Origin of the sequence: Blastococcus sp. MG754426 (assembly GCF_021699055.1) — a bacterium.
Lineage (GTDB): Bacteria > Actinomycetota > Actinomycetes > Mycobacteriales > Geodermatophilaceae > Blastococcus.
On sequence record NZ_SSXC01000021.1, the window covers coordinates 1 to 53579 of the forward strand.

A 53579-nucleotide genomic window follows, 5' to 3' on the forward strand; every position below is an offset into this window, starting at 1 on the left:
GGCGGCGCGGCCGCCCCCGACCCGGACCCGGTGCCGCCCGCGCGCCCGGTCGGCGCGGCGGCCCCGGCGTTCGTCAGCTTCGTGGCGCCGCCCGACGACGCACCGCCGGCGCCCCGTCGGCGCAGCCGCCGCCCGGTGGAGTCGCCCGACCCCGACCCCGACCTCGCCGACGACACGGCCGAGCAGCAGGACGCCGACGACGCACCCGACGAGGCGCCGCGCTCCCGCCGGAGCCGGTCGCGCCGCCGTGCGGCGGACGACCAGCCCGAGCGGGGCGACGCCGGCGCCGACGACGAGCAGACCGAGGACGCCGACGACTCCGGCGAGGACCGCGAGGAGGGCGGCTCGTCGGCGAGCCGCCGTCGCCGTCGCGGCCGCCGAGGTCGTGGCCGCGGGCGCAGCGGCGAGGACTCCTCGGACTCCGACGACGACAGTGCCGACGAGCGCCCCCAGAGCGACGACGCCGAGGACGAGGACACCTCGGGCGACACGAGCGAGGGCGACGAGGACGAGAACGACACCGACGACGAGGGCTCGACCGGCTCGGGCACCCGCCGCCGGCGCCGCCGTCGCCGTCGGGGCAGCAGCTCGGGCGCCGACGACACCGCCGAGGACGCCGACGACGACGACCGCCCCGAGCGGGCCGGCCGCAACGGCCGCACGACCAGTGACGACGACGTCCGCGGCATCACCGGCTCCACCCGCCTGGAGGCCAAGCGCCAGCGCCGGCGGGACGGTCGCGACACCGGCCGCCGCCGCCAGCCGATCCTCACCGAGGCCGAGTTCCTGGCCCGGCGGGAGGCGGTCGACCGCAAGATGGTCATCCGCCAGCGGGGCGAGCGGACGCAGATCGCCGTCCTCGAGGACGACGTCCTCGTCGAGCACTACGTCACCCAGGCCTCGGCGACGTCGTTCGCGGGCAACGTCTACCTGGGCCGGGTGCAGAACGTGCTCCCGAGCATGGAGGCCGCCTTCGTCGACATCGGCAAGGGGCGCAACGCCGTCGTCTACGCCGGCGAGGTCAACTGGGACGCCGCCGGTCTCTCGGGCAAGCAGCGCTCGATCGAGCAGGCCTTCAAGTCCGGCGACAAGATCCTGGTGCAGGTCACCAAGGACCCGATCGGGCACAAGGGCGCCCGGCTGACCCAGCAGATCAACCTGCCCGGCCGGTTCCTGGTCTACGTGCCCGGCGGCTCGATGACCGGGATCAGCCGGAAGCTGCCCGACACCGAGCGGCAGCGGCTCAAGGACATCCTCAAGAAGATCGTCCCCGAGGACGCCGGCGTCATCATCCGGACCGCCGCGGAGGGCGCCTCGGAGGAGGAGCTCACCCGCGACGTCAACCGGCTCAAGGCGCAGTGGGAGGTCATCAAGCAGAAGTCCGAGTCGACGTCGAGCGCGCCGACGCTGCTGTACGGCGAGCCCGACCTCGCGATCCGGGTCATCCGCGACGTCTTCAACGAGGACTTCAAGGAGCTCGTCGTCCAGGGCGACGACGCCTGGGACACCGTCGAGGCCTACGTCGCGCACGTCTCGCCCGAGCTGTCCGAGCGGCTGACCCGCTACACCGGTGAGGGCGACGTCTTCCACGACCTGCGGATCGACGAGCAGCTCACCAAGGCGCTGGACCGGAAGGTCTGGCTGCCCTCCGGCGGGTCGCTGGTGATCGACCGGACCGAGGCGATGACCGTCGTCGACGTCAACACCGGCAAGTTCACCGGCTCGGGCGGCAACCTCGAGCAGACGGTGACGCGCAACAACATGGAGGCCGCGGAGGAGATCGTCCGCCAGCTCCGGCTGCGCGACATCGGCGGCATCATCGTCATCGACTTCATCGACATGGTGCTCGAGAGCAACCGCGACCTGGTGCTGCGGCGGCTGACCGAGTGCCTGGGCCGTGACCGCACCAAGCACCAGGTCGCCGAGGTGACCTCCCTGGGCCTGGTCCAGATGACCCGCAAGCGGGTCGGGCAGGGGCTGCTGGAGGTCTTCTCCGAGGCCTGCGAGCACTGCCGCGGCCGCGGGATCCTCGTGCACACCGACCCGGTCGACGAGAAGCGCCGGGGGAGCGGTTCCGGCGGCAACGGCTCCGCGGCCAAGGACCCGGGCAGCGGGCGCAACCGCGGCAGCGGGGGTGGCGGCAAGGAGTCGACCGGCAAGGGCGGCAAGGAGTCCTCTGGCAAGGAGTCCTCCGGCAAGGAGGCGCCGGCCGCCGGTGAGGCCGAGGAGAGCGCCCAGCCGGTCGCCGCCGAGACCACCGCCGGTGACGGCGAGGCCCCCGAGGGCGGGCGCAGCGGCGGCCGCCGCAGCCGGGGCCGCCGCAACCGCGGGCAGTCGGGCGATGAGCGCGCGGCCGAGGACGCCGCCGTGCTGGCCGGCACCCGCACCGACGACGGCACGCCCGCCGGCGAGCCCCTCGCCGACGGCTCCGCGGAGACGGTCGAGGACGTCGTGCCGCCCGTGCTGCAGGCGGACCCGCCGGTGCCGGTGCCCGCCGTCCAGCCGCTTCCCGAGACCGTCCCGGTCCCCGCCGCTCCGGCGGAGACCGAGGCCGACGAGGTCCTCCCCGCCGGTGAGGTCGCCGCCGTGGAGGTCCCGGAGCAGGACGCGGTGCCGATCACCCCGGCGACCACGGCCGCCGACGTCGTCCCCGGCGGGGTGGCGCACGCCGCCGACGCCGGAGCGCAGCCGCAGGACGCCCCGCCGGCCCAGGACGTCCCCCGGGGACAGGACGACGCCCCGCAGGTCCCGGAGGCGCAGGCCGCCGGGAACGGTGAGACGCCTGCCGCGGCTCCCCGGCCTCGGCGCCGCCGGGCGGCCAGCCGGCCGGCCGGCCCCCCGGTCAGCTAGGCGGGGACCAGCACCCCGCGGATCGGCGGCCCGGGTGAGGTCGCCGATCCGGGGGAACGGGGTCAGCAGGGTCACGACCAGGGCGTGTCGACCGGCCCGGGACGGCTCGGGTACGCTGGACGGGTTGCTGCGCCACCGCGCAGGCGCCTCCGGGCGCCGCCGGGACGGCGTGCGCAGCCCGTCCAAGCACCCGGCGCCCCCCGGTCGTGCGCGCCGGACACAGAGCTCGACGTGAGAAACGCGAACAGGAGTCAGTGGTGTACGCAGTGGTGAAGGCTGGCGGGAGCCAGCACAAGGTGGCCGTGGGCGACACGTTCACGATCAACCGTCTCGCCGGTGAGGCTGGCGACACCGTCACCCTGCCGGCCATCCTCCTGGTCGACGGTGAGACCGTCACCAGCGACGCGGCGGCCCTGGCGAAGGTGACCGTGACGGGTGAGATCCTCGCCCACGGCAAGGGTCCCAAGATCCACATCCACAAGTTCAAGAACAAGACCGGTTACCACAAGCGTCAGGGGCACCGTCAGCGCCTCACCGACGTCGTGGTCCGCGACATCACGAAGGGCTGACGCCGACATGGCACACAAGAAGGGCGCCTCGTCCTCCCGGAACGGCCGCGACTCGAACGCCCAGCGCCTCGGCGTGAAGCGCTTCGGCGGCCAGGTCGTCAAGGCCGGCGAGATCATCGTCCGCCAGCGCGGTACCCACTTCCACCCGGGCCTGGGTGTCGGCCGCGGTGGCGACGACACGCTGTTCGCGCTCGCGCCGGGCGCGGTCACCTTCGGCACCCGGCGGGGACGCAAGACCGTCTCCATCACCGCCGTCGAGGCCTGAAGAAGGACCCCGCTGCCCCCCACCTCCCGCAGGCTCGGGGCGGGGCCGTGCAGCGGGGCCACCACATTCGTCTCGCCAACGAGCGCACGGGCCGATCGGCCCGTGCGCTCGTGGCGTTCTGAAGCCAGCTAGGAGGTGGCGGGCATGGCCGCTTTCGTCGACCGGGTGACCATCCACGTCGCCGCCGGCAACGGCGGGCACGGCGTGTCGTCGGTGCACCGGGAGAAGTTCAAGCCGCTCGGGGGGCCCGACGGCGGCAACGGCGGTGACGGCGGCGACGTCGTCCTCGAGGTGGACCCGAGCGTGCACACGCTGCTGGACTTCCACCACCGCCCGCACCAGAAGGCGGCCAACGGCCGGCCCGGCGCCGGCAGCAACCGGCACGGCGCCCGTGGCGAGGACCGCGTGCTGCGCGTCCCCGAGGGCACGGTCGTGACCACCCTGGACGGCCGGCAGATCGCCGACATGGTCGGCGCCGGCACCCGGGTGGTGCTCGCGCACGGCGGCAAGGGTGGCCTCGGGAACGCGGCGCTGGCCAACAACCGCCGCAAGGCGCCCGGCTTCGCGCTGCTCGGCGAGCCCGGTGAGGCGCTCGACGCGGTGCTGGAGCTCAAGAGCATCGCCGACGTCGGGCTGGTCGGGTACCCGTCGGCGGGGAAGTCCTCGCTGGTCGCCGCCATGTCGGCGGCCCGGCCGAAGATCGCCGACTACCCGTTCACCACGCTGGTGCCCAACCTCGGCGTGGTGCGTTCCGGCGACACCGTCTACACGATGGCCGACGTGCCGGGCCTGATCCCCGGGGCCTCGGCCGGCAAGGGCCTGGGCCTGCAGTTCCTGCGGCACGTCGAGCGCTGCGCCGTCCTGGTGCACGTCATCGACATGGCGACCATGGAGCCCGGGCGCGACCCCGAGACCGACATCGACGCGCTGGAGCACGAGCTCGCCCGGTACTCCGAGGCGGCGGCCGGCGGCGACGAGCTCGACCTGGTCGGCAGGCTCCGCATCGCGGTGCTCAACAAGATCGACGTCCCCGACGGCCGGGAGCTGGTCGACCTGGTCCGCGGCACCCTGGAGGCCCGCGGGCTGCAGGTCTTCCCGATCAGCGCCGTCACCGGTGAGGGGCTCGCCGCGTTCGGCTACGCACTGGCGGCCGCCGTCGAGGAGCACCGCGCCTCGCTGCCGGCGCCCGAGCCGGCGCGGGTGACGCTGACCCCGCGGGCCGTCGACGACAGCGGCTTCACCGTGGCGCGCGACCCCGACGACCCGGACTCCTTCGTCGTCCGCGGCGTGAAGCCGGAGCGGTGGGTGCGGCAGACCGACTTCACCAACGACGAGGCCGTCGGCTACCTCGCCGACCGGCTGAACCGGCTCGGCGTCGAGGAGGAGCTGGCCAAGGCCGGCGCCCGCGAGGGCGACGCCGTCACCATCGGCGACGTCACCTTCGACTGGGCGCCGACGCTGCCCGCCGGCACCCTCACCGCCGAGGAGTCCGCGGGTCTGGGCGGGCGCGGCACCGACAACCGGCTCGAGAGCAACGAGCGGATCGGGGCCTCCGAGCGGCTGGCGGCCAAGCGCGCCCGCCGCATGCCCTTCGAGGCCACCGAGGCGGGCTGGACCGACGCGGAGCTCGAGGAGCTGGCCGACGACCTGCCCGGTGGGGCCGGCGAGGGGGACCGGTGACCCCGGCCGCCGCCCGCCCCGCGATCGCCGGGGCGGGCCGGGTCGTGGTGAAGGTCGGCTCCTCCTCGCTCACCACCCTGCCCGGTGGCCTGGACGTCCAGCGGCTGACCGCCCTGGTCGACGCGCTCGCCGCGGTGCGGGCGTCCGGCCGGGAGGTCGTCCTGGTCTCCTCCGGCGCGATCGCCGCCGGGCTGGCGCCACTCGGCCTCGACGGGCGCCCCCGGGACCTCGCGACCGCGCAGGCCGCGGCCAGCGTCGGCCAGCTGCGGCTGGTGCAGACCTACGCCGACGCGTTCGCCCGCCACGGGATCACCGTCGGCCAGGTGCTGCTCACCGCCGACGACCTCACCCGGCGCAGCCACTACCGCAACGCCCGCCGGACCGTCGACCGGCTGCTGGACCTCGGCGTGCTGCCGGTCGTCAACGAGAACGACACGGTCGCCACCGACGAGATCCGCTTCGGCGACAACGACCGGCTCGCCGCCCTGGTCGCCCACGTCTCGCAGGCCGAAGCCCTGGTGCTGCTCTCCGACGTCGACGGCGTGTACGACGGCGACCCGCGGACCGGCCCGGCCCAGCTCGTCGACACCGTGCGCGACCCGGCGGACCTGGCCGCGGTCGTCCTCGGCTCGGCCAGCCGCAACGGCGTGGGCACCGGGGGGATGGCGACCAAGGTCGAGGCGGCGTTCATCGCCGCGCACGCCGGGGTGCCCGTGGTGGTCACGTCCACCCCGCAGGCCGGTGGCGCGCTGGCGGGCGAGCGGGTGGGCACCCTGTTCGCGCCGATGGGCAAGCGGCCCAGCGCCCGCCAGTTCTGGCTGCGCTACGCCAGCCGTCCCCGGGGCCGGCTGCTCCTCGACGACGGCGCGGTCGCCGCGCTCCGCGAGCGGCACGCCTCGCTGCTGGCGGCCGGGATCACCGGGGTCGCGGGTGAGTTCGTCGCCGACGACCCGGTGGAGCTGGTCGGGCCCGACGGCGTGGTGGTCGCCCGCGGGCTGGTCGCCTACGACGCCCGCGAGATGCCCCGCCTGCTCGGCCGCAAGACCGGCGATCTCCCGGCCGAGTACCGCCGCGAGGTGGTGCACCGCGACGAGATGGTGCTGGTCGGACGCCTGCGCTGAGCGCCCTGCTCCGGCTGAGAGACTGACCCGGTGACGATCCGCCCCATCCGCGAACTCGGCGACCCGGTTCTGCGCACCCCCTCGGACCCCGTCCGGGCCTTCGACGGCTGGCTGGCCGCGCTGGTCCGCGACCTGGAGGAGACCGTCGACCACCCCGGCCGGGCCGGGGTCGCGGCGCCGCAGATCGGCGTCAACGTGCGGGCCTTCTCCTACAACATCGACGGCGTCATCGGGCACATGGTCAACCCGGTCATCGTCGAGCGCTCCGAGGAGATCCAGGACGGCGACGAGGGCTGCCTGTCGGTGCCGGGGATCTGGGCACCGACCGTGCGCGCGATGCGCTGCGTCGCGGAGGGCTTCGACGTCGACGGCAAGCCGCTGCGGCTGGAGGGTGAGGGGCTGATGGCCCGCTGCCTCCAGCACGAGGTCGACCACCTCGACGGCAAGGTCTTCCTGGACCGGCTCACCGGTGACGCCCGGAAGGCCGCCCTGCGGGCGCTGCGCGAGCGCTGACGCGTCCTCCGGCCGAGGGCCACCCGGCCGTGGCAGAGTGCTCCGTCGGAGAGAACCGTTCTCAGCCGATCGGAGTGGCCGTGCCACCGGTGGTGCGCGACGACGTCCCGGCCGGCGGCGTCGACCAGGCCGTGAAGCCGTCGCGGGTGCAGGCCTCCGACGTGCTGCTCGTCCTGCTGCTGGTCGCCATCGGCCTGTACTTCCTCGCGCCCGGCTGGTTCGGCTTCCCGGCCCTGCAGGCGTGGTCGACGGTGTTCGTCGCCATCTGCCTGCAGGCGCTGCCGTTCCTCGTCCTCGGCGTCCTGGTCTCCGCCGCGGTGACGGCCCTGGTGCCGCCGTCGTTCTTCGAGCGGCTGCTTCCCCGCAGCCCGGTGGCCGCGGTGCCGGCCGCGGGGGCGGCGGGTGCGGTCCTGCCCGGCTGCGAGTGCGCCTCGGTGCCGGTGGCCGGCAGCCTCGTGCGCCGGGGGGTGGCACCGGCCGCGGCGCTGGCCTTCCTGCTCTCCGCACCGGCGATCAACCCCGTGGTCGTGGTCGCCACCGTCGTCGCCTTCCCGGGCGAGCCGATGATGGCGGTCGGCCGGTTCGTCGCCTCGCTGGTCGTCGCCGTGGTCATGGGCTGGTTGTGGGCGGTCTTCGGGCGGCCGGAGTGGATCCGGCTCCGGCAGCGGGCCGGGGCGCACCCGGAGGCGGGGCGCGCCCGGCTGTTCGTGGGCACGGCGCAGCACGACTTCACCCACGCCGGCGGGTTCCTCGTGCTGGGGGCGCTCGCGGCGGCGACGCTCAACGTCGTCGTCCCGCGGCCGTGGCTCGACGCGCTGGCGGAGAACCCCGCCGTCGCAGTCCTCGTCCTCGCGGTGCTCGCCGTCGTGCTCGCCATCTGCTCGGAGGCGGACGCCTTCGTCGCGGCCAGCCTCACCTCGTTCAGCCTCACGGCGCGCCTGGTGTTCCTGGTCGTCGGTCCGGTGGTGGACGTCAAGCTGATCGCCCTGCAGGCCGGCACCTTCGGGCCGCGGTTCGCCCTCCGGTTCGCGCCGGTCACGTTCCTGGTCGCCGTCGCGACGGCGCTGCTGGTCGCGTGGGTCCTGCTGTGAGGCGGGCTCCGTGGCGCGGGTGATCCAGCAGCTGCTGCTGGTCCTCCTGGGCGGGGTCGTGCTCCGCACCGCGCTGACCGACGCCCACCTGGCCTACGTCCAGCCGGGGTTCCGGCCGCTGCTCGTCGGGGCCGGTGCGGTGCTGCTGGCGCTCGCCGCTGCCGGGCTGCTGGGCACCCGGCGGCATGCGGACGACGGGCACCACCACGACGGGCACCACCACGACGGGCACCACCACGACGGGCACCACCACGACGTGGCCCCGAGCACCTGGCTGCTGGTGCTCCCGGTCGCCGTCCTGCTGCTGGTGGCCCCGCCCGCTCTCGGGGCGTTCACGGCCGAGCGGCAGGCGCAGCCCATCGCGGTCCCCGCCGGTGCGCGGTCCTCCGCCGCGCTGCTCGGGCCGGACGACGAGGGGGCGGACCACCGCACCCTCACGCTGCTCGAGTACGGGATCCACGCCCTCGCCCCGGGGAGCCCGGCGCTGACCGGCCGGTCGGTCCGGTTGCAGGGGTTCGCGCTGCCGCGGGACGGCGGCGGCTGGTACGTGGCGCGGATCCGGATCGGCTGCTGCGCGGCCGACGCGGTGCCGATCGCCGTCGTCCTGTCCGGGGCGCCCGAGGACCTCGAGGAGGGGGAGTGGGTCGAGGTGGTGGGTGGGTGGGCGCCCCCGCGCGAGAACGCCGGCGGGGGCTACCCCGAGCCGGTCATCGCGGCGCGCTCGGTGCAGCGGATCGAGCCGCCGGCGAACCCGTACGAGGGGTGAGGCGGGCCGCCCGCACGACGCCGGTCACCGTCCCCTGGCCGGATGGGGGAGCAGTGCCATCTCCCGGGCGTTCTCGATGGCCCGCGCCACCTGACGGTGCTGCTGCGGCTCCAACCCGGTGACCCGCCGGCTGCGGATCTTGCCGCGGTCGGAGATGAACGACCGCAGCACCGGGACGTCGTACCAGCTCACCGGTCCGTCGAGGCGGCGCCCCTTCCGCGCGCGCTGCCCGCTCACCAGCTGGACTTCCGGATGCCGGGCAGCTCGCCCCGGTGGCCCATCTCGCGGAAGCGGACCCGGGACAGGCCGAACTTCCGCAGGTGGCCTCGCGGCCGGCCGTCGGCGACGTCCCGGTTGCGCAGCCGGGTGGGGCTGGCGTCACGGGGCAGCCGCTGCAGCGCCTGCCGGGCGGCGACCCGCTCCTCCGGTGCGGCCGCGGTCCGGGCCGCCAGCTTGAGCTCCGCCCGGCGCTCGGCGTAGCGGGCCACCACCTCCCGCCGCTGCTGGTCGCGGACGATCTTCGAGGTCTTGGCCACCTCAGCGCTCCTCGCGGAAGTCGACGTGCTTGCGGACGATCGGGTCGTACTTGCGCAGGACCAGGCGGTCGGGGTCGTTGCGCCGGTTCTTCCTGGTGACGTACGTGTAGCCCGTGCCGGCGGTGGACTTCAGCCGGACGACGGGTCGGATGTCGGTGCCGCGGGCCATCAGCCGCGCCTCCCCGAACCGAGCCGCCGGCGGACGTCGGGATCGCTGGCCCGCAGCCGGGCGACGACGGCCTCGATCCCCTGGGCGTCGATGGTCCTGATGCCCTTCGCCGAGACGGTGAGCCGGATCCAGCGGTTCTCGCCCGGGAGGAAGTACCGCTTGCGCTGCAGGTTGGGGTCGAAGCGGCGGCTGGTGCGCCGGTGGGAGTGGCTCACGTCCTTCCCGAAGCCGGGCCGGCGGCCGGTCACCTCGCAGTAGGTGGCCATGGCACCTCCAGGGTCCTGGGCCCCGGGGCGGTCCCGGGGTACGGCACCACCCTAGATGAAAACGATTCCCGTTAGCGGTTAGGGTGGTCGCATGACGTCCTCCCGCACCCCCCTGGTGATCGTCACCGGCCTCGAGGCCGCCCACACCGGTCGGGCGAGCCGCGCGCTCCTCGGCCGGGCGGGCAGCGTCGTCGTGCACCACGACGTCCGCCAGCTGGGCCACGGCGTCGTCCTCCGGACCGTCACCCGGCACACCGCCACCGGCCTCGTCGAGGAGCGGACCGCCGTGGAGCTCGCGCACGGGTGCCTCTCCTGCACCCTGCGGCTGGACCTGCTGCCGCTGCTGCACGCGCTCGGCGCCGAGCCGGACGTCGTCCGGATCGTGCTCCAGCTGGATCCCGCCCTGGAGCCGGAGAACCTGTGCTGGTCCATCGACCACCTGGTCCTCGACCACGTGCCGGCCGGCCCCGACGGCACGGCGGCCGACCGGGTCGAGGTGGCCGGCGTGCTGGCAGTCGTCGACGGCCGCACCTGGCTGGAGGACGTGACCGGTGCGGAGGAGCTCGCCGACCGGGGGCTCGCCGCCACCCCGGACGACGACCGGACGCTCGCCCAGGTGGGTCTGGGTCAGGTCGCCTTCGCCGACGCGGTCCTGCTGGCCGGCGGGCCGGTCGACGCCTGGACGGCCGCCCGGCTGGACGCCGTGCTGGACCGGCTGGTCTCCGGCGTGCCGCGGGCCGACGCCGCCGTCGGCCCGGAGCGGCTGCTGGCGGCGCTCGGCCCGGGGGCCCGCCGGGGCCGGCTCTCCTCGGTGCACGACCCGCTGCTGCCCGGCCGCCCCCCGCTCGGCGAGGACGTCGGCGTGAGCGTCATCCGGTTCTCGGCGCCGCGGCCCTTCCACCCGGAGCGGTTGCACGAGGCGTTGGACGTGCTGCTCGAGGGCGTCGTCTGCAGCCGGGGCCGCGTCTGGCTCGCGAGCCAGCACGACCGGGCCCTCTGGATGGAGTCCGCCGGCCAGGGGCTGCGCATGGGGGACGCCGGACCCTGGCTGGCGACGCTGCCCGACGACAGCCCCGACTGGGCCGACGTCGAGCCGGAGCGCCAGGTCGCCGCGGCGCTGCGGTGGGACCCGGCCCACGGGGACCGGCACACCGAGGTGGTCGTGCTCTCCCACCGGCAGCCGGGCGTGGCGGTGATCTCCGCGCTCGACGCCGCGCTGCTGACCGACGACGAGATGGCGGCGGGGCCCGCGGCGTGGGCCGGCCTCCCCGACCCCTTCGGCTCCTGGCACGAGGACCCGTGCGAGGCGACCCCCGCGCCCGACGACCGGGCGTCGACCACCGACCGAGAGGACCGTTCCTGATGCGTTCCGGCATCCACCCCGAGTACCGCACCGTCGTCTTCCGCGACGCGGCCAGCGGCAGGCTCTACCGCACCCGCTCCACCGTCGCCACGACCCAGACCGTCGAGCTCGACGGCGAGGTGCTGCCGCTGGTCGGCGTGGACATCTCCGCCGCCTCGCACCCCTTCTGGACCGGTGACCAGCGGGTCCTCGACACCGCCGGGCGCGTCGAGCGGTTCCACCAGCGCTACGCGCGGCACCTCGGCGCCCGCCGGACGGAGGGCTGAGCCGTGGCGGTCCCGAAGCGGCGCACCTCGCGGTCCCGCACCCGGTCCCGGAAGGCGCAGTGGAAGGCGACGCCGGTGCCCCTCGTGCCGGTCCGCGTCGACGGGGAGGAGCGACTGGTCCCCGCCCGGCTGCAGAAGGCCTACGAGCGGGGGCTCCTGCCGTGACCGGCCGGCGTCCGGACGTGCCGGGGCCCGTCGTGGCGCTCTGCCTGGGACGCCGCTGCACCTCGACGGGGGCAGCGGCGGCCGGCTCCGGGCTGTCCGCCGCGGTGCGCGAGACCCGCGGGGCCGTGCTGGTGACCACGGCGTGCCTGGGTCCGTGCGGGCTCGCCTCCGTCGCCGCCGTGGCCCACCGCGACGGCTCCGGTGGGTGCTCCGGGCCGACTGTCTGGCTGGCCGGGGTGCACGAGGAGGAGCGCGCCGCGGCGCTGGCGGCCTGGGTGCGGGAGGGCGGACCGGGTGCATCGGGCGAGCCGGACGCGGGGATGCCCGCGACGCTGGTCCCGGCCGCGGCCGGCCTGGGCGTCCCGATGCGCTTCGGAGCCTGACTCAGCCGCGACCGGCGGCGCAGCTCCCGCAGGTGCCGAAGACCTCGAGCTCGTGCTGCACGTCGGCGAAGCCGTGCTCGGCGGCGATCCTGGCCGCCCACCTCTCCACCGGCGGGTCGGCGACCTCCACCGTGCGCCCGCAGGCTCGGCACACCAGGTGGTGGTGGTGCACCGGTGAGCAGCGGCGGTACGCCGCCTCGCCCTCGCCGCTGCGCAGGACGTCGACCAGGCCGTCGTCGACCAGCGCCTGCAACGCCCGGTAGACCGTCGCCAGGCCCACCGAGTCGCCGCGCTCGCGCAGCAGGGCGTGCAGGTCCTGGGCGCTCCGGAAGCCGTCGAGCTCGTCGAGCAGTTCCAGGACCGCGGTGCGCTGGCGGGTCTGCCGGCGGGCGGGGGGAGCGGTGTCGGGGGAGCTCACGGTCGGCCTGCCTTTCCCTCCACCGGTGCCGGCACCGGGTGCTCGCCGTGCTCGTCGTAGTGCACGCCCGTGCCGGTCCGGTGCGGTGCGTGCAGGTGGCCGTCGTGGTCGTAGTCCACGTGGTCACCGTGCGGGACCGGCCGGTGGCCGCAGCCCTCCCCGTGCTCGTGCGGGTGGGCGGCGTGCAGGCCGACCTTACGCCGGTGCCGCCGGCGGCCCGTGGCCTCCCGCACGGCGACGGCCAGCGCGACGAGCAGGAACAGGGCGATCGCCAGCAGCACGATGGTGCCGCCGGACGGCGTGCCCGTGTAGTAGGAGGCCGTGGTGCCGGCGAGGCTGACGACCAGGCCGATGCCGCAGGCCAGCAGCAGTGCCTGCCGGAAGCTGCCGGCCAGCAGCTGCGCCACCGCGCTGGGGAGGATCATCAGCGCGCTGATCAGCAGCAGGCCCACCACGCGCATCGACAGCACGACGGTCGAGGCGACCAGCGCGGCGAGCACCACGTTGAGCGCCAGCACCGGCAGGCCCACCGCGCGGGCGTACTCCTCGTCGTCGCTCACCGCGTACAGCCGCTGCCCGAGCAGCCACACGACCGAGAGGATCACGACCGTGATGACGCCGAAGGCCGCCAGGTCGCCGGCGCTCGTGGTGGTGATCGCCCCGAACAGGTAGGCGTCGAGGTTCGTCGCCTGGCCGGACGGCGCCAGGCTGAGCAGCACCACGCCGCCGGCGATGCCCCCGTAGAAGAGGACGGCGAGCGCCACGTCGCCGCTGGTGCGCCCGCGGGCGCGGACGAGCTCGATGAGCACCGCCCCGGCGATCGCCGCGACGAGGGCCGCCCCGACCGGTGCGGTGGAGGTGAGGACGCCGACGCCGACGCCGACGAGCGCGACGTGGCCGAGGCCGTCGCCCAGCAGCGACAGCCGCCGCTGCACCAGGAAGATGCCGACCGCCGGAGCCGCCAGCCCCACCATCAGGGACGCCAGCAGCGCCCGCTGCATGAACTCGTACTGGAGGATCTCCACGTCACTGCTCCCCGTCGCGGGCGCGCACCGGGCGGGAGGACGTCCACGGCTGGTGCTGGCGGTAGCCGGTCGCCGGGTGGTCGTCCGGATCCCCCGGGTGGTGGTGCCCGGCGTCGCCGGCCAGGGGGCCGGCCCCGGCCAGCGGCCCGTCGTAGCGCACCCGTCCGTGGTCGACGACGACCGCGCGGGTCAGGACGCCGGCGAGCGGACCGGCCTCGTGCGTGACCACCAGCAGGGTCGTCCCGCGCGACGACACCTCGGCCAGGACACCCGCGAGGGCCTGCTGGTTGGCGGCGTCGACACCGGCGGTCGGTTCGTCCATGATCAGCAGCTCGGGTTCGGCGGCCAGCGCCCGGGCCACGAGCACGCGGCGCTGCTGGCCGCCCGACAGCGACGCAACCGGATCGCGCACGCGGTCCGCGAGCCCCACCGCTTCGATGGCGTCGGCCACGGCCGCGCGGTCGGCGGCGGTGGGTCGGCCCAGCAGGCCCCGCCGGGCGAGTCGGCCGACGCCGACCACCTCGCGGACGGTGGCCGGCACCGCGCCGCTGACCGTGTGCCGCTGGGGCACGTAGCCGACCCGACCGCGGTCGCGCAGCCGTCCGACGGGGGCGCCGAGCACGGTGACCTCCCCCCCGAGCACGGACGCCAGGCCGAGGAGGCCGCGGGCGAGGGTGGTCTTCCCGGAGCCGTTCGACCCGAGGACGGCGAGCGCCTCACCGGGGCGCACCGTCAGGTCCACGCCCTGCACCACGGGGACGTCGCCGTAGCCGATGCTCGCGCCGCGGAGCCCGACCGCGAGGTCGCGATCGGGCCCCGGCGGTTGCTGCTCGGCGAGGGTGCGGCCGGTCACGAGCAGTTCTGGCCCTCCTGCAGGGTGGCGAGGTTGGCGCGCATGACCTCGAGGTAGTCCTCACCGGCCGACTCGTCGGTCAGGCCCTCGATCGGGTCGAGGACGGCGGTCCGCACGCCCGCTTCCGCCGCCACGGTCTCGGCCACCGCCGGGTCGACGAGGGTCTCGGTGTAGACGGTGGTGATGCCGCGGTCGGCCACCAGCTCGGTGATCTCGGCGAGCTGGGCGGCGCTGGGCTCCTGCGACGGGCTGAGACCGTTGATGCCGACCACCTCGAGACCGTAGCGCTCGCCGAGGTAGCCGAACGCGTCGTGGCTCGTCACCAGGGTGTCCACGGCGCAGCCCGCGAGCCCGTCGGACATCTCCGCGTCCAGGGCCTCGAGGTCGGCGCGCAGCGCCGCGGCGTTGTCCGCGTAGGTGTCCGCGCCGTCCGGGTCCAGCTCGGCGAGCCGGTCGGCCATGGCGTCGGCGACGTCGGCCAGGCGGGCGGGGTCCAGCCAGAAGTGCGGGTCGACCGACTCCTCGCCCTCGGCGTGGGCCTCCTCCTCGGCGTGCGCTTCCTCCTCGGTGTGCGCTTCCTCCTCGGCGTGGGCCTCCTCCTCGTGGGCGTGGTCGTGCCCGCCGGTGGTGGTCAGCGAGAGGTCGGCGGCCTGGCCCGCGTCCCAGGCGGCGTCGGGGGCCTCGGACGCGACGGCGTCGTCGAGGCCGGGCTGGAAGCCCTCCAGGTAGAGGACCAGGTCGGCCTCGGAGATCGCGGCGACGTCCCGCGGCGTGAGCTCCAGGTCGTGCGGCTCGCCGCCGGGCGGGGTGGCCGAGGTGACCGACACGCGATCGCCACCGACCTGCTCGGCGGCCCACTGCAGCGGGTAGAAGCCGGCCAGCACGGACAGCTCGCCCCCGCCGGTGGCGCCGGACGCCTCCTCCGTCCCGGTGGAGGAGCCGCAACCGGCCAGCAGCAGGCAGGTGGCGGACCCGAGGGTGACGGTGGTGCGGCGCATCGACGACATGTGCATGGGAATCATTCTCACACAGCTCCCCGGCGCGGTCGGCGCCCGGTCGCGCGCGCGGACCCGTGCCCGCCCGCGCGTAGGATCTCGGTGTGTCCGACGTCTCCGGCCTGCCGCTGATCGGTGCCGCCGCGCTGCGCGCGAAGGCTGCCTCCCGGGTGCTCCGCACCCTGCCGACGGACACCAAGGACGCCGCGCTGGCGGCGATGGCCGGGGCGCTGGTCGAGCGCGCCGACGAGATCCTGGCCGCGAATGCGACCGACGTCGCCGCCGCCCGGGCCGACGGCACGCCGGAGGCGATCGTCGACCGGCTGCGGCTGGACGCGGGCCGGATCGCCGGGGTCGCCGACGCGCTGCGCCGGCTGGTGGCGCTGCCCGACCCGGTCGGCGACGTCGTCCGCGGGTCGCGGCTGCCCAACGGGCTGGAGCTGAAGCAGGTCCGCGTCCCCCTCGGCGTGGTGGGCATCGTCTACGAGGCCCGCCCCAACGTGACCGTCGACGCCGCCGGGCTGTGCCTCAAGAGCGGCAACGCGGCGCTGCTGCGCGGCTCGGCGTCGGCGTTCGGCACCAACACCGCGCTGCTCGCCGTCCTCGCCGAGGCGGGGGAGAAGGCGGGGCTGCCGGCGGGTTTCGTCGAGCTGCTGCCGGCCGACCGCGCATCGGTGGGCGAGCTGCTGAACGCCCGGGGACTGGTCGACGTCGTCATCCCGCGCGGGGGCGCCTCGCTGATCCAGCGGGTCGTGCGGGAGTCGCGGGTGCCGGTGATCGAGACCGGCGAGGGCAACTGCCACGTCTACGTCGACGCCTCGGCCGACCCGGAGATCGCCGAGGCGGTCGTGCTCAACTCCAAGACCCACCGGGTCAGCGTCTGCAACAGCGCCGAGACGCTGCTGGTGCACCGCGACGTGCCGTTCCTGCCGCGGCTGCTGGCCGCGCTGGCCGACGCCGGCGTCGCACTGCACGGCGACGACGCCGCCCGCTCGGCCCACGCCGGCGTCGTCCCGGCCACCGACGAGGACTGGGGCACCGAGTACCTGTCGATGGACATGGCGGTGCGGGTCGTCGACGACCTGCCGCAGGCCCTCGACCACATCGCGCGGTGGAGCACCGGCCACACCGAGGCGATCGTCGCCGACTCCGCCCGCGCCATCGCCGAGTTCACCGCCGGTGTCGACGCCGCCGCCGTGCTGGTCAACGCCTCGACCCGGTTCACCGACGGGGGCGAGTTCGGCTTCGGTGCCGAGATCGGCATCTCCACCCAGAAGCTGCACGCCCGGGGCCCGCTCGGCCTGCCCGAGCTCACCTCGACCACCTACGTCGTCACGGGGTCCGGCCACACGCGCTGACCCCGCCCCCTCCCGAGGAGCCGCATGCCCCGCCCGCCGTCGCAGTCCCCCCACTTCTCCTCGGTCGCGGACGTCAGCAAGCGGCTGTCCACCGCCGGCTACCTGCCCGACGCCCAGATCGCGACGACGGTCTTCCTCGCCGACCGCCTCGGCAAGCCGCTGCTGGTGGAGGGGCCGGCGGGCACGGGGAAGACGGAGCTGGCCAAGGCGCTGGCCGCCGCCACCGGGTCCGAGCTCATCCGGCTGCAGTGCTACGAGGGCCTGGACGAGGCCCGCGCGCTCTACGAGTGGAACTACAAGAAGCAGCTGCTGCGCATCCAGGCGTCCCAGGCCGAGGGGGGCGCGGACTGGGACACCGTCCACGACGACATCTTCGGCGAGGAGTTCCTGCTCGCCCGCCCGCTGCTGACCGCCATCCGGCGCACGGAGCCCACCGTGCTGCTCATCGACGAGACCGACAAGGCCGACGTCGAGGTGGAGGGCCTGCTGCTCGAGGTGCTCAGCGACTTCCAGGTGACGATCCCCGAGCTGGGCACGGTGACCGCGACCCGCCGGCCGACCGTCGTCCTCACCTCCAACGCCACCCGCGAGCTCTCCGAGGCGCTCAAGCGGCGCTGCCTGTACCTGGCGCTGGACTACCCGACCGCCGAGCGGGAGCGGGAGATCGTGCTCTCCCGCGTGCCCGACCTCGCCTCGGGGCTGGCCGACCAGCTGGTCGCGACGGTGCGGGCGCTGCGCGGGCTGGAGCTGAAGAAGTCGCCGTCGATCTCGGAGACCCTCGACTGGGCGCAGACCCTGCTGGAGCTGGGGCTGGACACCCTCGACGAGCCGGCGATGGCCGCGACGCTGGGCGTGGTGCTCAAGCACGCCAGCGACCAGACCCGGGCCGCGGCCGAGCTGCGGCTGAACTGATGGGGCAGCCGGTCGCGCCGGCCCGGGAGCCCGGCGGGCTCGCCGGGCACCTGGACGGGTTCGTGCGGGCGGTCCGCGAGGCCGGCATCCCGGTCGGCATCAGCCAGGCGGTCGACGCGGCGGAGATCCTCACCGTCGTCGACCTGCTCGACCGTGAGCAGCTGCGGCACGGGCTGGCCGCGGTGCTGCTCCAGCGGGCGGCCCAGCGCGATGCCTACGACGTCCTCTTCGACCTGTGGTGGCCCCTCGGGGACCGCCCGGCGCCCGATCCCGCGGACGGCGAGGCGGGGGAGACGGGGCAGCCCACCCTCGACGTGCCCGACGACGCCGCGCTGGCCGAGCTGATGCGCGCCCAGCTGCTCGAGCTGCTCGCCGACGGCGACCCCGAGGCGCTGCGCCGGTTCGCGCGGGACGCCGTCGACCTGCTGGGCCAGGGGCAGCCGACGCCCTCGAGGCAGTCCTACTTCAGCTACCGCGTGATGCGGGCGCTCTCGCCGGACACGCTCGTCGCGCAGCTGCTCGCCGGCCTGCTCGGCGGCGGGGAGCGCGGGGGGCTGGCCGAGCAGGTCGCCCGGCAGACGGTGCGCGACCGGCTGGCGGCCTTCCGGACGGCGGTCGAGGCCGAGGTGCGCCGGCGCACGGCCGCGGAGAAGGGGCGGGACCGGGTCGCGAAGAACGCCGTCCGCCCGCTGGCCGACCAGGTCGACTTCCTGCGCGCCCAGTCGGCCGACCTCGCCGAGCTCCGGCGGTCGGTGGCCCCGCTGGCCCGCCGGCTCGCCGTCCGGCTCTCGGCCCGCCGGAGGATGGGGCGGGAGGGCCGGCTGGACTTCCGCAAGACGGTGCGCGCGTCGCTGGGTACCGGCGGGGTCCCCGTCGTCACCCACCACCGGCCGCGCAAGGTGCACAAGCCGGAACTGGTCGTGCTCTGCGACGTCAGCGGCTCGGTGGCCGGCTTCAGCCACTTCACCCTGATGCTGACGCAGGCGCTGAGGGAGCACTTCACGGGCGTGCGGGCGTTCGCGTTCGTCGACTCCACCGACGAGGTGACCCGCTTCTTCACCCCGGGGGTCGACGTCGCCGACGCCATCGCGCGGATGGGCCGGGAGGCGCAGGTGGTGGGTTTCGACGGGCACAGCGACTACGGCACCGCCCTCGAGGTGTTCGCCGACCGCTGGGCCTCGGCGGTCGGGCCGAAGACGTCGCTGCTGGTGCTCGGCGACGGGCGCACCAACTACCGGCAGCCGGGGGTACCCGTGCTGGCCGGGCTGGTGGGCAAGGCCCGGTCGGCGCACTGGCTCAACCCCGAGCCGCGCCGGCTGTGGGGCAGCGGCGACTCGGCGGCGGAGCGGTACGGCGAGGTGATCGACATGGTCGAGTGCCGCAACGCCGCCCAGCTGGCCGACTTCGTCACGACGCTCTGAAGGACGACCCCTCCGCCCCACCACGCGCGCACTCGTGGGGGGCCCTGCGAAGGGGCCGTTCCAGCAGGTCACCGGTCCTCGCGGCGCCGCGTCGCAGGACCCGGATACGCTCGGCCGGTGGCGGGACGACGAGTCGGCGTGATGGGTGGGACCTTCGACCCCATCCACCACGGGCACCTCGTGGCCGCCAGCGAGGTCGCCGGGTTGTTCGGCCTCGACGAGGTCGTGTTCGTGCCCACCGGCGAGCCCTGGCAGAAGAGCGACCGGGACGTCAGCCCCGCCGAGGACCGCTACCTCATGACCGTCATCGCGACGGCGTCCAACCCGCGGTTCTCCGTGAGCCGGGTCGACATCGACCGGGGCGGCCCGACGTACACCTACGACACCCTCACCGACCTCCAGGCCCAGCGCCCGGGCGACGAGCTCTTCTTCATCACCGGTGCCGACGCCCTCGCCCAGATCATGACCTGGCGCGACGGCGCCCGCTGCTTCGAGCTCGCCCACTTCATCGGCGTCACGCGGCCGGGGTACACGCTGGCCGACAGCCACCTGCCCGAAGGTGGGGTCAGCCTCGTGGAGATCCCCGCGCTGGCGATCAGCTCCAGCGACTGCCGGGAGCGGGTGGGCCGCGGGATGCCGGTCTGGTACCTCGTGCCCGACGGCGTCGTCCAGTACATCGAGAAGCGCGGCCTCTACCGGGGCACCGCGCGCAGGCCGGCCGTGCCCGTGCGCGACGGCCGCCCGGCGGGCGACCGCCCCACCTACGACCGCCCGCCGGCCGGGCCGGGGACCGGCCCCGACGCCTCCGGCGAGCGCACCCCACCCACGACGTCCCACCTCCAGGAGGTGCCCGAATGACCGCCTCGCCCGAGGCCCGGGAGACCGCGCTGCGCGCCGCCCAGGCCGCCGCGGACAAGCTGGCGACCGACGTCACCATCGTCGACGTCAGCGAGCGGCTGGCCATCACCGATGCGTTCGTCCTCGCGTCGGCCCCCAACGAGCGGCAGGTCCAGGCGATCGTCGACGAGGTCGAGGAGCGGCTGCGGGCGCACGGCGTGAAGCCGGTGCGCCGCGAGGGCGTCGCCGAGGCCCGCTGGGTGCTGCTGGACTTCGTCGACGTCGTGGTGCACGTCCAGCACGCGGAGGAGCGGGCCTACTACGCCCTCGAGCGGCTCTGGAAGGACTGCCCGACGATCCCGTTCACCGACGCCGACCGCCCCGCGGACGGCACGGGTGCTGCGGCCGACCCGGGGTCCGCGTCGGTCGCGGAGACGACCGGCCAGTGACGGCACCGGCCCCGCCCGAGCTGCCGGTGACCCGCCTGGTCGTCTGGCGGCACGGGCGGACCGGGTGGAACGCGGCCGGACGGTTCCAGGGGCAGCTCGACCCGCCGCTGGACGAGGTCGGGCGCGCGCAGGCGGCCCACGCCGCCCCCCACCTCGTCGCGGCCGCCGGGCTCGGGAACCGGTCCACCGCCGTGGTGGCCAGCGACCTCGGCCGCGCGGCGGACACCGCCCGGGCGCTGACCGCGCTGCTGGGCGTGCCGCTGCAGCTGGACGCGCGGCTCCGCGAGCACGGCATGGGCACCTGGGAGGGGCTCACCCGGGACGAGGTCGCCGACCGGTACCCCGAGCAGTACGCGGACTGGCTGGCCGGGCGACCGGTGCGCGGCCGCGGCGGCGAGGAGGCCCCGGCGGTCGTCGCCCGGGTGCTCGCCGCGCTCGCCGACCTGCCGCCGGCCGACGTCGCCGTGGTGGTGACCCACGGGGGCACGAGCGGCCGGATGATCGAGACGCTGCTGGAGCTGGGGCCCGACCACCGCCGGGTCTTCGGGCCGCTGGGCAACTGCGCGTGGAGCGAGCTGGCCCGGCAGAGCGGCCGGTGGCGGCTGCTGCGGCACAACGCGTCGGCCGGGCCGCTCCCCGAGGGGCTCGCCGCGCCCGGGCCGCGGCTCCGTGCCGACCCCGAGCAGGGGGCACCGGGCGCGGCCGGGGACCGGCCGGGCGACGGCCCGGCCCAGGACGCCGACGCCGCCGGCTGACCGGTCGCGCCACCACGCGCGGCCCGGTGGCACCGGGGCGGTTAGCCTCGCCGGATGCCCGTCGCCGTCCTCACCGATTCGACGGCCTACCTGCCGCGCGCGCTCGCCGCCGAGCTGGGCATCCGGGTCGTCCCGCTCTACGTCGTCCTGGCCGGCCGCTCGGGGCGGGAGGGCGAGGACATCAGCTCCGAGGACGTGGCGCGGGCGCTCTCGGCGCGCGGCCAGCGGGTGTCGACGTCGCGGCCCACGCCCGGGGACTTCGTCGCCGCCTACCGGGCCGCGCTGGACGCCGGGGCCGACCGTCTCGTGTCGGTCCACCTGTCCGCCGAGCTCTCCGGCACCTGGGACGCCGCCCGCGTCGCCGCCTCCCAGGTGGGCGAGCACATCGTCTCCGTCGTCGACTCCCGCTCGGCGGCGATGGGCACCGGCTTCGCCGTGCTCGAGGCCGCGCGCGCGGCCGCGGCCGGCGCCGACGGCGACACGGTGCAGCGCATCGCGGTGGACGCCGCCGCGCGCACCCGGACGCTGTTCGTGGTGGACACGCTGGAGCACCTGCGGCGCGGCGGGCGGATCGGCTCGGCCGCCGCGGTCCTCGGGTCGGCGCTCGCGGTCAAGCCGGTGCTGCACGTGGTCGACGGCCGGGTCGTGCCGCTGGAGAAGGTGCGCACCTCGACGCGGGCGCTGGCCCGCCTGGTCCAGCACGTCGTGGAGCACGCCGGCGAGCGCGAGGTGTCGCTGGCCGTGCACCACCTGGCGGCGGCCGAGCGCGCCGACCGGCTGGTGACCGAGCTGCGGGCACGCGTACCCCGGCTGCGTGACCTGCACGTGAGCGAGCTCGGTGCCGCGATCGGCGCGCACGTGGGCCCCGGCGCGGTCGGGGTCGTGCTCTGCACGGCTCCGGAGCCGGCGGACGGCGGGGAGGCGGAGGGCGCGGGCTGACCGCGGGCGGGGCTGCACCGGCACAGGCTGCCGCGAGCCCCGCCGACCGGGCCCCTCGTCGTCCACAGCCGGGGTGCTCCTCCACAGGTCCGGCGTGACCGGGCGCGGCCGCCCTCGGGCTCCCTAGCGTCGCCGGGGTGCGCCTCCTAGCCCGCCGCGACGACGACGCCGACGTCATCCGCGCCCGGCTGCGCGCCGTCCTGGCCGAACCCCGGCCGGCCGCGGATGGCTGGCTGCCCGACGACGAGGACGGGCCCGGGTGGCCGGCCGACGACCGGATCACGGTGCCGGTGGAGGTCCCCACCCCGGAGACCCGGCCGGCCGGCGGGGGGCGGCACCGCGCACCCGGCACGACACCGCGCTGGGACGCCGGCCGCGGAGGCAGCCGCGCCGTCTGGACGGCCGCCGCCGTGGCGGTCCTGCTCCTGCTCGCCTGGACGTGGGCGCAGCGGCCGCAGGTCCAGCCGGCGGCCGCGCCCCTGCCGGTGCCCTCCGCCCCGAGCAGCGCACCGGCCGATGGGCCGCCGGTGGGGGAGGTGGCCGCCACGACCGCGCCCGTGGTGGTCGCGGTGGTGGGTCTGGTGACGCTGCCGGCCGGTGCGCGGGTAGCGGACGCCGTCGCGGCCGCCGGCGGGCTGCTGCCGGACGCCGACCCGGCCTCGGTGAACCTGGCCGCACCGCTCTCCGACGGGCAGCAGGTCGCGGTCGGGGTGCCGGGGGCGGCGGCCGGTGGACCCCCCGCGTCGGCGGGGTCCGGTGCTGCGGCGCCCGGGGGCCGGTTGGACCTGAACACGGCCGGGGTCGCCGAGCTCGACGCGCTCCCGGGCATCGGACCGGTCCTCGCGCAGCGGATCGTCGACCACCGCAGCCGCGTCGGGGCCTTCGGCAGCGTCGAGGAGCTCGACGAGGTCCCGGGCATCGGCCCGGCCAAGGCAGCGGAGCTCGCCGACCTGGTGCAGGTGTGAGCCCCGCGCCCGAGCGCCGGCGGGTGCTGGACCTGCGGCTGTGGCCGCTCGCGGCCGCGGTGTGGGCGACGGGCCTCGTGGCGCCCCACCTGCGGTGGCCCGCGCTGGCGCTGGTCGGCGGTGCTGCGCTCGCCGCGGCGGTGCTGCTCGCCCGCGCCCGGGTGGCGACGGCGACCGTCGTCCTCGTGGTGCTGGCCGGGGTCGCGGTCGGCTCCGGCACGGCGGCCGTGCGGGGAGCCGCCCGCGATGCCTCGCCGCTGCGGGCGGCGGCCCAGGCCGGCGGGACCGCGGACGTGGTCCTCACCGTGCGGTCCGACCCGCAGGTGCTGGCCGGCGGGGGCCGGCCGCGGGTGCTGCTGGAGGCCGACGTCACGGCACTGGACCACGGCGGCGTCGGGCACCGCCTGGACGACGCCGTGCTGGTCTTCGCGCCCGCCGGCGGCTGGTCCGGGCTGCTGCCCGGGCAGCAGCTGCGGGTGCGGGCGGATCTGGCGCCGCCCGGGCCCGGCGACGACGTGGTGGCGGTGCTGTCGGTCCGCGGCCCACCGGAGGCGGTCGGCGCGCCGGGGGCGGTGCAGCGGGTGGCCGGCGATCTGCGGCACTCGCTGGGTGCCGCGTCGGAACGGGTGCTCGACGACCGGGCGGGCGGCCTGCTGCCGGGTCTGGTGGTCGGTGACACCAGCCGGATGGACCCGGTGCTGGAGGAGGAGTTCCGGCGGGCGGGCCTCGCCCACCTGACCGCCGTCTCCGGGGCGAACGTGGCGATCGTGGTCGCCGGGGTGCTCCGGCCGCTGCGGCGCCGGGCGGTCGACCGGCGGGTGCAGGCGCTGGTGGGCGTGCTGGCGCTGGTCGGTTTCGTGGTGCTGGCCCGGCCGAGCGCGAGCGTGCTCCGGGCGGCCGCCATGGGCACCGTCACGCTGCTCGCCCTCGCGTCGGGCCGGTCGCGCGCGGCGCTGCCGGCGCTCGGCGCGGCGGTGACCGTGCTGCTCCTGGTCGAACCGGGCCTGGCGAGGGACCCGGGGTTCACGCTGTCGGTGGTGGCGACCGCGGCCATCGTGCTGCTGGCCCCACCGTGGTCGCGGCGGCTCCGCGGGCACGGCTGGCCCGCGTGGCCCGCCGACGCGGTGGCCGTGAGCGCGGCCGCCGGGCTCGCGACCGCACCGGTGATCGCCGGGCTGACCGGCACGGTGAGCCTGGTGTCGCTGCCGGCGAACCTGCTGGCCGCGCCGGCCGTGCCGGCGGCGACGGTCCTCGGGCTGCTGGCCGCCCCGGCCGGGCTGGTGCTGCCGCGGGCCGGTGACGCGCTGGTCGGGCTCGCCGGGTGGCCGGTGCGCTGGATCGTACTGGTGGCCGAGCGGGCCGCCGCGGTGCCCGACGCCGTCGCCGGCTGGCCGCCGGGCACGGTGGGCGCCCTGCTGCTCGCGCTCCTCCTGCTGGTCGCCGGGTGCCTGCTGTGGCGCATCCCGCGGGCGCGGCCGCTCGCGCTGGCGGCCCTGGTCGGGTTGGTCGTGGTGGGCTGGCCGCTGCGCCAGGGCCTCGACGGCTGGCCGCCGGCCGGGGCGCTGCTGGTGGCCTGCGACGTGGGGCAGGGCGACGGGCTCGTGCTGCCGCTGGGCGCCGGGCAGGGGGTGCTGGTCGACGCCGGCCCGGACCCGGCGCCCATCGACCGCTGCCTGGACCGGCTGGGCATCGACGCGCTGCCCCTCGTGCTGCTCTCGCACCTGGATGCCGACCACGTCGGGGGGCTCCCCGGCGCGCTCGGCGGCCGCACGGTGGGGGTGGTGGCCACCGGCACCCTGTCCCCGGCGGACGACCGCGCACCGGGCGTCGACGCCCTCGTCCGGCGCACCGGAGGCACCCGCGAGGTGCTGGTCCCGGGCGACCGCCGCGGCGTGGGCGGGGTGGCGGTCGACGTGCTCGCACCCGAGCCGCGTCGGGCCACCGCGGCGGCCGACCCCAACGGGCTGTCCCTGGTCGCCCGGGTGACCGTCGGTGGGCTCCGGGTGCTGCTCACCGGCGACATCGGCGCCGACGAGGAGGCTGCCCTGCTCCGCGACGGCGCCGACCTGCGGGCCGACGTGCTGAAGGTGCCCCACCACGGCAGCGGGGACGCCGACCCGGGGTTCCTCGCCGCCACCGGGGCGCGGACCGCGATCGTCTCCGTCGGGGCCGGCAACGGCTACGGGCACCCGGCGCCGCGGCTGCTGGACTGGCTGGCCGATGCCGGCGCCCGGGTGCACCGCACCGACCGGGACGGCGACGTCGCGGTGGTCGGCGCGGCCGGTGGCTGGGGGGTGGCCGCCCGCGGCACCGACGCCGGCGGCCAGGCAGCACCGCCCGGGCCCGTGCTCCCGGACACCCTGCCGGACCCCCTGCCGGACGCCCTCCCGGCGGCCCGGGCGGTGGCCGTGGACCGTCGGTGGCGCGTGGCACCATGCGGGGGTGCCTGCTGCCGCCGTCGAGCCCACGTCCCGCCTGCGGGTGGTGGTGGGCGAGGAGGAGCTGCTGCGCTCCCGGGCCGTCGCGGCCGTGCGCCGGGCGGTGCTCGCCCGCCACCCCGACGGCGAGGTGCACGAGCTGGCCGCGATGGGGCTGCCGGTGGGCGAGCTGGCCGACGTGCTGGCGCCGTCGCTGTTCGGCGGTCACCGGCTCGTCGTCGTCACCGGGGTGCAGGAGGCGGCGTCGGCGCTCGCCGACGCGCTCACCGGTTACGCGAAGGTCCCCGATCCCGACCTGACGCTGGTGGTCGTGCACGCCGGCGGCAAGCGGAACGAGGCGCTGGTCAAGGCGTTCAAAGCCGCCGGGGCCGCCGTCGACGAGTGCCCCAAGGTCTCCTCCGTCGGTGACCGGATCGCGTTCGTGCGCAACGAGGTGCGCCAGCTGGGTGGCCGGATCACCCCGGACGCGGTCACGGCGCTGGTCGACGCGATCGGCGCCGACCTGCGGTCGCTCTCGGCCGCCGCCGGCCAGCTCGTGTCCGACTTCGGCGGGAGCATCGACGCCGACGACGTGGCCCGCTTCCACCGCGGCCAGGCCGAGGTCACCGGCTTCACCGTGGCCGAACGGGTGCTGACCGGGGACCGCGCCGGTTCCATCGAGATGCTGCGCTGGGCGCTGGAGCGCGGGGTCGCGCACGTGCTCATCGCCGACGCCATCGCCGACGGCGTCCGCACCGCGGCGCGGGTGGCGTCGCTGAGCTCCAGCAACGTCGGCGACCTCGCCCGCACGCTGAAGATGCCGCCGTGGAAGGTGAAGAAGGCCCAGGCGCAGGCGCGCGGCTGGAGCATCGAGGGGCTGCAGCAGGCCCTGGGCGTGGCGGCCGACCTCAACGCCGACGTCAAGGGGGTCGCGGCCAGCGCCGACTACGCGCTCGAGCGGGCGATCCGGCGGATCGTCACCATCCGGGCGGAGACGGGTCGCGGCCGGGTGCGCACCGGCCGCTGACCGGCGCCGGTCGGCTGGGGGGACTGCTCAGCGGGGGGAGAGGCGGGTCGCCGGGTCCAGGCACCACTGCTCGACGGCGGGCCACCGCCCGTACCCGGCCTCGGGGTCGAGGTGCGCCTGGCCCGGCAGCAGGTCGGTCTCGACGCCGAGCGCCCCGTAGACGGGCACCGCGCCGGCGCCGGGCCAGTACGGGTCGTCGTCGCTCGCCACCAGGCGCACCGACGCGGCAGCGTGGCACAGCGCGTCCGCATCGGGGCGGATCGCGGCGAAGGCGGCCACCTCCGGGTGGCCGGCCAGCACCTCGGGCGCCGGCGGGGCCACCAGCAGCACCCGGTCCACCCGCTCGGCCGGAGCCAGCAGCGAGGCCGTGTGCTGCCACAGCGGCACGGCGAGCGAGTGCGCGACGACGACGCGCTCCCCGTCGCCCAGCTGGGCCAGCTCGGCACGCAGCAGCTCGCTCCAGGTGGCGAGCACCGGCCGGTCGGGCTCGGGGAACTGCGGGTACAGGACCAGCTCGCCGGCGCGGCGCAGGGACTCCACCAGCTGCCACTGCCAGTGGTGCGCGGGCCGGTGGTTCTGCCACCCGTGCAGGACGAGGAAGCGGCGGCCGGGGGAGGTCACGGGCGGTCCTTCGGGGCGTGCTGCGGGCGGGCGGGAACGCGACGAGCCCCCGTCCCGCGAGGGGAGGGGGCTCGTCGTCGAGCGGGTGCGCCCGGTGGGCGCGGCCCGGTCAGAGACCGGCGGTGAGCTTCGCCAGACCCGACTTGCGGTTGGCGGCCTGGTTCTTGTGGATGACGCCCTTGCTGGCGGCCTTGTCCAGCTGCTTGGCGGCGGCCTGGTAGGCGGCGGTCGCGGCCGCGGCGTCCCCCGACTCGGCGGCGGTGCGCACCCGCCGGACGGCCGTCTTCAGGGCGGACTTGACGGCAACGTTGCGCTGGCGCGCCTTCTCGTTGGTCTTGATCCGCTTCATCTGGGACTTGATGTTCGCCACGCGTGAGCCTCGGTGTCTCGACAGGAGGGAGTTCTTCTGACAGTCGTTCGTGCGTCCGGGCGGCGTGCGCCACAGGACCGGCCTGCAAAGATACCAGCGCCCCGTCGGCAGCCCCAACCCGCCGTCCGGCGACGTCCGGCACATCCGGCACGACGCGGCGGTCCCGCCCGCCTACGACCCGGGGCGCGGACGTGGGACGATGGCGGCACTGTGACGACTCCTGCTGCCACCGACCCGGCCCGCATCCGGAACTTCTGCATCATCGCCCACATCGACCACGGCAAGTCGACGCTGGCCGACCGGATGCTGGAAGTCACCGGGATCATCGAGGCACGGCAGATGCGCGCCCAGTACCTCGACCGCATGGACATCGAGCGTGAGCGCGGCATCACCATCAAGGCGCAGAACGTCCGCCTGCCGTGGACCGTCGGGGACACCGAGTACGTCCTCGACATGATCGACACCCCGGGGCACGTCGACTTCACCTACGAGGTGTCCCGGTCGCTGGCCGCCTGCGAGGGGGCGGTCCTGCTGGTCGACGCCGCCCAGGGCATCGAGGCGCAGACGCTGGCCAACCTGTACCTGGCGCTGGAGAACGACCTCACGATCATCCCGGTCCTCAACAAGATCGACCTGCCCGCGGCGCAGCCCGAGAAGTACGCCGCCGAGATCGCCCACATCATCGGCTGCGACCCGGACGACGTCCTCCGGGTCAGCGGCAAGACCGGTGAGGGCGTCCCCGCGCTGCTCGACCGCATCGTGCAGGAGATCCCGGCCCCGGTCGGCGACGCCGACGCCCCCGCCCGCGCGATGATCTTCGACTCCGTCTACGACATCTACCGCGGCGTCATCACCTACGTCCGGGTGGTCGACGGCAAGATCTCCTCGCGCGAGCGGATCAAGATGATGTCCACCGGTGCCACGCACGAGCTCCTGGAGATCGGGGTGATCTCGCCCGAGCCGAAGCCGGTCGAGGGCCTCAGCGTCGGCGAGGTGGGCTACTTCATCACCGGGGTGAAGGACGTCCGCCAGTCCCGGGTCGGTGACACCGTCACCCTGCAGCACAAGCCGGCGGCCGAGCCGATCGGCGGCTACAGCGACCCGAAGCCGATGGTGTACTCCGGCCTCTACCCGATCGACGGCAGCGACTACCCGCTGCTGCGCGAGGCGCTGGACAAGCTGCTGCTCAACGACGCCGCGCTCACCTACGAGCCCGAGACGTCGGCGGCCCTGGGCTTCGGCTTCCGCGTCGGCTTCCTCGGCCTGCTGCACCTGGAGATCGTCCGCGAGCGGCTGGAGCGCGAGGCCGGGATCAGCCTGATCTCCACCGCGCCGAACGTCGTCTACCGCGTGGTCATGGAGGACCGCTCCGAGATCACGGTGACCAACCCGAGCGACTGGCCCGAGGGCAAGATCGACACCGTCTACGAGCCGATCGTCAACGCCACCATCATCGCGCCCAGCGACTACACCGGCGCCATCATGGAGCTCTGCCAGAGCCGGCGCGGCCAGCTCGGCGGGATGGACTACCTGTCGGAGTCCCGGGTCGAGCTGCGCTACACGCTGCCCCTCGGCGAGATCATCTTCGACTTCTTCGACGCGTTGAAGTCGCGCACCCGCGGCTACGCCTCGCTGGACTACCAGGAGGCCGGCGAGCAGGAGTCCGCCCTGGTCAAGGTGGACATCCTGCTCCAGGGCGAGGCCGTCGACGCGTTCAGCGCGATCGTGCACAAGGACAAGGCCTACAGCTACGGCGTCATGATGGCCGGCAAGCTGCGCGAGCTCATCCCGCGGCAGCAGTTCGAGGTGCCCATCCAGGCCGCCGTCGGCTCGCGGGTCATCGCCCGCGAGACCGTGCGCGCCATCCGCAAGGACGTCCTCGCCAAGTGCTACGGCGGTGACATCACCCGCAAGCGGAAGCTGCTGGAGAAGCAGAAGGAGGGCAAGAAGCGGATGAAGATGGTCGGCCGCGTCGAGGTCCCGCAGGAGGCCTTCGTGGCGGCGCTCTCCACGAACGAGTCCACCGCCTCCAAGAAGTGACCGCGCGGATCGCCGCCCGGAGCGCCGCCGCGGTGTGACCCCGGCGCGCTAGTGTCCGCCGCGACGGCCGGGGGAGTCCCGCCGCGACGGGAGGACGTCATGCTGCTGCGCCGGACGGGCGCGCCGCTGCTGGCGCTGGCCCTGCTGGCCGGTCCCGTGCTCGCCGCCTGCGGCTCCGAGGAGCCCGCCGAGTCGGCGACCGCCCTGCTCGCGCGGGCCAAGCAGACCCTCGATGGGGCGGAGACCGTGCACTTCGTGCTGGGCAGCGAGGGGGCGCCGAGCACCGGCACCGTGCTGGTGGGCGGGGAGGGCGACATGGCCCGCCCGGCATCCTTCGACGGCACGCTGCAGGTGCTGGCGGCCGGGGCGAGCCTCGACCTGGAGGTCGTGTCGGTCGGCGGCACCGTCTACGCGCAGCTGCCCTTCACCAGCGGCTTCAGCGTCATCGACCCGGCGCAGTTCGGCATCGGCGACCCCGGCGCCCTGCTCGACCCGGAGACCGGCATCTCGCAGCTGCTCGTCGAGGCGGAGGGCGCCGAGCTGGGGGAGGAGCGCCGGGTGGAGGGCGCGGTGGTCCGTGAGGTCACCGCCGAGCTGCCCGGTGACCTGGTGCAGCAGCTCCTCACCAGCCAGGACCCGGAGCAGCCGGTGCAGGCCCGGTTCTCCGTCGCCACCGACAGCGGCGAGCTGCGCCGCGCCGAGCTGACCGGCCCGTTCTTCGAGGCCGGTACCGACGCCACCTACATCCTCGAGCTCAGCGACTTCGGGGCCGATGTCGAGATCAGCGCACCGGCCACCGGCTGAGCCCGGCGCCCGGGCGGTCCCGGGTCTCGCCGCGATCGTCCTCGCCACCCTCGCCGTGCTCGTCACGGCGGCCGACACCTACGTCGTCGTCCTCGCCCTCCCCGACATCCTCACCGGCGTCGGGGTGGGGCTGGACGAGCTGCAGAGGGCGACGCCCATCGTCGGCGGCTTCCTGCTCGGGTACACCGCGACGCTGCCGCTGCTGGGCCGGCTGGCCGACCTGCGCGGGCGGGCCCCGGTGCTCGTCGGCTGCCTGCTGCTGTTCGCCCTCGGCTCGCTGCTGACGGCGACGGCGGAGACGCTCGGCCCGGCCGTCGCCGGGCGCGGTCTGCAGGGCATCGGCGCGGGCGGGCTGGTGCCGGCCACGCTGGCGCTGGTCGCCGACCGGTGGTCACCCGAGCGCCGGGCGGTCCCGCTCGGCGTGGTGGGCGCCGTGCAGGAGGCCGGCGCGGTGCTCGGTCCGCTGGCGGGTGCCGCCGTGCTCGCGGTGGCGGACTGGCGCGCCATCTTCTGGCTCAACCTGCTGCTCGGGGTGGCGCTGGCGGTGGGCGTCGTCGTCACCGGGCGGGTCCGCCGGCCCGACCCGGTCGGGCTCGGGCTCGCCGCGCTCACGGTCCTCGCGCTGGGGCTGCTGCTGGCCGAGCCGCCCGCGCTGGCCGAGGACGTCACCCTCGGCCTGCTCTGGGTCCCGCTGCTGGACCGATCGGCGTGGACGGGGCCCCTGCTGCTGGTCACCGTCGTGCTGGGGGTGCTCCTGGTCGCGCGCAGCCTGGCGCAGCCTGCGGGCGCGGTGCTGCCGCTGGGCGGGCTCGGCCGGCTGGCGCGGGAGGTGGACGTCGTCGGCTCGCTGCTCGCCGTCGTCGCGCTCGGCGCCCTGGTGTGGGCTTTCGCCGCCGCCGACCCGGCCCGCGAGGTGGTCGCCCACGGGTGGGTGCTGCTGCCGCTGGCCGCCCTCGCCGGCGTCCTGTTCGTGCTGCACGAGCGGCGCGCCGTCGCACCGGTGCTGCCGCTCGCCGCGCTCCGGCCGGTGGGGGCGTGGGGGGCGCTGGTGGTGAACCTCTTCGTGGGCGCCGCCCTGGTCGCCGCGCTCGTCGACGTCCCCCTGTTCGCGCGCGCGACCACGACGCCGGGCGACCAGCTCGGTGCGGCCCTGGTGCTCCTGCGGCTGCTGGTCGCCGTGCCGGTCGGGGCGGTGACCGGGGGCTGGCTGTGCCGGGTGGTCGCCCCCCGCGTCGTCGCCGGCGCCGGGATGGCCCTGGCGGCGGCCGCCTTCGCCGCGATGACGGGGTGGGACGAGCGGTCGCTGGACGGGGCGTGGTCGACCGCCGTCCTGGTCGCGGCGGGGCTCGGGTTCGGCCTCGCGATCGCGCCGGTCAACGCGGTGCTGCTGGCCGTCACCCCGCCGCGGGTGCACGGGAGCGCCAGCTCGCTGGCCGTCGTGGCCCGGACCGTCGGCATGCTGGCCGGCTTGTCGCTGCTGACGGCCGTGGCGCTGCGCCGGTTCACGGCCGAGGTGGCGGCCATCGGCAGCCCCGTGGAGCTGTGCCCCGCGAGCCCGGCCGACTGCCCGGCGTACGACGCCGCCACCGAGGCGGCGGTGCTGACCCAGCTGCACACCGTCTTCGCCGGGGCCGCGGTCGCGGCCGCGCTGGCCGCGGCGGCCGCCCTGCTCCTGCTGCGCGGCGCGCCGGTCAGGAGTCCAGCGCGAGCCTGAGGTCGTCGCGCAGCGCCGGGACGTCCGCGCCGCGGTCGTGCAGCACTCCATGGCCAGCCCCCTGCCCCTCGCGGATCGGGCCGAGTGCGATGTGCCCGTCGGTGAGGGTGCGCGACTCGGGGGCGAGAGCCTCGCGCTGCGCGAGCCCCAGCACCTTTTCTGGCCCGCGGGGCGAAGGGGATGTGCCCGCCGGGTGAGCTGCCTCGTGGGCCGTCGAGCGCGCCGGGTCCGGACTCCTCTCGACCCGGCCCCGGGCGGCGTCCAGGTCAGTCCCTCCGTCGGAGCGGCCCGCGACCGCCCGCGTGCTTCTTGTGCACCGCCTGGCGGCTGACGCCCAGCTCCTGCGCGATCTGCTCCCACGTCCAGCCCAGGTCGCGGGCGTTGCCGACCTGGAGCGCCTCGAGCCGCTCGACGAGGACCCGCAGGGAGCGCACCGCGGCGAGCCCCACCGCCGGGTCCTCGCTGCCGGCCGCCGTGGCCACCTGCGCCGCGTCCGCCACGGCTGTCGACCCAAGGTGCGCGCGGCCCCGATGTCAACCGCAATTGACACGTGCGATGGTGGAGGGGAGCCGCCTTCCCGGCTCCCGGACGAGCGGTGCCGTACCCGGTGTGCGACAAGACGGCGCCAGAGGGGCCCGCGATGTCGTGGTTGGTGCTGGTGCTGTCCGGGGTGCTGGAGGCGGTGTGGGCGGCGGCGCTCGACCGGTCCCACGGGTTCACCCGGCTGGTGCCCTCGGTGGTCTTCGGTGTCGCCCTGGTCGCGAGCATGGGCGGGCTCGCCTTCGCCATGCGCGAGCTGCCGCTGGGCACCGCCTACGCGGTGTGGGTGGGCATCGGCGCGGTGCTGACCGTCGCCTACGCGATGGTCACCGGCGTGGAGCCGGTGTCACTGGTGCGGGTGCTGCTGCTGGCCGGCATCGTCGGCTGCGTCGTCGGCCTCAAGATCGTGCACTGACGGTGGGCGCCGGCGCGCGGTTCCCCGCTGGGAACTGCGCGCCCGCGCACACCGCCGCCCGCCTCAGAGGGTGAAGACGATCTTCCCGTTGGTGCGGCCCTCGAGCATCCGCGCGAAGCCCTCCCGGGCGTCGGCCAGCGGCAGCTCGACGTCGATCTGCGGGCGGACGCCGGTGACGGCGCACATCCGGATCAGTGCCTCGAGCTCGGACTTCGTCCCCATCGTGGAGCCGATGACCGACAGCTGGGTGAAGAAGACCCGGTTGAGCTCCGCCCCGGGGTTGAAGCCGGTGGTGGCGCCGGAGGTGACGAGCACGCCGCCGGGCTTGAGCGACTTGATGCTGTGGCCCCAGGTCGCCTCGCCGACGGTCTCCATCACGCCGTCGACCCGCTCGGGCAGCCGCGCGCCGCTCTCGAAGGCCTGCTCGGCGCCGAGCGCCAGCGCCGCGGCCCGCTTCTCCTCGCTGCGGCCGGTGACCCAGATGCGGTAGCCGGCGGCGCGGCCGAGCACGATGAGCGCCGTCGCCACCCCGCCGCTGGCGCCCTGCACCAGGACGGTCTGCCCCGGCCGCAGCCCGGACTTCACGAACAGCATCCGGTAGGCGGTCAGCCAGGCGGTGGGCAGGCAGGCGGCCTCGGCGAAGGAGAGCTCGGCCGGCTTGGGCAGCAGGTTGCGCCGGGGGACGGCGACCTTCTCCGCCATCGAGCCCTGGTGCACCTCCGACAGCAGCGACCGCTTCGGGTCGAGGGTCTCGTCGCCCATCCAGTCGGGCGTGGAGATGACGCCGTGGACGACGACCTCGTTGCCGTCCTCGTCGATCCCCGCGGCGTCGGTGCCGAGGATCATCGGCATCCGCTCGGCGGGCAGCCCGATGCCCTGGAGGCTGAACAGGTCGTGGTGGTTGAGCGACACCGCCTTGACCTGGATCGTCGTCCAGCCGTCGGGCGCCTCGGGCTCGGGGCGCTCCCCGATCTCCAGCACGGAGAGCGGATCCTTCGGGGCAGGGGTGGAGACGAAGGCAGCCAGCATGATCGGGACGCTATGACATGCCCGAGCCGAGGGCGACACGGACACCCGGCCGGCTGCGTCAGCCGCAGACCACCCGTTGCTGGCGCAGTTCGCTCTCCGCGGGGTCGACGTTGACCAGCCGGCCCACCGCGACGTCGGGCACCACCAGGCGGACCCCACCGGCGACCCGGGCGGCGCGGACGTCGAGGTGCTCGGTGCACTCGCCCCGGTCGAAGACGTGCCGCGTCACCGGCCCGGTCCCGTGCCAGGCCATGCCCACGACCGCGTAGCCCTCCCGGTCGGGCAGGCCGACGGGGGAGGAGCAGATGAGGGGCAGGACTCCGCCCGCGCCCGCGGAGCGCAGCCCGTCGAGCCGGGCCCGCACCCGGGCCTCGGTCGTGCACTCGTAGAGGACGCCCTCGCCACCGCCGCCGGGCAGCGGGCCGCCCACGAAGAAGTCGGTGACCCCGAACGCCGGTTCGGCCGGCGGGTCGAAGACCTCCAGGACGGCGTGCAGGGTGCGACCGTTGCGGGGGTCGGTGCCGTCGAGCCCGCTGCTGGCGAAGCCGATCCGCTCCTCGGTCCCGGCCGCGGCCGGTCCCGGCGTCATCAGCCCCGCCGCGGCCGCCAGCAGCAGAACGCCCAGCCCCCGACGCGACCTCGACGCCCTCATCCCGGTCCTCCTCGCATGCCGGGCCCGGCTTCTCGGCGCCCGTCGTGCGCGGGAGCGTGGCAGCGGCGGCCCCGTCGTGCCAGGCCCGCCGGCGCGCCCGGCCCACCGGCGGCGGCGCGTCGCGCGGGACTCGCCGCGGCTGCCCCAGCGGGCGAGTTCCGGTCCCCTCTGCGCCCCGGCGACGGACCACAGGGCCGCTCGTTGCCCGCTGCGATGCTCCCGGGGCTGTCAGCGGACGACGACGACGTGCTCCCGGCGCGGCACGAACTCGCCGATGACCGGGGCGCCCGGTACCTCGCCGCCCAGCAGCAGCCCGCCGGAGGTCTGCGCGTCGGCCAGCAGCAGCGCCTCGTCCTCGTCCACCGCGGCGAGGTCGACGTGCGGGCGCACCCAGTCGAGGTTGCGGCGCGTGCCCCCGGAGACGAAGCCCGCGGCCAGCGCCTCCCGCGCACCGGTCAGGTACGGGACGGCAGCGGCGTCGACGACGGCGGTGACCCCGCTGGCCCGCGCCATCTTGTAGAGGTGGCCGAGCAGGCCGAAGCCGGTGACGTCGGTGCCCGCGCGGATCCCGGCGGCGACCGCGGCCCGCCCCGCCTCCCGGTTGAGCGCGGTCATCGCGGCGACGGCCTCCTCCGACACCTCGCCGGTGGCCTTCATGCGGCTGTTGAGCACCCCCACCCCGAGGGGCTTGGTCAGGGTGAGCGGTGTGCCGGCCCTGGCCCCTGAGTTGGTGATCAGCCGGTCGACGTCGACCACGCCGGTGACCGCCATGCCGTACTTGGGCTCGGGGTCGTCGATGGAGTGCCCGCCGCCCACGTGGCAGCCGGCCTCCTGGGCCACCTCGAGGCCACCGCGCAGCACCTCGGCGGCGAGCTCGGCGGGCAGCAGGTCGCGGGGCCAGCCGAGCAGGTTCACGGCGACCACCGGGGTGCCGCCCATCGCGTAGACGTCGGACAGCGCGTTCGCCGCGGCGATCCGGCCGAAGGTGTACGCGTCGTCGACGACCGGGGTGAAGAAATCGGTGGTGAGCACGAGGCCCTGCCCGCCGGCGATGCGGACCACCGCCGCGTCGTCGCCGTCGTCCAGCCCCACGACCAGCTCGGCGGCCGGGTCGGCCGGCCCCTGCGCGGTCAACCCGGCCACGACCGCCTCGAGCTCGCCGGGCGGGATCTTGCAGGCGCACCCCCCGCCGTGGGCGTACTGGGTGAGCCGGATGCGCGCGGGTGCGGTGGTCACGGACCCGAATCTAGGCCCGGCCACCGCGGAGCACCCGGAGCCGGGGTGGCCCGGGCAGCGGGGGAGGTGCCGCCCGGGGCAGCTTCCGCCCGGCGGGGTGCCCGGCCGAGGGCGGGGCCGCCACACCGGTCAGGTCGCGCCGCGGCGCCGGCTCCCCGGTGACCTCGGCGGCGCCGATCCGGTCGGCCCGGAACCAGCGCAGCTCGTGGCGCTCCCGGCACCAGGCCAGGAGGAACTCGTGCGCGCCGGCGCGGACCAGCAGCTGCGGCTCCACGGCCCGCTCCGACGAGCGGCCCTCGCGGTCGCGGTACCCGAGCACCAGGACCCGCTGCTCGCCGAGCCCCTGCTCCACGCGGCGGCGCACCTCGGCGTCGAGCGCCGCCTCGGCGGCCAGGCGCCGGCTGCTCGCCAGCAGCCGCGCCCGCTGGGCCGGATCCGGCTCCAGCGCCCCCAGCACCTTCTCCAGCGCGGTCCGGCCGGCGGCCGCGTACGGGCCCTCGGGGTGGGCGGCCAGCGCGGCGGCGACGGCGGCCGCCTCCTCGGGCGTGAGGGCGACCGGCGGCAGCGTGGCGGGGGTGCGGTGCTCGGTGCGGTTCACGCCGCGGATGGTGGCAGCGACCTCCGACAGTTCCACCCCGTAGGCTCACCCGCGGAGGCGTCAGGGTGTCTGGTGGCCCCCGCGGCCTCTAAAGCCGACGTGGCCGAGCATCTCGGCCAGGCGGGTTCGATTCCCGTCCGCCTCCGCCAGCCCCCGCCCCGCACCTACGCTGCGGGGCGATGACGACCGACCAGCGCCGCCAGGTGCCCCGGACCGACACGCTCCTCGCCGACCCCCGGCTGGCCGGGGCCGGCGAGCGGCTGGGACGCGTCCTGGTCAAGGCTGCCGTGCAGCGTGTCCAGCAGCGGATCCGGGTGGGCGAGCTCGCACCCGAGGACGCCGTCGACGCCGTCCTCGCCGACCTCCCGCCCGTGGCCGGCAGCCTGCGCCCCGTGCTCAACGCGACCGGCGTGGTCGTGCACACGAACCTCGGCCGCGCGCCGCTCTCGGCGGCCGCGGTCGAGGCGGTGCTGGCGGCGAGCGGCACCACCGACGTCGAGCTGGACCTTCGCACCGGCCGCCGCGGCCCGCGGGGGGAGGCGGCGATCGCGGCCCTGCTGGAGGCGGTCCCCGCGGCAGAGGCCGCGCTGGTGGTGAACAACTGCGCCGCCGCGCTCGCACTGGTGGCCACCGCGCTGGGGCAGGGTCGCGAGCTGGTGCTCGCCCGGGGGGAGCTGGTGGAGATCGGCGACGGCTTCCGCATCCCCGAGCTGCTCGAGAGCACCGGCGCCCGGCTGCGCGAGGTCGGCACCACCAACCGGGTCGCGCTCGCCGACTACCGCGACGCGCTGGGCCCGGCCACCGGCGCGGTCCTCAAGGTGCACCCGTCGAACTTCGTCGTGCGCGGGTTCACCCGGGCGGTCGAGGTCGGCGAGCTCGCGCCGGCGCTGCGGGGCACCGGCGTGCCGCTGGTCGCCGACGTGGGCTCCGGCCTGCTCCGGCCGCACCCGGTGCTCCCCGACGAGCCCGACCTGCAGACGACGCTCGCCGCGGGCGCGGACCTCGTGCTGGCCAGCGGCGACAAGCTCCTCGGCGGCCCCCAGGCGGGGCTCGTGCTCGGCCGGGCGGAGCTCGTGCAGCGGCTGCGCCGCCACCCGCTCTACCGGGCCTTCCGGGTGGACAAGACGACGCTGGCCGCGCTGGAGGCGACGCTGCGCGGGCCGCTGCCGCCGGTGCAGCGGATGCTCGCGGCCGACGTCGCCGGCCTGCGGGAGCGGGCGCGTGCGCTGGCCGCCCGGCTCGTCGCCGCCGGCGTGGCGGCCGCCGCGGTGGACGCCGACTCGCGCGTGGGCGGGGGAGGGGCGCCCGAGCACCCGCTGCCCGGCGCCGCCGTCTCGCTGCCGCCGGAGTTCGCCGAGCCGCTGCGGCTGGGCGGGACCCCGGTCGTCGGCTACGTCGAGGACGGCCGCACGCTGCTGAACCTGCGCAGCGTCCCGCCGGACGCCGACGACTCCCTCGCCGACGCCGTGCTGGAGGTGGCGCGCCGGTGGACGTGATCGCGACGGCCGGCCACGTCGACCACGGCAAGTCCGCGCTCGTGCGGGCGCTCACCGGCATGGAGCCCGACCGGTGGGCCGAGGAGCGCCGCCGCGGGCTCACCATCGACCTGGGCTTCGCGTGGACCACGCTGCCCTCGGGGCGCCGGCTCGCGGTGGTCGACGTCCCCGGGCACGAGCGCTTCGTCGGCAACATGCTCGCCGGCGTCGGCTCGGCGCCGGCCGCGCTGGTGGTCGTCGCGGCCGGCGACGGCTGGTCGGCGCAGACCGCCGAGCACGTGGGCGTCCTGGACGCGCTGGGGGTGCGGCACGCGGTGCTCGCCGTCACCAAGACGGACCTCGCCGACCCGGCACCGGTGCTCGCCGACGTGCGCGAGCGGCTCGCCGCGACGTCGATGGGTGAGGTGACCGGCATCGCGGTCAGCGCGGTGACCGGGCAGGGCGTGCCCGAGCTGACCGCGGCGCTGGAGCACCTGCTCGGCGGGCTGCCCGCTCCGGACCCGGGCGGGCCCGTGCGGCTGTGGATCGACCGCGCCTTCACCATCAAGGGCGCCGGCACCGTGGTCACCGGCACGCTCGCCGCCGGCGCCGTCGCGGCCGGCGACCGGTTCGTCCTGGGCGGCCGCGAGGTGACCGTGCGCGGCGTGCAGTCCCTCGGTGAGCCGGTGGAGCGGGCCGAGGCCACCGCGCGGGTGGCGCTCAACCTGCGCGGCGTCGCCGTCGAGGAGCTGGCCCGGGGCGACGCGCTGCTCACGCCCGGGGCCTTCCGGCTGACCGACGTCGTCGACGTGACCCTGACGGCGGTGCCCGACGACCGGCTGCCCGCCGGCCCGGTCGTGCACGTCGGCTCGGCCACCGTGGGTGCCCGGCTGCGCCCGCTCGACGGCGCGGCGGTGCGCCTGCGCCTGGCCTCGCCGCTGCCGCTGCGGATCGGTGACCGGCTGCTGCTGCGCGACCCGGGGGCCCGGCGGGTGCTCGGCGCCGACGTGCGCGACGTCGACCCGCCCGAGCTGCGGCGCCGGGGTGCCGCGCGCCGGCGGGCCGCCGAGCTCGTCGCCCAGCCGGACGGGGCGGACGGCGCCTCCGCCGCCCTGGCCCGACGCCGCATCGTGCGCGCCGCCGACTTCGCCGCGATGGGCTGGCCGGTCCCGGCCGGGGCGACGCGGCACGGGCCGTGGTTGCTGGCCGCCGGGCTCGCCGACGAGCTGGCCGCCCGGGTGCCCGAGATCGTGACGCGCTACCGGCGCCTCCGGCCGCTGGAGCCCGGGCCGCCGGCCGAGGTGGTGCGGCGGGCGCTGGACGTGCCCGACGCGGAGCTGGTGCCGGCGCTCGTCCGCGAACCGCTGGTGCTGCGCGAGGGCCGGGTCGTCGACGGTGCGGCCGAGCTGCCGGCGGAGGTGCAGCGGGCGGTCGACGCCGTCCGCGCGCGGCTCACCGCCGACCCCTTCGCGGCGCCGGAGGCCCCGGAGCTGGTGGCTGCCGGGCTGGGCAGCCGGGAGCTCGCCGCCGCGGTGCGCAGCGGGCAGCTGGTGCGCGTGGGCGAGGGCGTCTACCTGGCGCCCGGTGTCGAGGCGGTGGCGCGGGAGCGGCTGGCGGCGGTGCCGCAGCCGTTCACGCTCAGCCAGGCCCGCCAAGCGTGGGGCACCAGCCGCCGGGTCGCCGTCCCGCTCATGGAGTGGCTGGACGGCCGGGGCGTCACCCAGCGGCTGCCCGACAACACCCGCCGCCTCCGGTAGGTGCACCTCGGCCGGGCTCTGCCTCTGGGTGCCAGGGAACTCAGAGGCAGAGCGTCCGGGGACGGAGGCCTCGGCCCGCTGCGTGAACCGCCTCCACCAGCACCGGCACCGACCGGCGTGTGACCCGGACCCGCGCCCCACGGCGGCCTACCGTGCCCCGGTGATCGACTTCTCCAACGGTTCCGTCTTCAAGCTCAACGTCGCCGACCCCCAGGACATCGGCCCGGCTGTGGCGCCGCTGCTCATCCACGGTGAGCAGATCGTGGCCTGCTTCAAGGCCGTCCGTGACTTCGTGGTCTTCACCGACAAGCGGCTCATCGCCGTCAACGTGCAGGGGATGACCGGCAAGAAGCGTGACTTCACCTCGCTGCCCTACAGCAAGGTGCAGGCCTTCTCGATCGAGACGGCCGGCACGTTCGACCTCGATGCCGAACTGGACCTCTGGTTCAGCGGTCTCGGCAAGGTGCGCCTGGAGTTCAAGGGCGACGCCGACATCCGGCGGCTCGGCCAGATGATCGCGACCTACGTCCTCTGACGGTCCCGCGCCCGGCGACCTCGTGCCCTGCCCGCCACCCTGGGCAGGGCACGAGCGCTGCGGGGGCCGGCCCGCTCCTGCCGAACCCACCGGTGTGCGACCTGCCTGCAGTCGTGCTGTGCCCACCCGGGGAGGGCAGAGCCCTACCGGCCCGGGATCGGGTCGTCCGCGGCCGGCACCCAGCGGGCGGGGCGCTTCTCGCGGAACGCCGCGATCCCCTCCTGGCCCTCCTCGCCGGCGAAGAAGCGCGCCGAGAGGTCGAGCAGCGGCTCGAAGGAGAGCCCCGGCTGGCGCGCCCGCAGCAGCCGCTTGGTCTCGGCGAGGGCGGCCGGGGCGCCGGCGGTCAGGGCGGTGAGCTGCCCGGCGAGCACCACGTCGAGGTCGTCGTCGTCGGCCACCAGGTCGACCAGCCCGCCGGCGGCGGCGGTCGCGGCGTCGAAGACCTCCCCGCTGAGCATCAGCCGGTGCGCCACGTGCGTCGTCATCCGCGGCAGGACGACGGCGGAGATCACCGCCGGCACCAGGCCCAGGCGCACCTCGGAGAAACCGAAGGTGGCCGAGGACGCCGCGACGACGACGTCGCAGGCGGCCAGCAACCCGACCCCGCCGGCGCGGGCCGGGCCGCGCACCACCGCGACGACGGGCTTGGGCGCCGACCACAGCAGCTCCAGCAGCTCCGGGAACTCCCGCACCCCCTGGCTCTCCGACGGGCCGCCGGCGGCCTCGGAGAGGTCCATCCCCGAGCAGAAGACCCGGCCGGTGTGGTCGAGGACGACCACCCGCGCCGCGTCGTCGGCCAGCGCGTCGGCCAGCGCCTCCTGCAGCTGCGCCCGCATCGCGCGGGAGAGCGCGTTGCGGTTGGCGGGGGAGTCCAGCGTCAGGGTGGCGACGCCGCGCGAGAGGGACACCTGGAGCACTCGGTCGGAGGTCACGCCCGGCATCCTGCCGCCCCCGCGGGCCGGCGCGGCACACTGGGAGCAGATGAACACCGTCCTGCCGCTGATCGACGACGCCGGCCCGCTCCCCGGTTCGCCCGGCCCCGACCGGCTCCCCGCCGGCGCCCGCGAGGGGCTCGCGACCACGCCGTTCGGCCTCTACGTGCACGTCCCCTTCTGCGCGACCCGCTGCGGCTACTGCGACTTCAACACCTACACCTCCGAGGAGCTCGGGCCGGGCGCCAACCGCAGCCAGTACGCCGGCACCGCGATCGCCGAGCTGCAGCGCGCCGCCCGCACCCTCGGCCCGGACCTCCCGACGGTGTCGACCGTGTTCGTCGGCGGGGGCACGCCCACGCTGCTGCCCGCGGACGACCTCGCCGCGGTGCTCGCCGCCGTCCGGGCGCTCTTCCCCGTCGCCGACGACGTCGAGGTGACCACCGAGGCCAACCCCGAGACGGTGTCCCCGGCGTCGCTGGCCCGGCTGCGCGAGGCCGGTTTCACCCGCGTGAGCCTCGGCATGCAGTCGGCCGCAGCGCACGTGCTCGCCGCCCTGGACCGGCGGCACACCCCCGGCCGCGCGGTCGAGGCGGCGCACGAGGCCCGCGCGGCCGGCTTCGAGCACGTCAACCTCGACCTGATCTACGGCACGCCGGGGGAGACCGACGCCGACTGGGCGGCCTCGCTCGCCGCCGTCCTGGCCTCGCCGGTCGACCACGTCAGCGCCTACGCCCTCATCGTGGAGGAGGGCACCAAGCTCGCCCGCCGGGTGAAGCGCGGGGAGCTGCCCATGCCCGACGACGACGTGCTCGCCGACCGGTACGAGCAGGCCGACGCGACCCTGCGCCGCGCCGGCTTCGAGTGGTACGAGGTGTCCAACTGGGCCACCTCCGCGGCAGCGCGCTGCCGGCACAACGAGCTGTACTGGGCCAACGCGAACTGGTGGGGGGTCGGGCCGGGCGCGCACAGCCACGTCGGTGGTGTGCGCTGGTGGAACGTCAAGCACCCCGCGGCCTACGCCGACCGGCTGGCCCGCGGCGAGAGCCCGGCGCAGGACGCCGAGGTGCTCGACGACGCCGACCGGGCCCTCGAGGCGGTGATGCTCGGGCTGCGCCTGCGCGACGGGCTGCCGCTGAGCGCCCTCACCGCCTCCGGGCGGACCCGGGCCGCGGCGGCCGTCGCCGGCGGGCTGCTCGAGCCCGGTGCCCACGCCGCGGGGCGCGCCGTGCTGACCGACCGCGGCCGGCTGCTCGCCGACGCGGTCGTCCGCGACCTCACCGATTGAGGGAGGACCCCGTCCCCTCATCCCGCGCGAGCCCGGGACGAGCCACGGGGACGGGGCCGCTCGAGGGCTCCCGGGGAGCGGCTGCGGAACCGATCACCCGAAAGGGTGCGATGCGAGACGCGATCGTCGGTTATGGTGCCCGTTCCGGCAACGAGGCCGGGTGGCACGGAGGGGGGCGTCGGTGTCCGCACCAGCAGCGCACCCCTCCGTGCACCCGCCCTTCACCCTGTCCGGCGGTGCGCGGCTCGCCCTCGCGATGAACCGCCGCGCCCGCGGCCTCCGGGGCCTCGACGTCCTCCGCCGCAGCCAGGACCGCGCCCCGCCGCGCCGCTCCTGACCCGCCCGCCGGGTCACGACCGCCCGTCCCCGACGCGCCACCGACCCGGTGACCGCGTCCTCCAGCGTTCCCCCGAAGGAGATGCACGCATGTCCGCCAGCATCGACGACCCGACCGCCGCCCCGGCCGACCGCTTCCGCCTCCTCCTGGAGGAGCAGCGCGCCGAGGCCGTCCAGCAGCGCGAGGAGGCGCTCGCCGAGTGCGCCACCTCGGTGCCCGATCCGGTCGCCCAGCGCCGCAGCGCCGACCTGCAGCGCACCATCGAGGAGATCGACGCCGCGCTGGCCCGCATCGAGGACGGCAGCTACGGCCGCTGCACCGGCTGCGGCACCGCGATCCCGGAGGAGCGGCTGGAGCTGCGCCCGTTCGCGCGCACCTGCGTCGCCTGCACCCCCGCCGCCTGAGCCTCGTCACCTGAGCCTGTCGCCGGCCGCGTCTGACGGATGTCAGACGCGGCCGGCGACGTCCGGCACTACTCCGGCAGGCGGCCCGCGGAGCAGGCTCGGCGCATGCCTCCAGCACCCGCCCTCGACATCCGCGGGCTCACCGTCCGCTACGGCGACGCGGTCGCCGTCGACTCCCTCGACCTGACCATCCCGCGCGGTCAGACCGTCGCCCTGCTCGGGCCCAACGGGGCCGGCAAGTCCACCACGGTGAACGCCGTCCTCGGCCTGCTCGATCCCGCGGCCGGCGAGGTGCGGGTGCTCGGCCGCACCCCGCGCGACGCCGTCCGGGCCGGGAGCATCGGGGCGATGCTGCAGCACGGCGGCCTGCCCACCGAGACCCGCGTCGGCGAGGTGCTGCACCTGGTGCGGCGGAGCTTCGGGCGGGCGGCGGGGGAGGGCACCTGGCCGCTCGGGGACCTGGTCGCGACCGCCGGCATCGACGGCCTGCTCGACCGGCCGGTGGAGGCGCTCTCCGGCGGGCAGCGCCAGCGCGTGCTGCTGGCTCTGGCGCTCGTCGGCGCTCCGCCGCTGCTGCTCCTGGACGAGCCGACCTCGGCCATGGACGTCGAGGCCCGCCGTGCCTTCTGGACCACGATGCGCGGCCTGGCCGGGCGCGGGCACACCGTCGTCTTCGCCACCCACCACCTCGACGAGGCCGACGCCGTCGCCGACCGGGTGGTGGTCGTTTCGTGGCCGGTGGCCGCGTCGTCGCCGACGGCACGGCGGCCGAGATCAAGGCCGGCGCCGGCGGGCGCACGGTCTCCTTCACCGCCGCCCCCGCGCGGCGGTTCGACGACGTCCCCGGGGTCAGCGCGGTGACCTGGCAGGGCAGCACCGTCCGGCTGGCGACCACGGACGCCGACGCCACCCTGCGCACCCTGCTCGCCGACGGCGGGCTGCCCGACCTCGAGGTGCGCGGCGCCTCCCTCGAGGACGCCGTCCTCTCCCTGCTCCCCGCCCGCCGGCAGACCTCGATCGGAGCGACCCGGTGAACCCGCTCCTCGCCTTCCAGCTGCGCCGGGTGGCGCGCAACAAGCAGTTCGTCTTCTTCACCGTGCTGCTGCCGGCGCTGTTCACGATCTTCCTGACCAGGATCATCGGCGGGCAGATGCCGGGGATGGCCGAGCGTCAGGAGATCTCGGCGTCGATCATGGTCTCGATGATGGCCTACGGGGCCATCGGGGCCTCCCTGGGCGCGACCATCCGCATCTCGTTCGACCGCGCCTCCGGCTGGCTGCGCCAGCTCCGGGTCACGCCGGTGCCGCAGACGCAGGTGTTCGCCGTCGACGTCGTCGTCGGCGTGCTGCTGGCCCTGCCGAGCCTGCTGGTGGTCGCGTTCGTCGGGCGGGTAGTCAACGGGGTGCAGCTGCCCGCCGGGACCTGGCTGGCGCTGCTGGCGGTCCTGTGGGCCGGGTCCGCGGCCTTCGTGGCGCTGGGGCTGCTGGTCGGGCTGGCGCTGGACGAGAAGGCCGCCGGGGGGGCGATCGGCATCCTGGGCGTCGTGCTGGCGGCCCTCGGCGGGCTGTGGTGGCCGGTGGAGATGCTGCCCGAGGCGATGCGCGGGCTGGCCTACACGCTGCCCTCCTACTGGTACGCCGAGCTCGGCCGCGGCGTGGCCACCGGGGGCTGGCCGGCGGCCGGGGCGGTCCTGGCGATGGCCGGCTTCACGGCCGCCTTCGGGTTCGTGGCGGTCTCCGTCGCGCGGAAGCGGCCGCTGCACGCGGTCGCGGGCTGAGCCCGGCTACCGTGCGCGTCGTGGGCCCTCCGAACCGCTGGCAGCGCCTGGGTTGGGCCGTGCCCTGGCTGCTGTTCCAGGTCTTCCCGGTCGCCGACCTGCTCAGCACGCCCCGGCCGCTGCCGGTCCAGCTGGTGGCGGCCGGGGGCCTGGTCGCCTTCACCGTCGTCTACCTGGGCATCTTCGAGGGCGCCTTCGGCGAGCGCCGCGACTGGCCCCGCGTGCCGCTGGCGGTCGTCGCCGTCCTCGGCGTCGGGCTGGCCGTCTGGCTGGGTCCCGCCTGGGCGGGGCTGCTGATCTACGTCTCCGCCGCGGCCTCGGTCGGGCTGCCCCAGCGGTGGGTCTGGCCGGCGGTCCTGGGCGCCGGCGGCGTCTGCGCCGGGGTGCTGGCCGCCCACGGCGTCCTGGGTGAGGTCTTCATCCTGCCGGTGATGTGCCTGCTCACCGCGTTCGCGCTCCGCGGGATGCGGCAGCTGATCTCGGTGAACGGCGAGCTGGTGGAGGCCCGCGAGGAGCTGGCCCGCAACGCCGTCGCCGAGGAGCGGCTGCGGTTCGCCCGCGACCTGCACGACCTGCTCGGGCACAGCCTGTCCCTGATCGCGCTCAAGAGCGAGCTGGCCGGGCGGCTGGCCGAGCGCGACCCGGCGCGCGCCCGCCAGGAGATGGCCGACGTCGAGGCGGCGGCGCGGCGGGCGCTCGCCGAGGTGCGCGACGCCGTGAGCGGCTACCGCCAGGTGAACCTCGCCCAGGCGCTGGCCGAGGCGCGCTCCGCGCTGTCGGCGGCCGGCATCGCGCTCCGGGCCCCGGCGCCGGGGCGGCCGCTGCCCGGCCCCGTGGACGCCGTGCTCGGCTGGGTGGTGCGCGAGGCGACGACGAACGTGCTGCGGCACAGCGGGGCCCGGTCGGTGACGGTGACCCTGCGGACCGCGGAGGACGCCGCCGAGCTGACCGTCGCCGACGACGGCCGCGGCGGGGAGGCCCCGGCCGGCGCCGGGCTGTCCGGGCTCGCCGAGCGCGTCGCCGCCGTGGGGGGCCGGCTGGACCACGGCCCGGGGGAGGGTGCCGGCTTCCGGCTCACCGCGTCGGTGCCGCTGACCAGCCCGGTCGCGGCCTCGCCGGTGGCGGCGTCGTGATCCGGGTGCTCATCGCCGAGGACCAGACGATGGTCCGCGGGGCGCTCCGGGCGCTGCTGGAGCTGGAGGACGACATCGAGGTGGTGGCCGAGGTGGGCCGGGGCGACGCCGTGGTGGCGGCCGCCGTCGAGCACCGTCCCGACGTGGCGCTGCTGGACATCGAGATGCCCGGTGCCGACGGCCTGACCGCGGCCCGGGAGCTGGCCACCGCGCTGCCGGGGTGCCGCGCCGTCATCCTCACCACGTTCGGGCGGCCGGGTTTCCTGCGGCGGGCCATGGAGGTCGGCGCCGCCGGGTTCCTGGTCAAGGACGCGCCGGTGAGCGAGCTCGCCCAGGGCATCCGGGCCGTCATGGCCGGGGAGCGGGTCATCGACCGCGACCTGGCCGCCGCGGCGCTGGCGATCGGGGCGACGCCGCTGTCGGCGCGGGAGGCGGACGTGCTGCGGGCCGCGGCCGACGGCGCGACCGTGGCCGACATCGCCGGCCGGCTCTTCCTGTCCGAGGGGACCGTGCGCAACTACCTCTCCTCCGCGATCGGCAAGACAGGCGCCCGCACCCGGGTGGAGGCGGCCCGCGTCGCGGAGGAGAAGGGCTGGCTGTAGCCGTCAGCGGCCGCGCGGGCCGGGGACCGGGGGCTGCGCGGGCAGGGAGGCGGTGCTCGGCCCCTCGGGTGCCCGCACCGGGGGGAGCGCGTCGAGGTCGAGCACCCGCACGTGGATGACGTTGCGCTGCTGCAGCGCCGCCCGCAGCGCCCGGTGCAGCCCGTCCTCCAGGTAGAGCTCCCCGTGCCACTGGACCGCGTGCGGGAAGAGGTCGCCGTAGAAGGTCGAGTCGTCGGCGAGCAGCGCGTCGAGGGCCAGTTCGCGCTTGGTGGTGGTGAGCGTGTCCAGCCGGACCTGGCGCGGGGGGATCATCGCCCAGTCGCGCGCGGAGAGCCCGTGGTCGGGGTAGGGGCGCCCGTTGCGCACGCCTTTGAAGATCAGGGGACCGACCTCCCGCTCTCCGCCCCCGGCCAGGGGCACCGACCGGTCCCACCCTAGCCGCCGGGACGACGCCGCGCCCCGATCCGGCCGGTCCCTCCCGGGGCTCGCCGCGGGCCCGCGAGCGCCTGAGGCGGACGGCGTCCGAGGCGTATGCTGGCCTGGCACTCTGTCCGTGCGAGTGCCAGACCGGGCACGCCCGGGGCCGGCGGCGGCCTCGCGCCCCGGGGGTGCGGCACGGCACGTCGACCGGTACGGGGAGGTGTCACCGTGGCGCACGACGAACGCCGCCTGGAGGTCCTCCGGGCCATCGTCCAGGACTTCGTCTCCACCAACGACCCGGTGGGCAGCAAGGCCCTCGCCGAGCGGCACGACCTCGGGGTCTCCCCGGCGACCATCCGCAACGACATGGCGGTGCTGGAGGAGCAGGGGTACATCACCCAGCCGCACACCAGCGCCGGCCGGGTGCCCACCGACAAGGGCTACCGGCTCTTCGTCGACCGGCTCTCGGCGGTGAAGCCGCTGTCGTCCGCGGAGCGCCGGGCGATCGAGCGCTTCCTCGACGGCGCCGTCGACCTGCACGACGTGCTCGGCCGCACCGTGCGGCTGCTCGCGCAGCTGACCCGGCAGGTGGCGGTCGTCCAGTACCCGACGTTGTCGCGCAGCGCCGTCCGGCACCTCGAGGTGGTGCAGGTGGCGGTCGGCCGGTTGCTCTTGGTCCTGATCACCGACACCGGCCGGGTCGAGCAGCGCGTCGTCGACTGCCCGCCCGACGTCGACGCCGCCGCCGTCCCCGAGCTGCGGGCGCTGCTGAACTCGGCGTTCGCCGGGGTGAAGCTCGGCGAGGCCGGTGACAAGGTGCCGGGCCTGCTGGAGACCGCGCCGCCGCACCTGCGGGGGCTCGTCGCCGCCGTCAGCGCCACCCTCGTCGAGACCCTCGTCGAGCCCAGCGAGGACCGGCTGGTCATCGGCGGGACGGCGAACCTCGCCCGCGGAGCGGGCACCGACTTCTCCGGGACGCTGCGACCGCTGCTGGAGGCGCTCGAGGAGCAGGTCGTCGTCCTGCGCCTGATGAGCGAGGTCGACGCCGGCACCGTGCTGGTGCGCATCGGCGAGGAGAACGCGCACGAGGCGCTGACGGGGGCCTCGCTGGTCACCGTCGGGTACGGCTCGGGCGACCGCGCGCTCGGTGGCCTCGGGGTCGTCGGGCCGACGCGCATGGACTACCCAGGGAACATGGCCGCGGTGCGAGCCGTGGCCCGCTACGTCGGCCACCTGCTGGCCGAGAGCTGAGGACGAGACTCTTTCGATGGCGACCGACTACTACGGCGTGCTGGGCCTCGCCCAGGGCGCGACCGACCAGGACATCAAGCGCGCCTACCGGCGGCTGGCCCGCGACCTGCACCCGGACGTCAACCCCGACCCGGAGGCCAAGGAGCGCTTCCAGGAGGTCACCCGCGCCTACGAGGCGCTGACCGACCCGGAGAAGCGCCGGATCGTGGACCTCGGCGGGGACCCCTTCGACGCGGGGTCGGGAGGTGCCGGCGGGTTCGGCGGCGCCGGGTTCGGCGGCCTGGGCGACATCATGGACGCCTTCTTCGGCGGTGCGGCCACCCGCGGGCCGCGCAGCCGCACGCGGGCCGGCCGCGACGCGCTCATCCCGGTGGAGCTGGAGCTCGACGAGAGCGTCTTCGGCACCACCAAGGACATCACCGTCGACACCGCCGTCCTCTGCGACGCCTGCACCGGCGCCGGCACCGCGCCCGGCACCCACCCGGCGACCTGCGGCACCTGCTCCGGGCGCGGCGAGGTGCAGAGCGTGCAGCGCGGCTTCCTCGGCCAGGTGGTCTCCAGCCGCACCTGCCCGACCTGCTCGGGCACCGGCCAGGTCATCCCGCAGCCCTGCCCGAAGTGCGGCGGCGACGGCCGGGTGCGGGCCCGCCGCACCCTGTCGGTGAAGGTGCCGGCCGGCGTTGAGGACGGGATGCGCATCCGGCTCACCGGCCAGGGCGAGGTCGGCCCCGGCGGCGGGCCGGCCGGCGACCTCTACGTCGAGGTGCACGAGCGCCCGCACGAGGTGTTCACCCGCGACGGCGAGGACCTGCACTGCCGGGTGACCCTCCCGATGACGGCGGCGGCGCTGGGCACCACGCTGAACCTCAAGACGCTCGACGGCGAGGAGGAGCTGGACATCCGCCCGGGCACCCAGTCGGGCAGCGTGCTCACCCTGCGCGCGCACGGGGCGCCGCGGCTGCGGGCGACCGGGCGCGGCGACCTGCTGGTGCACGTCGAGGTGCAGACGCCGACGCGGCTCGACGGCGAGCAGGAGAAGCTGCTGCGCGAGCTCGCCGCGTTGCGGGGCGAGGACCAGCCCGGCGGCGACCGCGAGGCGCAGGGCGGCCTCTTCTCCCGGGTCCGCGACGCGTTCCACGGGCGCTGACCGGTGACCGAGGCCCCCGAGCTCGACGGCGCCCCGCTGTTCCTGCTCGACCCGCTGCCCGACGACGAGGAGCTGCTCGTCGCCGGGCAGGAGGGCCGGCACGCGGTCGACGTGCTGCGCCTGCAGCCCGGCGAGCGGGTGCACGTGGGGGACGGCGCCGGGACGGTCGCCGAGGGTGAGGTCGTCGCCGCCGGCCCCGCGGGCCTGCGCGTCGCCGTCCGGAACCGGTTCGAGGTGCCCGCGCCCGACCCGGAGTTCGTGCTCGTGCAGGCGCTGCCCAAGGGCGACCGGGGCCCGCTGGCGGTCGACCTGGCCACCGAGCTCGGCGTCGACCGGATCGTGCCGTGGCAGGCCGCCCGCTGCGTGACCCGCTGGCGGGACGACCGGGTGGAGAAGGGCGTCGCGAAGTGGCGGGCCGCGGCCCGGGCGGCGAGCAAGCAGTCGCGCCGGCCGCGGCTGCCGGAGGTCACCGCGCCCATGAGCACCCGCGAGGTCGCGGGCATGCTCGCCGAGGCCGACCTCGCCGTCGTCCTGCACGAGCAGGCCCGTCTGCCGCTGGCCGGGCTCGCGGTGCCGGCCTCGGGGACGGTGGTGGTCGTCGTCGGCCCGGAGGGTGGGCTCTCCGACGGCGAGGTGGTGGCGTTCCGCGCGGCCGGGGCGGAGGCCGTGCGGCTGGGCCCCGAGGTGCTGCGCACCTCCACGGCCGGCGCCGCGGCCCTCGCCGCCCTGTCCGCCCGCACCCGCTGGCTCTGACACTGCGGTCCTCCGGACCGCACCACGGCCACGTGCCGACCCCCTGCTGCGACGAGTGCGTCCGCGGATCCGTGCCGCGGAGCCTCCGGCCCCCGCGCCACGGCCCGCCCTGCCTCAGCGCAGGGCGGCGCGGGCCTGGGCGCCCACCAGGTCGACGGCGACGGTGAGCAGCACGATCGCGATCAGCACCGTGGTGACCGCGGGCCAGTCGAACGACGACGTCGCCGCGGAGAGCAGGACGCCGATCCCGCCGGCGCCCAGCAGGCCGACCAGCACCGTGTCCCGCACGACGACCTCCCACCGGTAGAGCGCCAGCGCCAGCACCGGCCCGGCCAGCGCGGGCGCACCTCCGTACAGCCACCGGGTGGCCGGTGAGGCCCCGGCCGCCCGGAGCGCCTCCGCCGGGCGCCGGTCGGCCTCCTCGACCGCCTCGCCGACCAGCCGGCCCAGCACGCCGAGGGTGTAGACGCCGAGCGCGACCGCCCCGGGCAGCGCTCCCGGGAGCAGGACGAACAGCAGCACCAGCGCCCACACCGGCGGGGGGACGGCGCGCAGCAGGAGCAGCCCGGTGCGGGTGAGCCCCCCGAGCGCGGCGCGCCCGGGCCGCACCGGGCGTCCCGGGCGCGCCGCCAGGCCCGCCAGCGCCACCGCCCCCGCGGTCGCGAACGCCACCGCGAGCACCGACATCCGCAGGGTCTCCACCGACGCCCACCACACCGCCGGCAGCAGGTCGCCGTCGGTCGCCGGCGGCCACGCGGCCGAGGCGACCCAGACCACCTGCTCGCGGGTGCGGTCGGAGACCAGCGCGGCGGGGGAGAGCGCCAGGTACCAGACCGCCCAGCCGGCGAGCGCGACGACCGCCAGCACGGCGCCGGTGAGCACCGGGTCCCGCCGCGGCCCGGGTCGCGGTGCGGCGGCGCGGCGGCGCACGGCCCGGCCGGCGACGTCGGCGAGCAGGCACAGCAGGGCCAGCGCGTAGACCGTCGTCCACACCTGCGCCCAGCGCAACGAGGTGAAGGAGAGCGCGAGCTGGTAGCCCAGCCCGCCGGCGCCGATCAGGCCGAGGACGACGGCGGAGCGCACCGCGCACTCCAGCCGGTAGAAGGAGTAGGAGAGCAGCCCACCGGCGGCCGGGGGGAGCAGGCCGTAGAGCGCCGCCGTCCCGCGACCGGCCCCGGCGGCGAGCAGCGCCCGGTACGCCCCGCGCGGGGCCTCGTCGAGCAGGTCGGCGAAGACCTTGGCGGTGATCGCGCCGTAGGGCACGGCGATCGCCAGCACCCCGACCCACGGGTCGAGGCCCAGCACGTTCACCAGCAGCAGGCCCCACACGGCCTCGTGCAGGCCGCGGGGCAGCGCCAGCCCGCCGCGGGTGAGCAGCCAGCCGGTGCGCCGCCGTCCCCACGTCGTGCGGGACGCCGGGACCGCACCCAGCGCACCGATCAGCACGGCCAGCCCGGCGCCGAGCACGGCGTACGCGACGGTGACCAGCGTGGAGCCCGCGACGACCCGGAGGAACTCCGCGCCGAGCTCCGGGCGGACGGCGGCGGCGAGGAAGCGGCCGACCTGCCCGGTGCCGGCCGGGTTGAGCACCGGCCCGGAGAGCAGGCCGCTGCTGGCCAGCGCCCAGCCCAGAAGGGCCAGGGCGCCCAGCCCCCAGGCCCAGCGCCGGCGGTCACGGTCCAGCCGCGGAGCCGGCGGCGCGGGCCGCTCCACGACGGCCGTCACCGGCTCACCCCGTAGAAGCCCTCCAGCGCCGCCACCGTCAGGGCGCGGGCCGGGGCGTCGAGCACCACCCGTCCGGCGGCCAGACCGACGACCCGGTCGCAGTGCCGCAGCGCCAGGGCCGGGTCGTGCAGGCAGGCGAGCAGCGCGCCGCCGCGGCCGGTCGCCAGCTCGCCGAGCAGGCCGAGCGCCTGGTCGGCCAGCGCCGGGTCCAGCGCCGACGCCGGCTCGTCGGCGAGCACGAGCTCGGGCCGCTGCACCAGCAGCCGGGCCAGGGCCACCCGCTGCCGCTGCCCGCCGGAGAGCCGGTCGGTGCGCTCGTACGCCCGGTCGGCCAGCCCCACGCGGGCCAGCGCACCCAGCACGTCGCCGGTGCCCTGCGGCCGGACCAGCGACCAGGCGGCGCGGGCCGCCGACCAGGAGCCCAGCCGCCCGGCGTTGACGTTGTGCACCACGCGCAGCTGCCCGGCGAGCTCCAGGTGCTGGTGGACCGTGCCGGTGCGCGCCCGCAGCCGGCGCAGCTCGCGCCCGCGCAGGGCTGCCGGGTCCTGGCCGAGCACCCGCACCGATCCGGCCGTCGGCGGCACCGAGCCGTTGAGCACCCCGAGCAGCGTCGACTTGCCCGCACCCGAGGCGCCGACGACGGCGACCCGCTCACCCGCGGCCACCGCGAGGTCCACCCCGGCGAGGGCGGGGGTGCCGCCGAAGCGGACCTCGACACCGGTGAGCCGGACGGCCTCGCTCAGCTGACCAGCCCGAGGTCGCGGCCGATCTCCTCGATCTGCCGGTAGTTCGCCGCCTCGGTCGGGATGAAGGAGCCCGCGCCGAACAGCTCGAGCACCTCGGCGTCGTCCGGGTCGTCGGCGGACAGCCCGGTGAACCAGCCGGTGAGCCGCCCGGCCAGGTCGTCGCCGAAGCGCTCGACGGCACCGGGACCGAGCAGCCAGTGGTAGTCGTGGTAGGCCGGGGTGCGGGCGTAGGCGGTCACCGCGGGGTCCACCTCGCCGCCCTCCGACCGGGACCGCCACACCTGCTCGTTGAGCACACCGGCCTGGTAGGTCCCCGAGGCGACGAGGGCGATCGTCGCGTCGTGCGAGCCGGAGAAGCCGGGCCCGCCGGGGAAGCCCTCGGGGTCCACGCCGGCCTCGCGCAGGTGGTAGGCGGGCATGAGCCGCCCGGAGGTCGAGGTCTCGCTGCCGTAGGTGAAGCGCAGCCCGGCCAGCGGGCGCAGGTCGTCGGCCGGCGCGAGCCCGGTGGCGGTGTTGACGACGAAGACCGAGTGGAACTCCTCGTCGATGTCGCGCTGGGCGATCGGGACGGCGCCGCGGGTCTGCAGCCGGGCCTGGACGCCGGTGAGCCCGCCGAACCACACCAGGTCCAGGTCGCCGGTGCGGAACAGCGACACGGCGGCGGCGTAGTCGGTGACCGGCCGGTACCCGGTGTCGAGGCCGAGGGCCGCGGCGAGGGAGTCGGCGACCGTGCCGAACTGCCGCTGCAGGACCTCGGGGTCCTGGTCGGGGATGGCGCCGATGCGCAGCGGGCCGGGCGAACCGGGTGCGGCGGTCGAGGTGCCGGAGCAGCCGGCGAGCACGGCGGCGACGGTGTGGAGCTTGGTGCGCATGTCTCTCCCTTGTCGAGAACGACGACCGGCCG

The 53579-nt window shown here is 76.3% G+C and carries 59 protein-coding genes, 1 tRNA gene, 2 pseudogenes and 1 riboswitch; of the genes and pseudogenes, 41 read left to right on the forward strand and 21 right to left on the reverse strand.

Features of this window, described 5'->3' with window-relative positions; genetic code table 11:
* The 8 genes from E9549_RS09420 to E9549_RS09455 all read left to right on the forward strand — a co-directional run.
* The coding region (locus E9549_RS09420) for an Rne/Rng family ribonuclease (RefSeq protein ID WP_236826285.1) at positions 1–2850 on the forward strand (2850 nt) is incomplete at its 5' end.
* Between the two features lie 257 nt (positions 2851–3107).
* A complete protein-coding gene (gene rplU, locus E9549_RS09425; protein ID WP_236826286.1) occupies positions 3108–3419 on the forward strand; it encodes a 50S ribosomal protein L21 in 312 nt (103 codons plus the stop codon).
* A 7-nt stretch (positions 3420–3426) separates the two neighbouring features.
* Positions 3427–3684 carry a 50S ribosomal protein L27 gene (rpmA, locus tag E9549_RS09430; protein WP_091933064.1) on the forward strand — a complete coding sequence of 86 codons (258 nt, stop codon included), beginning with the start codon at positions 3427–3429 and terminating at the stop codon, positions 3682–3684.
* A 144-nt stretch (positions 3685–3828) separates the two neighbouring features.
* On the forward strand, positions 3829–5364 hold the full coding sequence (gene obgE / locus E9549_RS09435; protein ID WP_236826287.1) for a GTPase ObgE: 1536 nt from the start codon (positions 3829–3831) through the stop codon (positions 5362–5364).
* Positions 5361–6485: a glutamate 5-kinase gene (gene proB / locus E9549_RS09440; RefSeq protein WP_236826288.1), complete on the forward strand. Its 1125-nt coding sequence runs from the start codon at positions 5361–5363 to the stop codon at positions 6483–6485. The genes obgE and proB overlap by 4 nt, the downstream gene beginning before the upstream one ends.
* Before the next feature lie 30 nt (positions 6486–6515).
* A complete protein-coding gene (locus E9549_RS09445) occupies positions 6516–6998 on the forward strand; it encodes a peptide deformylase (protein ID WP_236826289.1) in 483 nt (160 codons plus the stop codon).
* Between the two features lie 80 nt (positions 6999–7078).
* Positions 7079–8089 carry a permease gene (locus tag E9549_RS09450; protein ID WP_236826290.1) on the forward strand — a complete coding sequence of 337 codons (1011 nt, stop codon included), beginning with the start codon at positions 7079–7081 and terminating at the stop codon, positions 8087–8089.
* Positions 8090–8099: 10 nt separating this feature from the next.
* A complete protein-coding gene (locus E9549_RS09455; RefSeq protein ID WP_236826291.1) occupies positions 8100–8855 on the forward strand; it encodes a TIGR03943 family protein in 756 nt (251 codons plus the stop codon).
* 24 nt (positions 8856–8879) lie between these two features.
* Here the strand turns inward: E9549_RS09455 and rpsR are convergent, their stop codons facing one another.
* From rpsR to rpmB, 4 genes are read right to left on the reverse strand one after another with little or no spacing between them, the layout of a single operon-like run.
* On the reverse strand, positions 8880–9092 hold the full coding sequence (rpsR, locus tag E9549_RS09460; protein ID WP_374201431.1) for a 30S ribosomal protein S18: 213 nt from the start codon (positions 9090–9092) through the stop codon (positions 8880–8882).
* Entirely contained in the window at positions 9089–9391 is a 303-nt protein-coding gene (gene rpsN, locus E9549_RS09465; protein WP_236826292.1) for a 30S ribosomal protein S14, read from the reverse strand. The genes rpsR and rpsN overlap by 4 nt, the downstream gene beginning before the upstream one ends.
* A 1-nt stretch (position 9392) precedes the next feature.
* A complete protein-coding gene (gene rpmG / locus E9549_RS09470) occupies positions 9393–9560 on the reverse strand; it encodes a 50S ribosomal protein L33 (protein ID WP_236826293.1) in 168 nt (55 codons plus the stop codon).
* Positions 9560–9826: a 50S ribosomal protein L28 gene (gene rpmB / locus E9549_RS09475; protein WP_236826294.1), complete on the reverse strand. Its 267-nt coding sequence runs from the start codon at positions 9824–9826 to the stop codon at positions 9560–9562. Before rpmB ends, rpmG begins: the two co-directional genes overlap by 1 nt.
* Positions 9827–9917: 91 nt before the next feature.
* Here rpmB and mrf point away from each other — a divergent pair, with 91 nt between their 5' ends.
* From mrf to E9549_RS09495, 4 genes are read left to right on the forward strand one after another with little or no spacing between them, the layout of a single operon-like run.
* Positions 9918–11189, forward strand: a complete 1272-nt coding sequence (gene mrf / locus E9549_RS09480) for a ribosome hibernation factor-recruiting GTPase MRF (RefSeq protein WP_236826295.1) — start codon at positions 9918–9920, stop codon at positions 11187–11189.
* On the forward strand, positions 11189–11455 hold the full coding sequence (locus E9549_RS09485) for a type B 50S ribosomal protein L31 (protein WP_236826296.1): 267 nt from the start codon (positions 11189–11191) through the stop codon (positions 11453–11455). Before mrf ends, E9549_RS09485 begins: the two co-directional genes overlap by 1 nt.
* A gap of 3 nt (positions 11456–11458) precedes the next feature.
* Positions 11459–11620: a 50S ribosomal protein L32 gene (gene rpmF, locus E9549_RS09490; protein WP_236826297.1), complete on the forward strand. Its 162-nt coding sequence runs from the start codon at positions 11459–11461 to the stop codon at positions 11618–11620.
* A 17-nt stretch (positions 11621–11637) separates the two neighbouring features.
* Entirely contained in the window at positions 11638–12003 is a 366-nt protein-coding gene (locus E9549_RS09495; RefSeq protein WP_236826298.1) for a hypothetical protein, read from the forward strand.
* 1 nt (position 12004) lies between these two features.
* Here the strand turns inward: E9549_RS09495 and E9549_RS09500 are convergent, their stop codons facing one another.
* From E9549_RS09500 to E9549_RS09515, 4 genes are read right to left on the reverse strand one after another with little or no spacing between them, the layout of a single operon-like run.
* Positions 12005–12421 (reverse strand): Fur family transcriptional regulator, encoded by a 417-nt coding sequence (locus tag E9549_RS09500; RefSeq protein WP_236826299.1) that lies wholly within the window; start codon positions 12419–12421, stop codon positions 12005–12007.
* Positions 12418–13446: a metal ABC transporter permease gene (locus E9549_RS09505; protein WP_236826300.1), complete on the reverse strand. Its 1029-nt coding sequence runs from the start codon at positions 13444–13446 to the stop codon at positions 12418–12420. Before E9549_RS09505 ends, E9549_RS09500 begins: the two co-directional genes overlap by 4 nt.
* A gap of 1 nt (position 13447) precedes the next feature.
* Positions 13448–14299 carry a metal ABC transporter ATP-binding protein gene (locus tag E9549_RS09510; RefSeq protein WP_236826301.1) on the reverse strand — a complete coding sequence of 284 codons (852 nt, stop codon included), beginning with the start codon at positions 14297–14299 and terminating at the stop codon, positions 13448–13450.
* The gene (locus E9549_RS09515) at positions 14296–15312 is read right to left on the reverse strand and encodes a metal ABC transporter substrate-binding protein (protein WP_236826302.1); all 1017 of its coding nucleotides are present in this window, start codon (positions 15310–15312) and stop codon (positions 14296–14298) included. Before E9549_RS09515 ends, E9549_RS09510 begins: the two co-directional genes overlap by 4 nt.
* 86 nt (positions 15313–15398) lie before the next feature.
* Here E9549_RS09515 and E9549_RS09520 point away from each other — a divergent pair, with 86 nt between their 5' ends.
* From E9549_RS09520 to holA, 10 genes and pseudogenes are all read left to right on the forward strand, one after another.
* Positions 15399–16652: a glutamate-5-semialdehyde dehydrogenase gene (locus E9549_RS09520; protein WP_236826303.1), complete on the forward strand. Its 1254-nt coding sequence runs from the start codon at positions 15399–15401 to the stop codon at positions 16650–16652.
* A gap of 24 nt (positions 16653–16676) precedes the next feature.
* Positions 16677–17564 (forward strand): MoxR family ATPase, encoded by an 888-nt coding sequence (locus E9549_RS09525; RefSeq protein ID WP_236826304.1) that lies wholly within the window; start codon positions 16677–16679, stop codon positions 17562–17564.
* On the forward strand, positions 17564–18985 hold the full coding sequence (locus E9549_RS09530) for a VWA domain-containing protein (protein ID WP_236826305.1): 1422 nt from the start codon (positions 17564–17566) through the stop codon (positions 18983–18985). Before E9549_RS09525 ends, E9549_RS09530 begins: the two co-directional genes overlap by 1 nt.
* 117 nt (positions 18986–19102) lie before the next feature.
* Positions 19103–19843 carry a nicotinate-nucleotide adenylyltransferase gene (nadD, locus tag E9549_RS09535; protein ID WP_236826306.1) on the forward strand — a complete coding sequence of 247 codons (741 nt, stop codon included), beginning with the start codon at positions 19103–19105 and terminating at the stop codon, positions 19841–19843.
* Positions 19840–20271, forward strand: coding sequence for a ribosome silencing factor (gene rsfS, locus E9549_RS09540; RefSeq protein ID WP_236826307.1), 432 nt, complete (start codon positions 19840–19842; stop codon positions 20269–20271). The genes nadD and rsfS overlap by 4 nt, the downstream gene beginning before the upstream one ends.
* Positions 20268–21026, forward strand: coding sequence for a histidine phosphatase family protein (locus tag E9549_RS09545; RefSeq protein WP_236826308.1), 759 nt, complete (start codon positions 20268–20270; stop codon positions 21024–21026). The genes rsfS and E9549_RS09545 overlap by 4 nt, the downstream gene beginning before the upstream one ends.
* Before the next feature lie 54 nt (positions 21027–21080).
* On the forward strand, positions 21081–21965 hold the full coding sequence (locus E9549_RS09550; protein ID WP_236826309.1) for a DegV family protein: 885 nt from the start codon (positions 21081–21083) through the stop codon (positions 21963–21965).
* 137 nt (positions 21966–22102) lie between these two features.
* A complete protein-coding gene (locus E9549_RS09555; protein ID WP_236826310.1) occupies positions 22103–22930 on the forward strand; it encodes a ComEA family DNA-binding protein in 828 nt (275 codons plus the stop codon).
* Positions 22931–23007: 77 nt separating this feature from the next.
* A pseudogene (locus tag E9549_RS09560) lies at positions 23008–25023 on the forward strand (ComEC/Rec2 family competence protein); the annotation flags it as partial.
* Positions 25024–25150: 127 nt separating this feature from the next.
* Positions 25151–26374, forward strand: a complete 1224-nt coding sequence (gene holA / locus E9549_RS24465; RefSeq protein WP_374201429.1) for a DNA polymerase III subunit delta — start codon at positions 25151–25153, stop codon at positions 26372–26374.
* A gap of 27 nt (positions 26375–26401) precedes the next feature.
* Here holA and E9549_RS09570 read toward each other — a convergent pair whose 3' ends face one another.
* Together E9549_RS09570 and rpsT are read right to left on the reverse strand one after the other, a co-directional pair.
* Positions 26402–26995 (reverse strand): alpha/beta hydrolase, encoded by a 594-nt coding sequence (locus E9549_RS09570; protein ID WP_236826313.1) that lies wholly within the window; start codon positions 26993–26995, stop codon positions 26402–26404.
* Positions 26996–27104: 109 nt separating this feature from the next.
* On the reverse strand, positions 27105–27365 hold the full coding sequence (gene rpsT / locus E9549_RS09575; protein ID WP_236826314.1) for a 30S ribosomal protein S20: 261 nt from the start codon (positions 27363–27365) through the stop codon (positions 27105–27107).
* 210 nt (positions 27366–27575) lie between these two features.
* Between rpsT and lepA the strand changes: the two genes are divergently transcribed.
* From lepA to E9549_RS09590, 3 genes are all read left to right on the forward strand, one after another.
* Positions 27576–29405, forward strand: coding sequence for a translation elongation factor 4 (gene lepA / locus E9549_RS09580; RefSeq protein ID WP_236826315.1), 1830 nt, complete (start codon positions 27576–27578; stop codon positions 29403–29405).
* Between the two features lie 99 nt (positions 29406–29504).
* On the forward strand, positions 29505–30209 hold the full coding sequence (locus tag E9549_RS09585; RefSeq protein ID WP_236826316.1) for an LppX_LprAFG lipoprotein: 705 nt from the start codon (positions 29505–29507) through the stop codon (positions 30207–30209).
* On the forward strand, positions 30178–31923 hold the full coding sequence (locus tag E9549_RS09590; protein ID WP_236826317.1) for an MFS transporter: 1746 nt from the start codon (positions 30178–30180) through the stop codon (positions 31921–31923). Before E9549_RS09585 ends, E9549_RS09590 begins: the two co-directional genes overlap by 32 nt.
* On the opposite strand, the gene E9549_RS09595 is transcribed toward E9549_RS09590, so the two are convergent.
* Together E9549_RS09595 and E9549_RS09600 are read right to left on the reverse strand one after the other, a co-directional pair.
* Positions 31901–32077: a hypothetical protein gene (locus E9549_RS09595; RefSeq protein WP_236826318.1), complete on the reverse strand. Its 177-nt coding sequence runs from the start codon at positions 32075–32077 to the stop codon at positions 31901–31903. The two genes, E9549_RS09590 and E9549_RS09595, sit on opposite strands and share 23 nt — an antisense overlap.
* Positions 32078–32189: 112 nt before the next feature.
* On the reverse strand, positions 32190–32423 hold the full coding sequence (locus tag E9549_RS09600) for a helix-turn-helix domain-containing protein (protein WP_236826319.1): 234 nt from the start codon (positions 32421–32423) through the stop codon (positions 32190–32192).
* 63 nt (positions 32424–32486) lie between these two features.
* A riboswitch (guanidine-III (ykkC-III) riboswitch) is annotated at positions 32487–32552 on the forward strand.
* 11 nt (positions 32553–32563) lie between these two features.
* On the opposite strand from E9549_RS09600, the gene E9549_RS09605 reads away from it, so the two are divergent.
* Positions 32564–32878 carry a multidrug efflux SMR transporter gene (locus tag E9549_RS09605; RefSeq protein ID WP_236826320.1) on the forward strand — a complete coding sequence of 105 codons (315 nt, stop codon included), beginning with the start codon at positions 32564–32566 and terminating at the stop codon, positions 32876–32878.
* 63 nt (positions 32879–32941) lie between these two features.
* Here E9549_RS09605 and E9549_RS09610 read toward each other — a convergent pair whose 3' ends face one another.
* The 4 genes from E9549_RS09610 to E9549_RS23305 all read right to left on the reverse strand — a co-directional run bounded on the left by E9549_RS09610 (position 32942) and on the right by E9549_RS23305 (position 36393).
* Entirely contained in the window at positions 32942–33907 is a 966-nt protein-coding gene (locus E9549_RS09610) for a zinc-binding dehydrogenase (RefSeq protein WP_236826321.1), read from the reverse strand.
* 58 nt (positions 33908–33965) lie between these two features.
* Entirely contained in the window at positions 33966–34559 is a 594-nt protein-coding gene (locus E9549_RS09615; RefSeq protein ID WP_236826322.1) for a hypothetical protein, read from the reverse strand.
* A gap of 228 nt (positions 34560–34787) precedes the next feature.
* Positions 34788–35795, reverse strand: coding sequence for a selenide, water dikinase SelD (gene selD / locus E9549_RS09620; RefSeq protein WP_236826323.1), 1008 nt, complete (start codon positions 35793–35795; stop codon positions 34788–34790).
* Between the two features lie 10 nt (positions 35796–35805).
* A complete protein-coding gene (locus E9549_RS23305) occupies positions 35806–36393 on the reverse strand; it encodes a YafY family protein (RefSeq protein ID WP_236826324.1) in 588 nt (195 codons plus the stop codon).
* A 53-nt stretch (positions 36394–36446) separates the two neighbouring features.
* Here E9549_RS23305 and E9549_RS09630 point away from each other — a divergent pair.
* From E9549_RS09630 to E9549_RS09645, 4 genes are all read left to right on the forward strand, one after another.
* A tRNA-OTHER gene (locus E9549_RS09630) sits at positions 36447–36542 on the forward strand.
* A gap of 30 nt (positions 36543–36572) precedes the next feature.
* On the forward strand, positions 36573–37889 hold the full coding sequence (gene selA, locus E9549_RS09635) for an L-seryl-tRNA(Sec) selenium transferase (RefSeq protein ID WP_236826325.1): 1317 nt from the start codon (positions 36573–36575) through the stop codon (positions 37887–37889).
* On the forward strand, positions 37880–39625 hold the full coding sequence (selB, locus tag E9549_RS24110; RefSeq protein ID WP_236826326.1) for a selenocysteine-specific translation elongation factor: 1746 nt from the start codon (positions 37880–37882) through the stop codon (positions 39623–39625). Before selA ends, selB begins: the two co-directional genes overlap by 10 nt.
* Positions 39626–39785: 160 nt before the next feature.
* The gene (locus E9549_RS09645; RefSeq protein WP_236826327.1) at positions 39786–40160 is read left to right on the forward strand and encodes a PH domain-containing protein; all 375 of its coding nucleotides are present in this window, start codon (positions 39786–39788) and stop codon (positions 40158–40160) included.
* Positions 40161–40303: 143 nt separating this feature from the next.
* On the opposite strand, the gene E9549_RS09650 is transcribed toward E9549_RS09645, so the two are convergent.
* Positions 40304–41092: an enoyl-CoA hydratase-related protein gene (locus E9549_RS09650; protein ID WP_236826328.1), complete on the reverse strand. Its 789-nt coding sequence runs from the start codon at positions 41090–41092 to the stop codon at positions 40304–40306.
* Positions 41093–41141: 49 nt separating this feature from the next.
* Here E9549_RS09650 and hemW point away from each other — a divergent pair, with 49 nt between their 5' ends.
* The 8 genes from hemW (at position 41142) to E9549_RS24115 (ending at position 46633) form a co-directional block, all read left to right on the forward strand.
* Positions 41142–42380, forward strand: coding sequence for a radical SAM family heme chaperone HemW (hemW, locus tag E9549_RS09655; RefSeq protein WP_236826329.1), 1239 nt, complete (start codon positions 41142–41144; stop codon positions 42378–42380).
* A 181-nt stretch (positions 42381–42561) separates the two neighbouring features.
* Positions 42562–42717, forward strand: a complete 156-nt coding sequence (locus E9549_RS09660; RefSeq protein ID WP_236826330.1) for a hypothetical protein — start codon at positions 42562–42564, stop codon at positions 42715–42717.
* An 89-nt stretch (positions 42718–42806) separates the two neighbouring features.
* Positions 42807–43121, forward strand: a complete 315-nt coding sequence (locus E9549_RS09665; RefSeq protein ID WP_236826331.1) for a TraR/DksA C4-type zinc finger protein — start codon at positions 42807–42809, stop codon at positions 43119–43121.
* Between the two features lie 105 nt (positions 43122–43226).
* A complete protein-coding gene (locus E9549_RS09670; protein ID WP_236826332.1) occupies positions 43227–43982 on the forward strand; it encodes an ABC transporter ATP-binding protein in 756 nt (251 codons plus the stop codon).
* Positions 43979–44155 carry a hypothetical protein gene (locus E9549_RS09675; protein WP_236826333.1) on the forward strand — a complete coding sequence of 59 codons (177 nt, stop codon included), beginning with the start codon at positions 43979–43981 and terminating at the stop codon, positions 44153–44155. The genes E9549_RS09670 and E9549_RS09675 overlap by 4 nt, the downstream gene beginning before the upstream one ends.
* Positions 44152–44898 carry an ABC transporter permease gene (locus tag E9549_RS09680; RefSeq protein ID WP_236826334.1) on the forward strand — a complete coding sequence of 249 codons (747 nt, stop codon included), beginning with the start codon at positions 44152–44154 and terminating at the stop codon, positions 44896–44898. The genes E9549_RS09675 and E9549_RS09680 overlap by 4 nt, the downstream gene beginning before the upstream one ends.
* A gap of 20 nt (positions 44899–44918) precedes the next feature.
* The gene (locus tag E9549_RS09685) at positions 44919–46031 is read left to right on the forward strand and encodes a sensor histidine kinase (RefSeq protein WP_236826335.1); all 1113 of its coding nucleotides are present in this window, start codon (positions 44919–44921) and stop codon (positions 46029–46031) included.
* Entirely contained in the window at positions 46028–46633 is a 606-nt protein-coding gene (locus E9549_RS24115; RefSeq protein ID WP_236826336.1) for a response regulator transcription factor, read from the forward strand. Before E9549_RS09685 ends, E9549_RS24115 begins: the two co-directional genes overlap by 4 nt.
* 90 nt (positions 46634–46723) lie before the next feature.
* Here E9549_RS24115 and E9549_RS09695 read toward each other — a convergent pair.
* A pseudogene (locus tag E9549_RS09695) lies at positions 46724–47014 on the reverse strand (type II toxin-antitoxin system VapB family antitoxin); the annotation flags it as partial.
* Positions 47015–47281: 267 nt separating this feature from the next.
* Between E9549_RS09695 and hrcA the strand changes: the two are divergent.
* The 3 genes from hrcA to E9549_RS09710 are packed head-to-tail and all read left to right on the forward strand — an operon-like array spanning position 47282 to position 50204.
* Positions 47282–48304 (forward strand): heat-inducible transcriptional repressor HrcA, encoded by a 1023-nt coding sequence (gene hrcA / locus E9549_RS09700; RefSeq protein ID WP_236826337.1) that lies wholly within the window; start codon positions 47282–47284, stop codon positions 48302–48304.
* Positions 48305–48320: 16 nt separating this feature from the next.
* Entirely contained in the window at positions 48321–49451 is a 1131-nt protein-coding gene (gene dnaJ, locus E9549_RS09705) for a molecular chaperone DnaJ (RefSeq protein ID WP_236826338.1), read from the forward strand.
* 3 nt (positions 49452–49454) lie between these two features.
* On the forward strand, positions 49455–50204 hold the full coding sequence (locus tag E9549_RS09710) for a 16S rRNA (uracil(1498)-N(3))-methyltransferase (protein WP_236826339.1): 750 nt from the start codon (positions 49455–49457) through the stop codon (positions 50202–50204).
* Positions 50205–50318: 114 nt separating this feature from the next.
* Here E9549_RS09710 and E9549_RS09715 read toward each other — a convergent pair whose 3' ends face one another.
* From E9549_RS09715 to E9549_RS09725, 3 genes are all read right to left on the reverse strand, one after another.
* Positions 50319–51929 (reverse strand): ABC transporter permease, encoded by a 1611-nt coding sequence (locus E9549_RS09715; protein ID WP_236826340.1) that lies wholly within the window; start codon positions 51927–51929, stop codon positions 50319–50321.
* Positions 51926–52606 carry a phosphonate ABC transporter ATP-binding protein gene (locus tag E9549_RS09720; protein ID WP_236826341.1) on the reverse strand — a complete coding sequence of 227 codons (681 nt, stop codon included), beginning with the start codon at positions 52604–52606 and terminating at the stop codon, positions 51926–51928. The genes E9549_RS09715 and E9549_RS09720 overlap by 4 nt, the downstream gene beginning before the upstream one ends.
* Positions 52607–52668: 62 nt before the next feature.
* Entirely contained in the window at positions 52669–53547 is an 879-nt protein-coding gene (locus tag E9549_RS09725; RefSeq protein ID WP_236826342.1) for a putative selenate ABC transporter substrate-binding protein, read from the reverse strand.
* Positions 53548–53579 lie beyond the last annotated feature (32 nt).

What these genes read in the sequence shown, in the direction of transcription:
- rpmA (WP_091933064.1), top strand. Translation starts at nt 3,427, where the DNA reads ATGGCACACAAGAAGGGCGCCTCGTCCTCCCGGAACGGCCGCGACTCG.
- obgE (WP_236826287.1), top strand. Translation starts at nt 3,829, where the DNA reads ATGGCCGCTTTCGTCGACCGGGTGACCATCCACGTCGCCGCCGGCAAC.
- rpmG (WP_236826293.1), bottom strand. Translation starts at nt 9,560, where the DNA reads ATGGCCCGCGGCACCGACATCCGACCCGTCGTCCGGCTGAAGTCCACC.
- rpmB (WP_236826294.1), bottom strand. Translation starts at nt 9,826, where the DNA reads ATGGCCACCTACTGCGAGGTGACCGGCCGCCGGCCCGGCTTCGGGAAG.
- mrf (WP_236826295.1), top strand. Translation starts at nt 9,918, where the DNA reads ATGACGTCCTCCCGCACCCCCCTGGTGATCGTCACCGGCCTCGAGGCC.
- E9549_RS09485 (WP_236826296.1), top strand. Translation starts at nt 11,189, where the DNA reads ATGCGTTCCGGCATCCACCCCGAGTACCGCACCGTCGTCTTCCGCGAC.
- E9549_RS09515 (WP_236826302.1), bottom strand. Translation starts at nt 15,312, where the DNA reads ATGCACATGTCGTCGATGCGCCGCACCACCGTCACCCTCGGGTCCGCC.
- E9549_RS09525 (WP_236826304.1), top strand. Translation starts at nt 16,677, where the DNA reads ATGCCCCGCCCGCCGTCGCAGTCCCCCCACTTCTCCTCGGTCGCGGAC.
- E9549_RS09530 (WP_236826305.1), top strand. Translation starts at nt 17,564, where the DNA reads ATGGGGCAGCCGGTCGCGCCGGCCCGGGAGCCCGGCGGGCTCGCCGGG.
- rsfS (WP_236826307.1), top strand. Translation starts at nt 19,840, where the DNA reads ATGACCGCCTCGCCCGAGGCCCGGGAGACCGCGCTGCGCGCCGCCCAG.
- E9549_RS09550 (WP_236826309.1), top strand. Translation starts at nt 21,081, where the DNA reads ATGCCCGTCGCCGTCCTCACCGATTCGACGGCCTACCTGCCGCGCGCG.
- holA (WP_374201429.1), top strand. Translation starts at nt 25,151, where the DNA reads ATGCCGGCGCCCGGGTGCACCGCACCGACCGGGACGGCGACGTCGCGG.
- E9549_RS09585 (WP_236826316.1), top strand. Translation starts at nt 29,505, where the DNA reads ATGCTGCTGCGCCGGACGGGCGCGCCGCTGCTGGCGCTGGCCCTGCTG.
- E9549_RS09590 (WP_236826317.1), top strand. Translation starts at nt 30,178, where the DNA reads ATGTCGAGATCAGCGCACCGGCCACCGGCTGAGCCCGGCGCCCGGGCG.
- E9549_RS09605 (WP_236826320.1), top strand. Translation starts at nt 32,564, where the DNA reads ATGTCGTGGTTGGTGCTGGTGCTGTCCGGGGTGCTGGAGGCGGTGTGG.
- E9549_RS09610 (WP_236826321.1), bottom strand. Translation starts at nt 33,907, where the DNA reads ATGCTGGCTGCCTTCGTCTCCACCCCTGCCCCGAAGGATCCGCTCTCC.
- E9549_RS09615 (WP_236826322.1), bottom strand. Translation starts at nt 34,559, where the DNA reads ATGAGGGCGTCGAGGTCGCGTCGGGGGCTGGGCGTTCTGCTGCTGGCG.
- selA (WP_236826325.1), top strand. Translation starts at nt 36,573, where the DNA reads ATGACGACCGACCAGCGCCGCCAGGTGCCCCGGACCGACACGCTCCTC.
- hemW (WP_236826329.1), top strand. Translation starts at nt 41,142, where the DNA reads ATGAACACCGTCCTGCCGCTGATCGACGACGCCGGCCCGCTCCCCGGT.
- E9549_RS09665 (WP_236826331.1), top strand. Translation starts at nt 42,807, where the DNA reads ATGTCCGCCAGCATCGACGACCCGACCGCCGCCCCGGCCGACCGCTTC.
- E9549_RS09670 (WP_236826332.1), top strand. Translation starts at nt 43,227, where the DNA reads ATGCCTCCAGCACCCGCCCTCGACATCCGCGGGCTCACCGTCCGCTAC.
- dnaJ (WP_236826338.1), top strand. Translation starts at nt 48,321, where the DNA reads ATGGCGACCGACTACTACGGCGTGCTGGGCCTCGCCCAGGGCGCGACC.
- E9549_RS09725 (WP_236826342.1), bottom strand. Translation starts at nt 53,547, where the DNA reads ATGCGCACCAAGCTCCACACCGTCGCCGCCGTGCTCGCCGGCTGCTCC.